This is a genomic window from Streptomyces sp. NBRC 110611 (assembly GCF_001590865.1).
Lineage (GTDB): Bacteria > Actinomycetota > Actinomycetes > Streptomycetales > Streptomycetaceae > Streptomyces.
In genome coordinates this window covers 594070-649783 of record NZ_BBUY01000002.1, presented here as the reverse complement: position 1 = coordinate 649783, position 55714 = coordinate 594070, and the positions used below count along the sequence as shown (strand labels likewise).

At 72.6% G+C, this 55714-nt stretch carries 53 protein-coding genes and 1 tRNA gene (2 of these 54 running past the window's edge); 36 read left to right on the top strand and 18 right to left on the bottom strand.

What is annotated here, in order from left to right; translation table 11 throughout:
* A protein-coding gene (locus tag AZE13_RS07390) for a TDT family transporter (RefSeq protein ID WP_066928155.1) crosses the window boundary here: on the bottom strand, positions 1-524 show its 5' end (the start). 601 nt of this gene lie to the left of the window's left edge; only the first 524 of its 1125 coding nucleotides appear in the window; it begins with the start codon at positions 522-524; its stop codon lies beyond the left edge, outside the window.
* 70 nt (positions 525-594) lie between these two features.
* Here AZE13_RS07390 and AZE13_RS07385 point away from each other — a divergent pair, with 70 nt between their 5' ends.
* Together AZE13_RS07385 and AZE13_RS07380 are read left to right on the top strand one after the other, a co-directional pair.
* Positions 595-1548: a LysR family transcriptional regulator gene (locus AZE13_RS07385; RefSeq protein ID WP_181690275.1), complete on the top strand. Its 954-nt coding sequence runs from the start codon at positions 595-597 to the stop codon at positions 1546-1548.
* 107 nt (positions 1549-1655) lie between these two features.
* Positions 1656-2018 (top strand): SH3 domain-containing protein, encoded by a 363-nt coding sequence (locus tag AZE13_RS07380; RefSeq protein ID WP_066928153.1) that lies wholly within the window; start codon positions 1656-1658, stop codon positions 2016-2018.
* A gap of 6 nt (positions 2019-2024) precedes the next feature.
* On the opposite strand, the gene AZE13_RS07375 is transcribed toward AZE13_RS07380, so the two are convergent.
* The 3 genes from AZE13_RS07375 to AZE13_RS07365 all read right to left on the bottom strand — a co-directional run bounded on the left by AZE13_RS07375 (position 2025) and on the right by AZE13_RS07365 (position 5129).
* A complete protein-coding gene (locus tag AZE13_RS07375) occupies positions 2025-2723 on the bottom strand; it encodes a gamma-glutamyl-gamma-aminobutyrate hydrolase family protein (protein WP_066928151.1) in 699 nt (232 codons plus the stop codon).
* 44 nt (positions 2724-2767) lie between these two features.
* The gene (gene eat, locus AZE13_RS07370; RefSeq protein ID WP_066928149.1) at positions 2768-4252 is read right to left on the bottom strand and encodes an ethanolamine permease; all 1485 of its coding nucleotides are present in this window, start codon (positions 4250-4252) and stop codon (positions 2768-2770) included.
* A 145-nt stretch (positions 4253-4397) separates the two neighbouring features.
* On the bottom strand, positions 4398-5129 hold the full coding sequence (locus AZE13_RS07365) for a FadR/GntR family transcriptional regulator (RefSeq protein ID WP_181690274.1): 732 nt from the start codon (positions 5127-5129) through the stop codon (positions 4398-4400).
* Positions 5130-5202: 73 nt separating this feature from the next.
* On the opposite strand from AZE13_RS07365, the gene AZE13_RS07360 reads away from it, so the two are divergent.
* From AZE13_RS07360 to AZE13_RS07345, 4 genes are all read left to right on the top strand, one after another.
* The gene (locus AZE13_RS07360) at positions 5203-6570 is read left to right on the top strand and encodes a glutamine synthetase family protein (protein WP_066928145.1); all 1368 of its coding nucleotides are present in this window, start codon (positions 5203-5205) and stop codon (positions 6568-6570) included.
* 14 nt (positions 6571-6584) lie between these two features.
* A complete protein-coding gene (locus tag AZE13_RS07355) occupies positions 6585-7967 on the top strand; it encodes an aldehyde dehydrogenase family protein (RefSeq protein ID WP_181690273.1) in 1383 nt (460 codons plus the stop codon).
* Positions 7964-8764: a 3-oxoacyl-ACP reductase gene (locus tag AZE13_RS07350; protein ID WP_066928141.1), complete on the top strand. Its 801-nt coding sequence runs from the start codon at positions 7964-7966 to the stop codon at positions 8762-8764. The genes AZE13_RS07355 and AZE13_RS07350 overlap by 4 nt, the downstream gene beginning before the upstream one ends.
* A 92-nt stretch (positions 8765-8856) precedes the next feature.
* Positions 8857-10137 (top strand): haloacid dehalogenase-like hydrolase, encoded by a 1281-nt coding sequence (locus tag AZE13_RS07345; protein WP_066928139.1) that lies wholly within the window; start codon positions 8857-8859, stop codon positions 10135-10137.
* 21 nt (positions 10138-10158) lie between these two features.
* Here the strand turns inward: AZE13_RS07345 and AZE13_RS07340 are convergent, their stop codons facing one another.
* Complete coding sequence (locus AZE13_RS07340; protein ID WP_066928137.1) at positions 10159-11376, bottom strand: amino acid deaminase/aldolase; 1218 nt, start codon at positions 11374-11376, stop codon at positions 10159-10161.
* A 497-nt stretch (positions 11377-11873) separates the two neighbouring features.
* Between AZE13_RS07340 and AZE13_RS07335 the strand changes: the two genes are divergently transcribed.
* From AZE13_RS07335 to AZE13_RS07320, 4 genes are all read left to right on the top strand, one after another.
* Positions 11874-13007 (top strand): hypothetical protein, encoded by a 1134-nt coding sequence (locus AZE13_RS07335; protein ID WP_079123776.1) that lies wholly within the window; start codon positions 11874-11876, stop codon positions 13005-13007.
* Positions 13008-13015: 8 nt separating this feature from the next.
* The gene (mycP, locus tag AZE13_RS07330; RefSeq protein WP_066928133.1) at positions 13016-14176 is read left to right on the top strand and encodes a type VII secretion-associated serine protease mycosin; all 1161 of its coding nucleotides are present in this window, start codon (positions 13016-13018) and stop codon (positions 14174-14176) included.
* A 57-nt stretch (positions 14177-14233) separates the two neighbouring features.
* The gene (locus AZE13_RS07325) at positions 14234-14965 is read left to right on the top strand and encodes an SseB family protein (RefSeq protein WP_066928132.1); all 732 of its coding nucleotides are present in this window, start codon (positions 14234-14236) and stop codon (positions 14963-14965) included.
* An 82-nt stretch (positions 14966-15047) separates the two neighbouring features.
* Entirely contained in the window at positions 15048-15794 is a 747-nt protein-coding gene (locus AZE13_RS07320) for an MIP family channel protein (protein ID WP_079123775.1), read from the top strand.
* A gap of 77 nt (positions 15795-15871) precedes the next feature.
* Here the strand turns inward: AZE13_RS07320 and AZE13_RS07315 are convergent, their stop codons facing one another.
* Complete coding sequence (locus AZE13_RS07315; protein WP_066928131.1) at positions 15872-16261, bottom strand: DUF1844 domain-containing protein; 390 nt, start codon at positions 16259-16261, stop codon at positions 15872-15874.
* 310 nt (positions 16262-16571) lie between these two features.
* Between AZE13_RS07315 and infC the strand changes: the two genes are divergently transcribed.
* The 8 genes from infC (at position 16572) to AZE13_RS07275 (ending at position 25677) form a co-directional block, all read left to right on the top strand.
* The gene (infC, locus tag AZE13_RS07310; protein WP_079123774.1) at positions 16572-17258 is read left to right on the top strand and encodes a translation initiation factor IF-3; all 687 of its coding nucleotides are present in this window, start codon (positions 16572-16574) and stop codon (positions 17256-17258) included.
* 123 nt (positions 17259-17381) lie between these two features.
* Positions 17382-17576, top strand: a complete 195-nt coding sequence (gene rpmI / locus AZE13_RS07305) for a 50S ribosomal protein L35 (protein WP_016576627.1) — start codon at positions 17382-17384, stop codon at positions 17574-17576.
* 104 nt (positions 17577-17680) lie between these two features.
* Entirely contained in the window at positions 17681-18064 is a 384-nt protein-coding gene (gene rplT, locus AZE13_RS07300; RefSeq protein ID WP_066928129.1) for a 50S ribosomal protein L20, read from the top strand.
* Positions 18065-18223: 159 nt separating this feature from the next.
* A complete protein-coding gene (locus tag AZE13_RS07295) occupies positions 18224-19078 on the top strand; it encodes a TrmH family RNA methyltransferase (RefSeq protein WP_066928128.1) in 855 nt (284 codons plus the stop codon).
* 83 nt (positions 19079-19161) lie between these two features.
* The gene (locus AZE13_RS07290; protein ID WP_066928126.1) at positions 19162-20271 is read left to right on the top strand and encodes a PAS domain-containing sensor histidine kinase; all 1110 of its coding nucleotides are present in this window, start codon (positions 19162-19164) and stop codon (positions 20269-20271) included.
* Between the two features lie 150 nt (positions 20272-20421).
* Positions 20422-21546, top strand: a complete 1125-nt coding sequence (pheS, locus tag AZE13_RS07285; protein ID WP_066928125.1) for a phenylalanine--tRNA ligase subunit alpha — start codon at positions 20422-20424, stop codon at positions 21544-21546.
* Positions 21546-24086 (top strand): phenylalanine--tRNA ligase subunit beta, encoded by a 2541-nt coding sequence (gene pheT, locus AZE13_RS07280; RefSeq protein WP_066928123.1) that lies wholly within the window; start codon positions 21546-21548, stop codon positions 24084-24086. Before pheS ends, pheT begins: the two co-directional genes overlap by 1 nt.
* Positions 24087-24435: 349 nt before the next feature.
* Positions 24436-25677 (top strand): PP2C family protein-serine/threonine phosphatase, encoded by a 1242-nt coding sequence (locus AZE13_RS07275; protein ID WP_066928121.1) that lies wholly within the window; start codon positions 24436-24438, stop codon positions 25675-25677.
* A 117-nt stretch (positions 25678-25794) separates the two neighbouring features.
* Here the strand turns inward: AZE13_RS07275 and AZE13_RS07270 are convergent, their stop codons facing one another.
* Entirely contained in the window at positions 25795-26343 is a 549-nt protein-coding gene (locus AZE13_RS07270) for a methyltransferase family protein (RefSeq protein WP_066928119.1), read from the bottom strand.
* Between the two features lie 118 nt (positions 26344-26461).
* On the opposite strand from AZE13_RS07270, the gene AZE13_RS07265 reads away from it, so the two are divergent.
* Positions 26462-27052, top strand: a complete 591-nt coding sequence (locus AZE13_RS07265; RefSeq protein ID WP_079123810.1) for a GNAT family N-acetyltransferase — start codon at positions 26462-26464, stop codon at positions 27050-27052.
* A 59-nt stretch (positions 27053-27111) separates the two neighbouring features.
* Here AZE13_RS07265 and AZE13_RS07260 read toward each other — a convergent pair whose 3' ends face one another.
* From AZE13_RS07260 to AZE13_RS07240, 5 genes are all read right to left on the bottom strand, one after another.
* Entirely contained in the window at positions 27112-27888 is a 777-nt protein-coding gene (locus AZE13_RS07260) for an SAM-dependent methyltransferase (protein WP_079123772.1), read from the bottom strand.
* A gap of 76 nt (positions 27889-27964) precedes the next feature.
* Positions 27965-28219 (bottom strand): hypothetical protein, encoded by a 255-nt coding sequence (locus AZE13_RS07255; protein ID WP_066928117.1) that lies wholly within the window; start codon positions 28217-28219, stop codon positions 27965-27967.
* 223 nt (positions 28220-28442) lie between these two features.
* Positions 28443-29051 (bottom strand): response regulator, encoded by a 609-nt coding sequence (locus AZE13_RS07250; protein ID WP_066928116.1) that lies wholly within the window; start codon positions 29049-29051, stop codon positions 28443-28445.
* A complete protein-coding gene (locus AZE13_RS07245) occupies positions 29048-30199 on the bottom strand; it encodes a sensor histidine kinase (RefSeq protein WP_258527624.1) in 1152 nt (383 codons plus the stop codon). Before AZE13_RS07245 ends, AZE13_RS07250 begins: the two co-directional genes overlap by 4 nt.
* A 208-nt stretch (positions 30200-30407) precedes the next feature.
* Positions 30408-30833, bottom strand: coding sequence for a hypothetical protein (locus AZE13_RS07240; RefSeq protein WP_107288264.1), 426 nt, complete (start codon positions 30831-30833; stop codon positions 30408-30410).
* Positions 30834-31415: 582 nt separating this feature from the next.
* Here AZE13_RS07240 and AZE13_RS07235 point away from each other — a divergent pair.
* Positions 31416-33521 carry a bifunctional polysaccharide deacetylase/glycosyltransferase family 2 protein gene (locus AZE13_RS07235; RefSeq protein WP_066928114.1) on the top strand — a complete coding sequence of 702 codons (2106 nt, stop codon included), beginning with the start codon at positions 31416-31418 and terminating at the stop codon, positions 33519-33521.
* Positions 33518-34846 (top strand): LCP family protein, encoded by a 1329-nt coding sequence (locus AZE13_RS07230; protein WP_066928113.1) that lies wholly within the window; start codon positions 33518-33520, stop codon positions 34844-34846. Before AZE13_RS07235 ends, AZE13_RS07230 begins: the two co-directional genes overlap by 4 nt.
* A gap of 31 nt (positions 34847-34877) precedes the next feature.
* On the opposite strand, the gene AZE13_RS07225 is transcribed toward AZE13_RS07230, so the two are convergent.
* A complete protein-coding gene (locus AZE13_RS07225) occupies positions 34878-35405 on the bottom strand; it encodes a MarR family winged helix-turn-helix transcriptional regulator (RefSeq protein ID WP_258527623.1) in 528 nt (175 codons plus the stop codon).
* 114 nt (positions 35406-35519) lie between these two features.
* Here AZE13_RS07225 and AZE13_RS07220 point away from each other — a divergent pair, with 114 nt between their 5' ends.
* Positions 35520-36266 (top strand): dienelactone hydrolase family protein, encoded by a 747-nt coding sequence (locus tag AZE13_RS07220; protein ID WP_066928543.1) that lies wholly within the window; start codon positions 35520-35522, stop codon positions 36264-36266.
* Positions 36267-36453: 187 nt separating this feature from the next.
* Here the strand turns inward: AZE13_RS07220 and AZE13_RS07215 are convergent, their stop codons facing one another.
* Positions 36454-37311 carry a 3-hydroxybutyryl-CoA dehydrogenase gene (locus AZE13_RS07215; protein ID WP_066928541.1) on the bottom strand — a complete coding sequence of 286 codons (858 nt, stop codon included), beginning with the start codon at positions 37309-37311 and terminating at the stop codon, positions 36454-36456.
* 172 nt (positions 37312-37483) lie between these two features.
* On the opposite strand from AZE13_RS07215, the gene AZE13_RS07210 reads away from it, so the two are divergent.
* Positions 37484-38821, top strand: coding sequence for a glycoside hydrolase family 10 protein (locus AZE13_RS07210; protein WP_066928109.1), 1338 nt, complete (start codon positions 37484-37486; stop codon positions 38819-38821).
* A 66-nt stretch (positions 38822-38887) separates the two neighbouring features.
* On the opposite strand, the gene AZE13_RS07205 is transcribed toward AZE13_RS07210, so the two are convergent.
* Positions 38888-39097 (bottom strand): DUF1918 domain-containing protein, encoded by a 210-nt coding sequence (locus AZE13_RS07205; protein ID WP_066928107.1) that lies wholly within the window; start codon positions 39095-39097, stop codon positions 38888-38890.
* 302 nt (positions 39098-39399) lie between these two features.
* Positions 39400-40437, bottom strand: coding sequence for a DMT family transporter (locus AZE13_RS07200; RefSeq protein WP_066928105.1), 1038 nt, complete (start codon positions 40435-40437; stop codon positions 39400-39402).
* Between AZE13_RS07200 and AZE13_RS07195 the strand changes: the two genes are divergently transcribed.
* From AZE13_RS07195 to AZE13_RS07180, 4 genes are all read left to right on the top strand, one after another.
* Positions 40436-41944 carry a PLP-dependent aminotransferase family protein gene (locus tag AZE13_RS07195; protein ID WP_079123771.1) on the top strand — a complete coding sequence of 503 codons (1509 nt, stop codon included), beginning with the start codon at positions 40436-40438 and terminating at the stop codon, positions 41942-41944. The genes AZE13_RS07200 and AZE13_RS07195 overlap by 2 nt on opposite strands.
* A 94-nt stretch (positions 41945-42038) precedes the next feature.
* The gene (locus tag AZE13_RS07190) at positions 42039-42491 is read left to right on the top strand and encodes a GNAT family N-acetyltransferase (protein WP_066928103.1); all 453 of its coding nucleotides are present in this window, start codon (positions 42039-42041) and stop codon (positions 42489-42491) included.
* A 63-nt stretch (positions 42492-42554) separates the two neighbouring features.
* Positions 42555-42746: a DUF1059 domain-containing protein gene (locus AZE13_RS07185; protein WP_066928101.1), complete on the top strand. Its 192-nt coding sequence runs from the start codon at positions 42555-42557 to the stop codon at positions 42744-42746.
* A 462-nt stretch (positions 42747-43208) separates the two neighbouring features.
* Positions 43209-46274 (top strand): toll/interleukin-1 receptor domain-containing protein, encoded by a 3066-nt coding sequence (locus AZE13_RS07180; protein WP_079123770.1) that lies wholly within the window; start codon positions 43209-43211, stop codon positions 46272-46274.
* Between the two features lie 426 nt (positions 46275-46700).
* Here the strand turns inward: AZE13_RS07180 and AZE13_RS07175 are convergent, their stop codons facing one another.
* Positions 46701-47189, bottom strand: a complete 489-nt coding sequence (locus AZE13_RS07175; protein WP_309302173.1) for a hypothetical protein — start codon at positions 47187-47189, stop codon at positions 46701-46703.
* Between the two features lie 337 nt (positions 47190-47526).
* On the opposite strand from AZE13_RS07175, the gene AZE13_RS36730 reads away from it, so the two are divergent.
* The 7 genes from AZE13_RS36730 (at position 47527) to pstS (ending at position 54363) form a co-directional block, all read left to right on the top strand.
* Positions 47527-47772, top strand: a complete 246-nt coding sequence (locus tag AZE13_RS36730) for a hypothetical protein (protein WP_181690272.1) — start codon at positions 47527-47529, stop codon at positions 47770-47772.
* A gap of 241 nt (positions 47773-48013) precedes the next feature.
* Complete coding sequence (gene argC, locus AZE13_RS07170; protein WP_066928098.1) at positions 48014-49042, top strand: N-acetyl-gamma-glutamyl-phosphate reductase; 1029 nt, start codon at positions 48014-48016, stop codon at positions 49040-49042.
* Positions 49039-50190 (top strand): bifunctional glutamate N-acetyltransferase/amino-acid acetyltransferase ArgJ, encoded by a 1152-nt coding sequence (argJ, locus tag AZE13_RS07165; RefSeq protein ID WP_066928094.1) that lies wholly within the window; start codon positions 49039-49041, stop codon positions 50188-50190. The genes argC and argJ overlap by 4 nt, the downstream gene beginning before the upstream one ends.
* Before the next feature lie 32 nt (positions 50191-50222).
* Complete coding sequence (argB, locus tag AZE13_RS07160) at positions 50223-51218, top strand: acetylglutamate kinase (RefSeq protein WP_066928092.1); 996 nt, start codon at positions 50223-50225, stop codon at positions 51216-51218.
* The gene (locus AZE13_RS07155; RefSeq protein WP_066928090.1) at positions 51215-52444 is read left to right on the top strand and encodes an acetylornithine transaminase; all 1230 of its coding nucleotides are present in this window, start codon (positions 51215-51217) and stop codon (positions 52442-52444) included. Before argB ends, AZE13_RS07155 begins: the two co-directional genes overlap by 4 nt.
* Before the next feature lie 8 nt (positions 52445-52452).
* Positions 52453-52995, top strand: a complete 543-nt coding sequence (locus AZE13_RS07150) for an arginine repressor (protein ID WP_066928088.1) — start codon at positions 52453-52455, stop codon at positions 52993-52995.
* Between the two features lie 222 nt (positions 52996-53217).
* Positions 53218-54363 (top strand): phosphate ABC transporter substrate-binding protein PstS, encoded by a 1146-nt coding sequence (gene pstS, locus AZE13_RS07145; protein ID WP_066928086.1) that lies wholly within the window; start codon positions 53218-53220, stop codon positions 54361-54363.
* A gap of 87 nt (positions 54364-54450) precedes the next feature.
* Here the strand turns inward: pstS and AZE13_RS07140 are convergent.
* Positions 54451-54524, bottom strand: a tRNA-Pro gene (locus tag AZE13_RS07140).
* 142 nt (positions 54525-54666) lie between these two features.
* On the opposite strand from AZE13_RS07140, the gene AZE13_RS07135 reads away from it, so the two are divergent.
* Together AZE13_RS07135 and AZE13_RS07130 are read left to right on the top strand one after the other, a co-directional pair.
* Positions 54667-55041: a DUF488 domain-containing protein gene (locus AZE13_RS07135; RefSeq protein WP_079123769.1), complete on the top strand. Its 375-nt coding sequence runs from the start codon at positions 54667-54669 to the stop codon at positions 55039-55041.
* Positions 55042-55171: 130 nt separating this feature from the next.
* Positions 55172-55714, top strand: partial view of an argininosuccinate synthase gene (locus AZE13_RS07130; RefSeq protein WP_066928083.1) — the 5' end (the start) only. It continues 675 nt past the right edge of the window; 543 of the gene's 1218 nt are visible here — the first part of the coding sequence; it begins with the start codon at positions 55172-55174; its stop codon lies off the right edge, out of view.

Below are 55714 nucleotides of genomic sequence, written 5' to 3'. Positions count from 1 at the left end.
GAGACCATGGGGGCGACGAGCGGCAGCAGCCAGACGGGCGTGGCGCTGCCCGGTTCGATGCGGTGCCGGGTCACCATCAGGTACGGGATCGCCGCGGCGCCCACGACACCGACGAGGGTGCCCAGGGACCACAGGGTGACGTCGACGGCGAGGGCGGCCGGCTCGCCGATGACGTCCCGGCCCACCGCGAGGGTGCCGCCGCCCACCGCCAGCAGCGCCATCGCCAGGCAGCCGTAGAACGGGGCCACCGCCGGGTCCTGGAGATGTCGGCGGGCCTGGTCGGTGTGGCGCAGCCAGTGCACGGTGCGGGCCGCCAGGAGCGTCAGCAGCATCAGCGCCGACAGCGCCCAGACCGCCTGGTAGGCGGTGCGCAGGCCGGGGGCGGTGAGCGGGAGGGTGTGGCCGGCGTTGGCGACGATGGCCGTGCCCATGACGGCGGCGTACCAGTTCGGCCCCAGGTGACGGACCGGGCCGGCGGGCCGCGGAGGGGCGGGGCGGGACGCTGTGTGCGCGAGGGTAGCCATGGGACCAGCGTCTCCGCGCGGAACGGTCCCCACCAGGGACTATCCGTCTATGACGGCATAAGCTGGGGTTATGTGCAGGGGTGGCTGTGAGCAGGATTCCGGTGCCGGGCCCGTCGCCGTACCGCTGTCGCACCGGGTGCCGGACCTCGGTGCGCTGGAGCTGCTGCTCGCCGTCGCGCGGCTGGGCAGCCTGGGGCGGGCGGCCCGGGACCGGGGGATCAGCCAGCCCGCGGCCAGCAGCCGGATCCGGTCGATGGAGCGGCAGCTGGGGGTGGCGCTGGTCGAGCGGTCGCCGCGCGGCTCCCGGCTGACGGAGGCCGGGGCGCTGGTGACGGACTGGGCGCGGCGGGTGGTGGAGGCGGCCGAGGCGTTCGACGCGGGGGCGCAGGCGCTGCGCGGGCAGCGGGACTCCCGGCTGCGGGTCGCGGCGAGCATGACCATCGCCGAGTACCTGCTGCCCGGGTGGCTGGTCGCGCTGCGGGCGGAGCTGCCCGGGACGGCCGTCTCGCTGCTGGCGGGGAACTCCAGCGCGGTGGCCGAGCGGCTGCTGGCCGGTGAGGCGGACCTCGGTTTCGTGGAGGGGCTGCAGGTGCCGGCGGGGCTGGACGGCGCGGTCATCGGGCACGACCGGCTGCTGGTCGTCGCCGCGCCGTCGCATCCGTGGACCCGGCGCCGCGGCGCGCTGACCCCCGCCGAGCTGGCCGGGGCCCCGCTGATCCTGCGCGAGCGCGGCTCCGGTACCCGGCAGGTGCTGGACGCGGCGCTGGCCGGGCACGGCGGACTGGCCGAGCCGCTGCTGGAGCTCGCCTCGACCACCGCGGTGAAGGCCGCCGTGGTGAGTGAGGCGGCGCCGTCGGTGCTCAGCGAGCTCGCGGTCGGGGAGGAGCTGAGCGCCCGTCGGCTGGTGGAGATCCCGGTGAGCGGGCTGCGGCTCGGCCGCGACCTGCGGGCCGTGTGGCGGACCGGTCAGCGGCCGGCGGGTCCGGCCCGCCGGCTGCTCGGGCTGACCCGGGGGACGTCGTGACGCGGCCGGAGCCGTGTTGATCGCCGCGCACGGGCCTCGCTAGGGTGTGCGAAATCGTGGGCGCGCCAGCGTGCCCACCCTGGTACAACAAGGGGGAACAGCCGCATATGAGGCTCAAGTTCATCATGCCCGCCGTCGTCTCGGCGGCCCTGGCCGGCACCGCGTTCGGCACCGCCGGGACGGCCGTGGCCGGTACGCCCGGTGCGGCGCGGCCGGCCGAGACGGCCAAGGTCGCGGCAGCCGACTGCGTCTCCGCGTGGGCGCAGGAGAATGTGAAGATCCGCAAGGAGCGGAAGCTGAACAGCACCGCGGTCGGGCTCTTCACCAAGGATGCGAAGACCTGCATCCTCGCCAAGGGCACGGGGCAGTCCTACGACCTGTGCAACCGCTCGGGCAACGACTGGTACAAGATCACGTTCCGCGGCAACACCGGCTGGATCCCCGCCTCCTGCGGGATGCGGGAAGTCTGAGGCACCTCACGCCCCCGAGGACGCCCCGCGTGCCGCCGCCACCAGCGCGTCCATCACACGCGGGTCGTCCCCGGCCTCCGGGTGCCACTGCACCCCCAGCGTGAAGGCCCGCGCGTCCGGCAGTTCCAGTGCCTCGACGGTGCCGTCCGCCGCGTGTGCCGAGGCCAGCAGCCCGCTGCCGAGCCGGTCCACCGCCTGGTGGTGGTACGTCGGTACGGACACCGGCTCGGGCAGCGCACGGCCGAGCAGCGTGCCGGGGACCGGCTCGACGTCGTGGTACCCGAAGACCCCGGGCGGTCCGGCGTGCCCGTCGAGGTGCTGGACGAGGGTGCCGCCCAGTGCCACGTTCAGCAGCTGGAGCCCGCGGCAGATGCCCAGCAGCGGCACCCCGCCCGTCAACGCCGCCTCGATCAGGGCGAGTTCCCAGGCGTCCCGGTCCAGGGCGGGGGGGCCGGTCCTGGGGTGCGGCTCCGCGCCGTAGCGGTCCGGCGCCACATCCGCGCCGCCGGCGATCACCAGCCCGTCCAGCCGGGCCACCGTCGCCGCGGCGGTCGCCGGCTCGCCGGGCGGCAGCAGGACGGGCAGCCCGCCCGAGCGCTGCACCAGCCGGGGGTATCCGGCGGGCAGCAGCGCGGCCGGCAGCGTCCACACTCCCCAGCCGGCCTCCTCCTGATAGGTGCTGACGCCGATGAGCGGGCTGGTCACGGTTCCTCCAAGGGTGGGAGAGGCAGGGGGTCGGGGACGGCCGGTCAGTTCTTTTCCAGTTCGGCTTCCGCCGCCGCCAGCGCCGCGAACTCCTCCTCGGGCGCCGCGGCCACCAGCCGGTGCCGGGAGTAGAGCGCGAAGTACGCCAGCGCCACGACGTACACCGCGAGCGCGATGACCGCGGCGTCCTTGTCGACCAGGAACGTCGCCACCAGCGCCGAGCAGGCCAGGACGAAGGCGACGGACGAGGTCAGCAGGCCGCCGGGGGTGCGGTACGGGCGGTGCAGACCGGGCTCCCGGCGGCGCAGCACGATATGCGACAGGGCCATCAGAGCGTACGAGATGGTGGCGCCGAAGACCGCGATGTTCAGCAGCCGGGCGCCGTCGCCGGTGGCCGCGGCGAGCGTGAAGCCCAGCCCGCCGGGCACCAGCAGCCCCAGGTAGGGGGCCTTGCGGCGGCTGGTCAGGGAGAGGAAGCGAGGGAGGTAGCCGGCCCGGGAGAGGGCGAACAGCTGCCGGGACCCGGCGAAGATCAGCGAGAAGAAGGACGCCACCAGGCCCGCCAGGCCCGCGTAGTTGACGATCCGGCTGACGGTCGTCGGCACACCGTCCGGCTGCAGCGCCTGGACGAGGGGATCGCCCACCGACTGGAGGGCGGCCGAGCCGCGCGCCCCGGTCGCGGCGACAAAGGTGATCATGGCGAGCAGCAGCAGTACGCCCATCGCGGCGGCCATCGCCCGGGGCAGGGCGCGCGCCGGGTCCCGGGTCTCCTCCGCGGCCAGCGGTACGCCCTCGACGCCGAGGAAGAACCACATGGCGAACGGGAAGGCCGCCCAGATCCCCAGCACCCCGAACGGCAGCCAGGAGTTCGCCCCGAAGGCGCCGGCCTCGACCGGGATGTCGTCGAGCGCGTCGACGTGGAAGTCGGTGAGCGCGGCGCAGGCGAAGACCAGCAGCGCGGCGACCGCGACGGCGGTGACGATCAGGCTGAAGCGCAGCGCCTCGCCGACGCCCCACAGGTGGATCCCGATGAAGAGGACGAAGCAGGCGAGGTGGACGGGCCAGCTGGAGTGCAGGCCGAAGAGGCCCAGCGATTCGACGTAGTCGCCGATGAAGAGGGCGATCGCGGCCGGGGCCAGGACGTATTCGATGAGGATGGCGGTGCCGGTGAGGAAGCCGCCCCAGGGGCCCAGCGCGCGGCGGGCGAAGCCGTAGCCGCCGCCGGCGGTGGGCAGGACCGAGGCCAGCTCCGCCAGTGCGAAGACCAGGCAGGTGTACATCAGGCCCATCAGGACGGCGGCGATCGCCAGGCCGCCGAAGCCGCCGTGCGCCAGGCCGTTGTTCCAGCCCGAGAAGTCGCCGGAGACGACGTAGGCGACGCCCAGGCCGGTGAGCAGCAGCGGTCCCGCGCTGCCGCGGCGCAGGGTCCGCCGCTCCAGATAGGCCGCGTCGGACGAGGCGCCGCCCGGGGGAGCGCCGCCGGTGGGGGCGGTGGGCGGTGCGGTCTGCGAATCGGTGCTGTCGGCCATGAGCCGCTCCTGCCTCGCCGAGGGGGATTCGAGCAAAGGTTCTGGCGCGTACCTTTGCGTCCCCGGCCGCTCCGGCGCAAGACCCCTGTGTAAAAGAATGGTTAACCGGGGGTCTCCGGACGGGGGGCCTCAGGGCGCCGGAGCCTCAGGGCGCCGGCGCGGCCAGGAAGCCGCGCAGCAGCGCCGCGGTCCCGCCGCAGTGCTCCCGCATCACCTCGCGGGCGCCGTCGGCGTCGCCCGCCAGCACCGCCTCGACCAGCGCGCCGTGCTGGGCCTGGGAGTGCTCCAGATTGCGTACCAGCAGCGGAATGCCGTCCAGCAGCTCGTTCACGGTCGCCCGCACGGCCGCGTACTGGGCGGCCAGCGAGGCGGAGCCGGACAGTTCGGCGAGGGTGAGGTGCAGCAGGGTGTCCTGTCTGCGGTAGTCCGCCAGCGGTGCGTCCTGGGTCGCCGCCAGGGCCGCCCGCAGCCGGTCGGCCCGTTCGCCGGCCAGGCCGTGCCCGGCGCACAGCCCGGCCGCGCCCGTCTCCAGCACCTCCCGGAACCGCAGGACGTCCTCGACGTCGATCTTCTCGATCCGGCGGCGCAGCTCGGCCTCGCCCGGGGTCTCGGTCCGCGTCCGGACGAACGTGCCGCCGTAGCGTCCGCGCCGGCTCTCCACCAGGCCCTCGTCCTGGAGCACCTTCAGCACCTCGCGCAGGGTGACCCGGCTGATCTGCAGCCGTTCGGCCAACTCCCGCTCCGCGGGGAGCCGTTCGCCCTGGGGGACCAGGCCGAGCCGGACGATCTGGAGTATCTGCTCCAGGGCCTCCTCGAAACCGTTGCCCGCCCGCACCGGACGCAGCACGGGTGCCAGCCGGTCAGTCGCGCCGTCCATCGCCACCCCTTCCCAACCAATGGTTCATGTGCATACCTTATGACCTCCGGTTGCAGTGACAGGAGGCAACACCGTGGCAGACCGCACGCCCCCACTCTCCGTCGAGGAGCTGAGATCCCTCGTCGACACCGGGGAGATCGACACTGTCGTCCTCGCCTTCACCGATATGCAGGGCAGGCTCCAGGGCAAGCGGTTCGCGGCCCGGTACTTCCTCGACACCGTCCTCGACCACGGCACGGAGGGCTGCAACTACCTCCTCGCCGTCGACGTCGACCTCAACACCGTCGACGGCTACGCCATGTCCTCCTGGGAGCGCGGCTACGGCGACTTCGCCATGCACGGCGACCCCGGAACCCTGCGCCGCACCCCGTGGAACCCGGGCACCGCCCTGATCACCGCCGACCTCGCCTGGCACGACAGCTCCCCGGTCGCCGCCTCGCCCCGGCAGATCCTGCGCCGCCAGCTCGACCGGCTGGCCGAGCGGGGCTGGCGCGCCTACGCCGGCACCGAGCTGGAGTTCCTGCTCTTCAAGGACTCCTACGAAGAAGCCTGGTCACGCGGCTACCGCCGGATGACCCCGGCCAACCAGTGGAACGGCGACTACTCCGTCCTCGGCACCGGCCGCGTCGAACCCGTCCTGCGCCGCATCCGCAACGAAATGGGCGCGGCCGGGATGACCGTCGAGTCCGCCAAGGGCGAGTGCAACCTCGGCCAGCACGAGATCGTGTTCGTCTACGACGAGGCGCTCACCACCTGCGACCAGCACGCGATCTACAAAACCGGCGCCAAGGAGATCGCCGCCCAGGAGGGCATGGCGCTCACCTTCATGGCCAAGTACGACGAGCGCGAGGGCAACTCCTGCCATATCCACCTCTCGCTCCGGGACGAACAGGGCCGGCCGGTCCTCGCCGACGACTCCGGCCCGTACGGCATGTCGCCGGTCATGCGGCACTTCCTCGCCGGCCAGCTCGCCACGCTGCGCGAGTTCACCCTCTTCCACGCCCCCAACATCAACTCCTACAAGCGCTTCCGGCCCGGCTCCTTCGCCCCCACCGCCGTCGCCTGGGGACCCGACAACCGCACCTGCGCCCTGAGGGTCGTCGGCCACGGCCACGCCCACCGCCTGGAGAACCGCCTCCCCGGTGGCGACGTCAACCCCTACCTCGCGGTCGCCGCCATGGTCGCGGCCGGCCTGTACGGCATAGAGCACGAGCTGGAGCTGCCCGACGCGACGACCGGCAACGCCTACCACGCCGACGCCGCGCACGTCCCCACGTCCCTCCGCGAGGCCGCCGGGCTGTGGGAGCGCAGCGCCGCCGCGCGGGAGGCCTTCGGCGACGAGGTCGTCGACCACTACCGCCACATGGCCCGCGTCGAGCAGGACGCCTACGACGCCGCCGTCACGGACTGGGAGCGCTTCCGCTCCTTCGAGCGCATGTGAGGACACCACCACCCGTGTTGCACGAGCTGAAGATCATCAACCCGGCCACCGAGGACCTGGTGGCCACCGTCCCCACCACCTCCCCCGACGAGGTCGACGCCGCGGTCCGCCGGGCCGCCACCGCCCAGGAGGCCTGGGCCGCGGTGGCGCCCGGCGACCGGGCCCGGATCCTGCGCCGCTTCGCCGACGTCGTCGACGCCCATATCGAGCCCCTCGCCGCGCTCGAACTCGCCGAGGCCGGGCACCCGCTGGGCAACGCCCGCTGGGAGGCCGGCAACGTCCGCGATCTGCTGCACTACGCAGCCGGGGGAGTGGAGCGGCTGACCGGACGTCAGATCCCGGTCGCCGGCGGGCTGAACATCACCGTCCAGGAACCGCTCGGCGTGGTCGCCGTGATCGCCCCCTGGAACTTCCCGATGCCGATCGCCGCCTGGGGCACCGCCCCCGCCCTCGCGGCCGGCAACGCCGTCCTCCTCAAGCCCGCCGAGACCACCCCGCTCACCGCGCTCCGGCTCGCCGAACTCGCCCTGGACGCCGGCCTCTCCGAGCACCTTTTCCAGGTCCTGCCCGGCGAGGGCCCGGTCACCGGCACCGCACTGGTCGACCACCCCGGCGTCGCCAAGGTCGTCTTCACCGGCTCCACCGCCACCGGCCGGCGGATCGCCGCCCGCTGCGCCGCACAGACCAAGCGGCTCACTCTCGAACTCGGCGGCAAGAACCCCAACATCGTCTTCGCCGACGCCGACCTAGAGGCCGCCGCGGCCGCCGCCCCCGCCTCCTTCCTCGACAACACCGGCCAGGACTGCTGCGCCCGCAGCCGCATCCTCGTCGAGCGCAGCGTCTACGACCGCTTCCTGGAGCTGCTGGAGCCCGCGGTCAAGGCGTTCGTGGCGGGCGACCCGGCCGATTCCGCCACGCAGATGGGCCCGCTGATCTCCGCCGCCCAGCGCGAGCGGGTACGGTCCTACGTCCCCGAGGACGCCCCGGCCGCCATCCGCGGCGACGTGCCCGCCGGGAAGGGCTTCTGGTACCCGGCCACCGTCCTGGAGGGCCGGCCCGGAGACCCCGCGGCCACCGAGGAGATCTTCGGCCCGGTCGCCGTCGCCCTCCCCTTCGACGACGAGGCCGACGCGGTCCGGCTCGCCAACGCCACCGACTACGGCCTCTCCGGCTCGCTGTGGACCCGCGACGTGGGCCGCGCGATCCGCGTCTCACGGGCCGTCGCGGCCGGCAACCTCTCCGTCAACTCCCACAGCAGCGTGCGCTATTGGACCCCCTTCGGCGGGTTCAAGCAGTCCGGACTCGGCCGCGAACTGGGCCCGGACGCGCTCGCCGCCTTCACCGAGACCAAGAACATCTTCCTCAGCACCGAGCCCAGCACGAAGGAGTCCTCGTGACCGACCAGACCGCCGTGTGCCGCCGCCTCGTCGGACGCACCGCCGTGATCACCGGAGCCGGCAGCGGCATCGGCCTGGCCACCGCCCGCCGGCTGGCCTCCGAAGGCGCCCACGTCGTCTGCGCCGACATCGACGAGACCGCCGGCAAGAAGGCCGCCGAGGAGGTCGGCGGGCTCTTCGCCAAGGTCGACGTGACCGACTCCGAGGAGGTCGAGGCGCTCTACCGGACCGCCTTCGACGCCTACGGCTCGGTCGACATCACCTTCAACAACGCCGGTATCTCCCCGCCCGACGACGACTCCATCCTCACCACCGGACTCGACGCCTGGAAGCGCGTCCAGGAGGTCAACCTCACCTCCGTCTATCTGTGCTGCAAGCACGCCCTGCCCTACATGCAGCGCCAGTTCCAGCGGACCGGGCGCGGCGGCTCCATCATCAACACCGCCTCCTTCGTCGCCGTCATGGGCGCCGCCACCTCCCAGATCAGCTACACCGCCTCCAAGGGCGGCGTGCTGGCCATGTCCCGCGAACTGGGTGTGCAGTTCGCCCGCGAGGGCATCCGGGTGAACGCCCTGTGCCCCGGCCCGGTCAATACCCCGCTGCTCAAGGAACTGTTCGCCAAGGACCCCGAGCGGGCGGCGCGGCGCCTCGTCCACGTGCCGGCCGGCCGGTTCGCCGAGCCCGAGGAGATCGCGGCCGCGGTCGCCTTCCTCGCCAGCGACGACTCCTCCTTCGTCAACGCCGCCGAGTTCCTGGTCGACGGCGGTATCGCCGGGGCCTACGTCACTCCGCTCTAGCCCCTATGTAAGGTCCATGACCAGCACCGGAACCGGCTCTCGTGCCGGTTCCGGTTGCGGTCCTGCCCCCCCCCATGCGTCAAGGAGGATGCATGCGCACCGGACGCACCCTCGTCTCCGGCCTGCTCGCCGCCGCCGCCCTCGCGGCCTCCATACCGGCCACGGCCACCGCCGCGCCGGCCGGCCCCCGGTCCCGCAGCGCCTGCCCGCAGCTGTCCGAGAACCTCGCCTGGTACGGCGACAACCGTGCCAAGCTCCAGAAGATGATCGACGAGCGGGGCAGCTGCTCCGGCAAGGGCGGACCGCGCCCGGTCGCCGCCTTCGACTGGGACAACACCGTCGTCAAGAACGACATCACCGACGTGACCATCGCCTGGGCGCTCAGGCACGACAAGATCCTCCGGCCGGCGGGCTGGAAGTCCACCAGCGCGTGGCTGACCGACGAGGCCGACGCCGCCCTCACCAAGGCCTGCGGCACCGACGTGCCCGTCGGCCGGCCGCTGCGCACCTCCACCAACACCGCCTGCGCGGACGAGATCTTCGAGATCCGCGCCGAGGGCAGGACCATGAGCGGCGCGGCCGCCTTCGCGGGCGAGTGGAACCACCGGCGCACCGTCCCGCAGTACGCCTGGGTGCCCCAGCTCTTCACGGGACACACCGTGCGGCAGCTGGAGTCGTACACCAGGAAGGCCCGCAAGGAGGCTCTGGCCGCGCCGGTGGGCGCCACCCAGAAGGTCGGGACGCACGAGGTCTCCGGCTACGCCCGCTACTACGACCAGCAGCGCGACCTGATCCGCACGCTCAAGAAGGCCGGGTTCGACGTCTACATCGTCTCGGCGGGCTCGGAGCCGGTCGCCGAGGTGTGGTCGCGCGGCGTCGGCATCGACCGCGAGCACACCATCGCGATCCGCTCGGTCCTGGACAAGCAGGGCCGGATCACGCCCTGGACCCGCGGCTGCGGCGGCGTCCCCGTCAGCAAGGGCGAGGCCATCCCCTACATGGACGGCAAGCGCTGCATCATCAACCAGGAGATCTTCGGCGTCAGGGGCGCGAAGGCCTGGCAGCAGCAGCCGTGGGACCGGCGGATCGCGCTCGGCGGCGGTGACGCCGACACGGACGTGACGTTCGTCGGCGACGCCACCGGCGCCCACCTCGTCCTCAACCGCAACAAGCCCGAGGTCATGTGCCGTGCCTACGACAACGCCGACGGCCGCTGGGTGGTCAACCCGATGTTCATCGAGCCGAAGCGGCGCCAGACGGCTCCGTACCCGTGCGCGACCGCCGGCTACACCCACCCGGACGGCACGCACGGCCCGGTCCGCCGCCCCGACGGATCGGTGATCCCGGACCAGCGGGACACCATCCACGGCTGACGGCCCGAGGGCCGCACCGCCTCACAGGAAGGTGCGGCCCTCGCCCCGGTACGTCGGCACCGTGTCCACCAGCCGGTCCCCGTCGATCAGGTGCAGCGCGTCGAACCGCTCGCACAGCTCACCGGCCTTCGCGTGCCGGAACCACACCTTGTCGCCGATCGCCAGGCCGTCCGCGGCCGGCCCCAGCAGCGGCGTCTGCACCTCACCGGGCCCCTCCTGCGGGTCGTAGCGCAGCCCGGCCGGCAGATGCGGCACCGGCAGCCGGTCCGCGCCCGCCGGCCCCGACGCCGGATAGCCGCCGCCGAGCACCGTCACCACCCCACGGCCGGGCCGGCGGACCACCGGCTGGGCGAACAGCGCCGCCGGACGCGCGCGGAACGCACGGAAGTTGTCGAACAGCCGCGGCGCGTAGAGCCCCGAACCGGCCGCGATCTCGGTGACCGCCGCCTCCGCCGCCGTGTGCTGCACACTCCCCGTACCGCCGCCGTTGACGAACTCCAGCCGCGGCGCCACCGCCCGCACCGCCCGAACGGCCTCCCAGCGCCGCCGCGCCAGCTCCTTGCGCGCCGCCGCCTGCATCACCCGGACCGCCCGCGAGAACACCGGCCGGCCGGCGACCTCGTCGCCCACCCCCGCCACATGCCCCTCGTAGGCCATCAGCCCCACCAGCCGGAACCCGGGCCGGCGCACCACCGACCGGGCCAGCGCGGCCAGGTGGTCCGGCGACCGCAGCGGCGACCTGCGGGCACCGACCCGCACCGCCCCCAGCCGGTACGAGGTGTCCAGCTCCAGGCAGATCCGTACCTCCTCGCCGCCTCCCGCGCCCCGGGGCCGGGCCGCGTCGATCAGATCCAGCTGCGCCGGGTCGTCGGCCATCACCGTCACCGCGGCCGCGAGCCGGGCGTCGGCGGTCAGCTCGGCGAAGCCCGCCCGGTCCGCCGAGGGGTACGCCAGCAGCACGTCCGGGAAGCCGCAGCGCGCCAGCCACAGCGATTCGGCCAGCGTGAAGCTCAGCACCCCGGCGAAGCCGTCCCGCGCCAGCACCCGCTCCAGCAGGGCCCGGCAGCGCACCGACTTGCTCGCCACCCGGACCGGCTTTCCCCGGGAGCGGCGCACCAGATCGGCGGCGTTGGCGTCGAAGGCCCCGAGGTCGAGCACGGCCAGGGGGGCGTCGAGGTGGGCGGTGGCCCGGTGGTACCGAGCCATCTCTTCCCGCGCGTCGGCTCGCTGCGAAGGCATGGCCGCAGCCTGCCAGAACTTCCCCCACGCCTGAAGGGCGCGGGTGGGGGTGCCCCCACGCTTTCAAGGCTGTGGGGGAGTACCCCCACCCGCTGCGTAGGGGAGAGATCCCGACAGAGCGGACAGCGGGCCGCAGCGGGTTGCCGCACCGGCGCCGCCAGCCCGTAGAGTGGCTCGACGCCGCAACAGCAGGTCAGCGGCGTGTTGTCCGGATACGAACCACCCTGCCCCGATTGCGCATCGGGTCCGGCGGGGAGGCGGCGCGAGGGGGAGCGCGGGTGAGCACCGACGCAGAGTTCGCCGATGCGCGACGGACCCCGCCCATACCCCCGCGGCCGCCCGTGGCACCCGCGTCGGACGAGGACCCTCGGACGACCGTGCTGCGCCGCCGGGTCCCGGCCTTCCCCGAGCTCTCAACTCCTCCCCCACTCTCGGCTCCGCTCGAGCGGGGGGACCCCCATGCGCAGGGGAGACCCCAATCGCCCGTACCCCCTGCCATGCCCCCCGCCCCGCCCGCGCAGCACCCCGCGGCCACCGCGCCGCCGCCCGGCCCCGCGGGCCCCGCGGTCCCGCCGCGCCCCACCGCACCGCCCACCCCGCCCGGCCGCCCTGCCGCCTTCCGCGACACCGCCGCGTACCACCTGGCCCACAGCCAGGACCGGTGGCACGAGCCCACCGAGCGCGCCGCCGCCCCGCCCGCCCCCGAACCGGCCTCCGCCACCCCGTCCGTGGCGCCCGGCAGCCGGCCGCCCGCCCCCGCGGCCGGGCACCCGCCGCGCCCTCCCCGGCCCCGGACACCGCCCCCGCCCCAGGCGGCCGGCGGCGCCCCCGCGACGCCTCCGCAGCCGGCCGGGACGGGCCGTCGCCCCGGCGCCCGGATGATCACCGCCGCGGCCTGCCTCGTCCTCGGCATCGGCCTCCTCGGCGGCGCGGCGGCCGGGAGCTGGCTCACCGCCGCCCCCGCCGACGGCCCGCCCTCCCGCGAGGCCGCCTTCGCCAACGGCCGCGACGCCTGGCACAACACCCCCGTCGACACCCTCTTCCCGCGCACCGTCGAGGGCCTGGGCACCGGCCCCGGAGGCGCCGACCGGACCTGGAGCCGGATCGCCGTCGCGCCCGACGGCGGCTGCACCGACGCCTACGACCCACGGCTCGCCCAGGCCCTCGCCCGGGCGGGCTGCGTCCGCCTGCTGCGCGCCACCTACCTCGACGCCACCCGCACCAACGTCATCACCGTCGGCGCCCAGACCACCGCGGCCGACCTGGCCGGCATGCTGGCCCTCAACACCCGCTTCAGCACCCAGAACCTGGGCCACCGCACCGACCTGATACCCCTTCCGTACGCGCCGAAGGGCACCCCCGCCGAACGCTTCGGGCCCGCGCAGCGGGCGAGCTGGACCGTCCGGGTGCTCACCGACCTCCCGGTCGTCGTGTACGCGGTCTCCGGCTTCGCCGACGGCCGCACCGTCCCCGCACCGCAGCCCGCCGAGGCCGCCACCCGGGCCGGCGCCACCACCGCCCCGGCCGAATCCGGCCTCGGCCACGACGCGAAGGACCTCGCGGACCGCGTCGCAGCGGCCTTCCGCGCGGCCTCCGGCATCCCCGCCAAGAGCACGGAGTCGCCGGCATGAGGCAGGCCATGACGAAGACCCTGCGGCGCGGCGCCACCGCGCTGGCCTCCGCGGCGCTCGCCGTGCTCCCCGCCGCACCGGCCCGGGCCGACGCCATCCGCGCCCAGGAGTGGGGCCTCACGGCCATCCGCGCCCAGGAGGCCTGGCGCACCACCAAGGGCGCCGGCATCACCGTCGCCGTCCTGGACACCGGCGTCGACGCCCACCACCCCGACCTCGAAGGCCAGGTGCTGCCCGAGAAGGACCTGGTCGGCTTCGGTGCCGGGCCCGGCGACGCCACCTGGGCACAGCACGGCACCGGCATGGCGAGCGTCATCGCCGGCCGCGGCCACGGACCGGGCAACCAGGACGGCATCCTCGGCGTCGCCCCCGAGGCCAGGATCCTCCCGGTCCGCGTCATCCTGGAGGACAAGGACCCCCAGCGCGAACGCGCCCGTACCGAGAAGGCCGGCGCCCTCGCCGACGGCATACGCTACGCGGCCGACCACGGCGCCGACGTGATCAGCATGTCCCTGGGCGACGACAGCGAGACCGCGCACCCCGAGCCCCGCGAGGACGCGGCCATCCAGTACGCCCTCGGCAAGGGCATCCCCGTCGTCGCCTCCGCGGGCAACGGCGGCATCAAGGGCAACCGCGTCTCCTACCCCGCCGCCTACCCGGGCGTCATCGCCGCCACCGCCGTCACCGAGCAGGGCGACCGCGCCCCGTTCTCCACCCGCCACTGGTACGCCACGGTCAGCGCACCCGGCCACAACATCCTCATGGCCGGCAACGACGACGGCTACGTCAACGGCTGGGGCACCAGCCCCGCCGCCGCCTTCGTCTCCGGCGCCATCGCCCTGATCCGCTCCGCCCATCCCGGCCTCAGCCCCGCCCAGATCCGCGGCCTGCTGACCTCGACCGCCCAGGACGCCCCCGAGGGCGGCCGCGACGACGACCTCGGCGCCGGCCTGATAGACCCCGCCGCCGCCCTGGAGGCCGCCGCCGGCCTCCGGCCCACCCCGCAGAAGCCGTCCCCCGCCGGCTACGCCCACCGCTACTTCGGCCCCGGCCCCACCCCGAACGCCACCGACGACACCCCCACCCACTGGCTCCCCTGGACCGCCGGCGCCACCGGCCTGGCCCTCCTGGCCACCGCCTTCCTCCTCCGGCGCAGCCGCAGCACCTGACACCACCGCACGGACGCGCCGGACGGCGCCGCACACCGCCCCGATACGCTCGGGCCCGTGCAGAAGAACATCCCCGACCCCGGTTTCGCGGACGACGACGGCTCCGCCGCCCCCGCCCTCGCCGCTGCCCTGACGGCCTACGCCACCGACCGGAGCACCGAACCCCGGCTCCTGGCCGCGCTGGCCGGCGCCCGCGTCCTCGTCCCCGTCGTCGCCGTCCTCGGCGAGGTGGAGGAGGGCCCGGACGGGCTGCGCCGCGAGAAGACCAGCGATATGGCCGTCCCCACGCTCCAGGCGCCGGACGGCCGCCGCGCCCTCCCCGCCTTCACCTCCATGGAGACGCTGCACCGCTGGCGCCCCGACGCCCGCCCGGTGGCCGTCCCCCTGGAGCAGGCGCTGCTGGCCGCCGCCCACGAGCAGGCCGACACCGTCGTCCTCGACCTCGCCGGCCCGGTGACCTACCAGCTGACCGGGCCCGCCCTGCGCGCCCTCGCCGAGGGCCGTACGACCACCGACCCGCTCGCCGACCCGGCCGTCACCGACGCCCTGCGTGCCCTGCTCGCGGCCGAGCCCGCCGTCCGCGCCGCCCATCTCACGCCCTCCGCCGAGACCGACGGCACGCTCGCCCTCGACCTGGCCGCCGACGCCTCGCCCGCCGAGGCCGCCCAGCGGCTCGCCCAGGCCCTGGCCGCCGACGAGACCCTGCGCGCCCGGCTCGTCAAGGGACTCGACCTGGCCCTCCTGCGGCCCGGCGCCACCACCCCGGGGGACCCCCTGTACCAGCGCTGACCCGTCACGCCCCGACGGGCGCGATCGTCTCCACGGCCGCACAATGCGAGGAGAGCTCAAGATCCACGCGAGGAGAGCCCACATGGAGACAACGGAGACGGTAACCGAGCCCGAGGGCGGCGCGGCCCCGGCCGTGAGCCGGGTCGTCGTGTGCGAGTTCCTCGGCACGCTGCTTCTGGTGTTCTTCGCCGTCGGCTCGGCGGTGCTGGCCGGTGAGTACATCGGCACCTTCGGCATCGCCCTGGCCTTCGGCTTCACCATGCTGGCACTGGCCTACGCCCTCGGCCCGGTCTCGGGCTGCCACATCAACCCCGCGGTCACCCTCGGCATGCTGCTGGCCCGCCGGATCCCGCTGCGCACCGCCGTCGAGTACTGGATCGCCCAGATCGTCGGCGGCATCGTCGGCGCCGCGCTGCTCTTCCTGGTGGCCAAGCAGGTCCCGGGGCTGCAGACGGACGGTGCCTTCGGCACCAACGGCTGGGGCGACCGCTCGGCGGTGCACATCAACCTCGGCGGCGCGTTCGTCGCCGAGATGGTGATGACCTTCCTCTTCGTCTACGTGGTGCTGTCGGTCACCCACGCGGGAGCGGCCGTCGGCTTCGGCGGTGTGGCGATCGGCCTGGCGCTGGCCACCGTCCACCTCATCGGCATCCCGCTGGACGGCACCTCCGTGAACCCGGCCCGGTCCCTCGGGCCGGCCCTGTTCGCCGGCGGCGCGGCGCTCACCCAGGTGTGGCTCTTCCTCGTCGCCCCTCTGATCGGTGGCGTGATCGCGGCGGCGGTGCACCAGGTGACGCACCCTCCCCGGACCGACACCCCGCCCGCCTGAAGGCGACGGGGATATACGTGAGGACCCCGGCCACGTGGCCGGGGTCCTCACGGGTGCGACGATCAGACGTGCACGAATCAGCCGAACACGGGACCGGTGAACTTCTCGCCCGGCCCCTGCCCCGGCTCGTCCGGCACGATCGAGGCCTCGCGGAACGCCAGCTGGAGCGACTTCAGGCCGTCGCGCAGCGGTGCGGCGTGGTAGGAGCCGATCTCCGTGGCGCTCGCCGTCACCAGTCCGGCGAGCGCGTGGATCAGCTTGCGCGCCTCGTCGAGGTCCTTGTGCGCCTCGCCCTCCTCGGCGAGCCCGAGGTTGACCGCCGCCGAGCTCATCAGGTGCACCGCGACCGTGGTGATCACCTCGACCGCCGGCACCTCCGCGATGTCACGGGTCATGGTGTCGAAGTCGGGACGCGGCGCCTCCGTCGCGCTCGCGGCGTCGGGCTGCTGCGGGGTCTGGTCGCTCATGTGGCTTCTTCCTGCTGAGGGGTCGGCTCAAGCCTAGGGCCCGGGCTCGCGGGCTCCGCGTCCGGGGACGCCCGCGTCCGCACACGAGTGGGGATGCCCTCTTGACTCGTGTATTCTGGTGTTCCGACCGGCCGGACACGTATGTGAACGGCCCACAAGTGGAGGCTCCGATCTCCCACCCGGCCGACCCTCAGGGGCGGCGGGTCACTGGTCAGGCTGCGCCCCGCGGAGACTTCGCGGCGGTGCTCCCGATCTCGTTCTGGAGCCCCGCCTGTGTCCCGTCCGGGGCGTTTTCCACGTCACGGCGCGGTTGGTCACACCGAACAGACGTTACGCGGCAGTCCGCCAGGCCGTCGCGTGGTGCTACCGAGGAGGATCCATCAGCGCCGAGCCCCGCATCAACGACCGGATTCGCGTCCCCGAGGTGCGACTCGTCGGTCCCAGTGGCGAGCAGGTCGGCATTGTGCCGCTTGCCAAGGCCCTGGAGCTTGCGCAGGAGTACGACCTCGACCTGGTCGAGGTGGCGGCGAACGCCCGTCCGCCGGTCTGCAAGCTCATGGACTACGGAAAGTTCAAGTACGAGTCGGCCATGAAGGCCCGTGAGGCGCGCAAGAACCAGGCGCACACGGTCATCAAGGAGATGAAGCTCCGGCCGAAGATCGACCCGCACGACTACGACACCAAAAAGGGTCACGTCGTCCGGTTCCTCAAGCAGGGTGACAAGGTCAAGATCACGATCATGTTCCGTGGTCGCGAGCAGTCCCGCCCCGAGCTGGGCTTCCGGCTGCTGCAGCGTCTCGCGGAGGACGTCCAGGACCTCGGCTTCATCGAGTCGAATCCGAAGCAGGACGGCCGCAACATGATCATGGTCCTCGGTCCGCACAAGAAGAAGACCGAGGCGATGGCCGAGGCCCGTGAGGCGCAGGCCGCCCGCAAGGCGACGCGCCAGGGTGGTGCTCCCGCGGAGGAGCCCGCCGGGGAGCCCGCCGAGGCGTGATCCACGGGCGCGAGCCCCGGATGCATGCCGGGGCACCCGCCCCGGACACCAACCGATACATCTGACGCTCCCGTCAGCCGGTGCACGCCGGTGGGAGCGCCACTGACGAGGAGAGAACGGCGCATGCCGAAGAACAAGACGCACAGCGGTGCCAGCAAGCGCTTCAAGGTCACCGGCTCTGGCAAGGTGCTGCGTGAGCGCGCCGGCAAGCGCCACCTGCTCGAGCACAAGTCGTCCCGCGTGACGCGTCGCCTCACCGGCAACGCCGAGATGGCCCCGGGCGACGCCGCGAAGATCAAGAAGCTTCTCGGCAAGTGAGCCGCCGCGCCCCGCTGAACGTGCGGGGGCGCGACTCGAACCGGGACTCAATCGAATTCGGGCCGTGTGAGGACCACCACGGCCCCGCTACAAGGAGTTAACAAGTGGCACGCGTCAAGCGGGCAGTCAACGCCCACAAGAAGCGCCGGGCGATCCTCGAGCAGGCCAGCGGCTACCGCGGCCAGCGCTCCCGCCTGTACCGCAAGGCGAAGGAGCAGGTCACCCACTCCTTCGTCTACAACTACAACGACCGCAAGAAGCGCAAGGGCGACTTCCGTCAGCTGTGGATCCAGCGCATCAACGCCGCTGCCCGCGCCAACGGCATGACCTACAACCGCTTCATCCAGGGTCTGAAGGCCGCCAACATCGAGGTGGACCGCAAGATGCTGGCCGAGCTCGCGGTCAACGACTCGAACGCGTTCGCCGCGCTCGTCGAGGCCGCCCAGAAGGCGCTCCCGAGCGACGTCAACGCGCCGAAGGCTGCCTGAACCCCAGCCTGACGACGTGGTGACCCGGACCCGCAGGCCCCCGGCCTGCGGGTCCGCCGCATTTCCGGTCCGGGCCCGGCTCCCGGTCCGGACCCGCACACCGGACCCCGCACGCCGGATCCCCACCGCCGCACGAACCACAGAAGCGAGCCGCCGCCCATGGGCACCCCCGAGCTGATCTCCCCGCGTTCCCCGCGCGTCACCGACGCCCGGCGGCTGGCCCGCCGCGCCTTCCGCGGCAAGGAGCGCCGGTTCATCGCCGAGGGCCCGCAGGCCGTACGGGAGGCGATCGCCCACCGCGCCGGCGGTGAGCCCACGCTCGTCGAGCTGTTCGCCACCGTCGAGGCCGCCGAGCGGCATGCCGAGATCGTCGGGGCCGCCCGTGCCGCCGGGGTGCGGGTGCACCTCGCCGACGACCGGACCGTCGCCGACATCTCCCAGACGGTCACCCCGCAGGGCCTGCTCGGCGTCTGCCGGTTCCTCGACTCGCCGTTCGAGGAGATCCTCGCCGCCCGCCCGCGGCTGGTCGCGGTGCTCGCGAACGTCCGCGACCCCGGGAACGCCGGTACGGTGCTGCGCTGCGCGGACGCCGCCGGCGCGGACGCGGTGGTGCTCACCGACGCCTCGGTGGATCTCTACAACCCCAAGTCCGTACGGGCGTCGGTCGGTTCGCTCTTCCACCTCCCGGTCGCGGTCGGGGTACCCGTCGAGCGGGTGGTGAGCGGACTGCGGACCGCCGGCGTACGGATCCTGGCCGCCGACGGCGCGGGCGACCGCGACCTGGACGCCGAGCTGGACGCCGGCTCCATGGGCGGGCCCACCGCCTGGGTCTTCGGCAACGAGGCCTGGGGACTGCCCGAGGAGACCCGCGCGCTGGCGGACGCCGTCGTACGGGTCCCCATTCACGGCAAGGCCGAGAGCCTCAACCTCGCGACGGCCGCCGCGGTCTGCCTCTACGCCTCCGCCCGCGCCCAGCGCGGCCCCGGCGGCTGCCGCGCGGCGTCACCCGCCTGAGGGGGCCTGGCCGGGATCCCCCCGGCAGCAACGAGGTGAGCTAGTAGTCTTGCGTGCCCGGGGCCCGGAAGGGGGTAACGGGGATGAGTGTGAGGACTTCTGGCATCACGGCCGCCGCTGAGGGCTGCCCGTCCGACGGCACCCTGGGCGGCCTCGACCCCGACGCGCTGCCCGACGGTCTGGTCGTCGCCGACGAGCACGGCCGGGTGATCTGCTTCAACGCCGCCGCCGCGCGGATCACCGGCATACCGCCCGGGGACGCGCTCGGCCGCCCCCTCGAACACGCCCTCCCGCTGCAGGACGTCGAGGGCCGCCGCTGGTGGCGGCTGACCGACCCGTACGGCGGGCTGGCCATCCGCCGTGGCCAGCCCGAGCGCAATCTGCTGCTCGGCGGCCGTGAGGTACTGGTCTCCGCGCGCTATGTGCGGGCCCGGCCGACCGGCCCCGTGCAGCGCCTGGTGATCGCGCTGCGCGGCACCGAGGCCCGGCGGCGTACCGAGCTGAGCCACGCCGAGCTGATCGCCACCGTCGCCCATGAACTGCGCTCCCCGCTGACCTCCGTCAAGGGGTTCACCGCCACCCTCCTCCAGAAGTGGGAACGCTTCACGGACGACCAGAAGCGGCTGATGCTGGAGACCGTCGACGCCGACGCCAACCGCGTCACGCGTCTGATCGCCGAGCTGCTGGACATCTCCCGGATCGACTCCGGCCGGCTGGAGGTGCGCCGGCAGCGGGTCGACATGATCGCGGCGGTGCGGCGGCACGTCCAGGCGCAGACCACCGCCGGTGAGCGGCCCGACCGCTTCCTCATCCGGATGCTGGAGCCGCTGCCCGATCTGTGGGCGGATCCGGACAAGGTCGACCAGGTACTGGGCAATCTGCTGGAAAACGCGGTGCGGCACGGTGCGGGAACCGTCACCATCGAGGTCGGACCGGTATCGGACACGACCAGCGCGGAGGGGACGAGTGTGACCGTGAGCGACGAGGGCCCGGGCATCCCGGAGGAGTCGATGAGCCGGGTGTTCACGCGGTTCTGGCGGGGCAGCAAACGCGGTGGCACAGGCCTGGGCCTGTACATCGTCAAGGGCATCGTCGAGGCCCACGGCGGCACGATCACGGTCGGCCGGGCCCCGGCCGGCGGCGCGCAGTTCCGGTTCAGCCTGCCCGTCGCGGCGCCGGCCTTCCTGGGCTGAGCACTCCGCGGCGGGAGCCCCGCGAGCCGTACGCCGACCGCCCGCCCCTTAGACTTGACCTTTGGCACCTTTGGCGCACAGGCATCATCGGGGCACTCGCCGAGGCGAAGCGAGCCAAGCCAAGCCAGTCCACCGGAAGCACGGGAAGAGATGTCCGCACCCAATAAGTCGTACGACCCTGTCGAGGTCGAAGCCCTGAAACCGGAAGAGATCGAGCGCATGCGGGACGAGGCGCTCGCCGCCTTCGCCGCCGCGGCCGATCTCGACGCGCTCGCCCAGGCGAAGACCGCGCACACCGGTGGCGCCTCGCCGCTCGCCCTCGCCAACCGCGAGATCGGCGCCCTGCCCCCGCAGGCCAAGGCGGAGGCCGGCAAGCGCGTCGGCCAGGCCCGTGGCCGGGTGAACCAGGCGCTCAAGGCCCGCCAGGAGGAGCTGGAGGCGGAGCGCGACGCCCGGGTGCTGGTCGAGGAGGCGGTGGACGTCACGCTGCCCTACGACCGCACCCCGGCCGGCGCCCGGCACCCGCTGACCACGTTCATGGAGCGGGTCGCCGACGTCTTCGTGGCGATGGGCTACGAGGTCGCCGAGGGCCCCGAGGTCGAGGCGGAGTGGTTCAACTTCGACGCCCTCAACTTCGTTCCGGACCACCCGGCACGCCAGATGCAGGACACCTTCTTCGTGCAGGGCAACGGCACGAAGGGCGATGAGAGCGGCGTCGTGCTGCGTACCCACACCTCGCCGGTGCAGGCCCGTACGCTCGTCGACCGCGAGCCGCCGGTCTACGTCGTCTGCCCGGGGCGGGTCTACCGCACCGACGAGCTGGACGCCACGCACTCCCCGGTCTTCCACCAGATCGAGCTGCTCGCCGTCGACGAGGGCCTGACCATGGCCGACCTCAAGGGCACCCTCGACCACATGGTCCGGGCCCTGTTCGGTCCGGACATGAAGACCCGGCTGCGGCCGAACTACTTCCCGTTCACCGAGCCGTCCGCCGAGATGGACATGGTCTGCTACGTCTGCCGTGGCGAGTCCGTGGGCGACCCCGACCGTCCCTGCCGTACCTGCTCCAGCGAGGGCTGGATCGAGCTGGGCGGCTGCGGCATGGTCAACCCCAAGGTGCTGATCGCCTGCGGTGTCGACCCGGAGAAGTACAGCGGGTTCGCCTTCGGGTTCGGAATCGACCGGATGCTGATGTTCCGGCACAACGTGGAAGACATGCGCGACATGTTCGAGGGCGACGTCCGGTTCACCCGGCCGTTCGGGATGGAGATCTGATGCGGGTCCCGCTTTCTTGGCTGCGGGAGTACGTCGACCTGCCGGCGACGGAGACCGGCCGGGACGTACAGGAGAAGCTGGTCGCGGTCGGCCTGGAGGTCGAGACCGTCGAGCGCCTCGGCGCGGGCCTCACGGGGCCGCTCGTCGTCGGCCAGGTGCTGACCATCGAGGAGCTGGAGGGCTTCAAGAAGCCGATCCGCTTCTGCACCGTCGACGTCGGCGCCGCCAACGGCACCGGCGAGCCGCAGGAGATCGTCTGCGGTGCCCGTAACTTCTCGGTCGGCGACAAGGTCGTGGTCGTCCTCCCCGGCGCCGTGCTGCCCGGCGACTTCAAGATCTCCGCGCGCAAGACGTACGGCAGGAAGTCGCACGGCATGATCTGCTCCGGCGACGAGCTGGGCATGGGCGACGACGGCAGCGGCGGCATCATCGTGCTGCCGCCCGAGTACGAGCCCGGCACCGACGCCATCGAGCTGCTCCAGCTCGTCGACGAGGTGCTGGACATCGCCGTCACCCCGGACCGCGGCTACTGCCTGTCGATGCGCGGAGTGGCCCGCGAGGCCGCCATCGCGTACGGGCTGCCGCTGCGCGACCCGGCGCTGCTGGACGTCCCGCCGCCGAACGCGGGCGGCTACCCGGTCCAGGTCGCCGACCCGATCGGCTGCGACCGCTTCACCGCCCGTACGGTTACCGGCGTGCAGCCCGAGGCACGCACCCCGCTGTGGATGCAGCGCCGCCTCCAGAAGGCCGGGATGCGCCCGATCTCGCTCCCCGTCGACATCACCAACTACGTGATGCTGGAGATCGGCCAGCCGCTGCACGCCTATGACCGCGCCAGCGTGGACGGCCCGATCGGCGTCCGCCGCGCCACCGCCGGCGAGCGGCTGACCACCCTGGACGGCACCCAGCGGACGCTGGACGCCGAGGACCTGGTCATCACCGACAACCGCGGGCCGATCGGCCTGGCGGGCGTGATGGGCGGCGCCAACACCGAGATCGGCGGCGCGGTCACCGCTGCGTCTCATGAGGTGGGGTCGACCGGCCAGGTGCGCGGCACCACCGACATCGTCGTCGAGGCCGCGCACTTCGACGCGATCTCCATCGCCCGTACGGCCCGCCGGCACAAGCTCTCCTCGGAAGCCGCCAAGCGCTTCGAGCGCGGCGTCGACCCGGAGGCCGCGTCCGCCGCGGCGCAGCGGACCGTCGACCTGCTGGTGCTCCTCGCCGGCGGCACCGCCGAGGAGGGCGTCACCGAGGTCGTCTCGCCCCGCGGCCCGCGTACGATCACCATCCCCGCCGACCATCCGGACAAGGTCGCCGGTGTCGTCTACGGCCGGGAGACCGTCGTCCGCCGCCTCCAGGAGGTCGGCTGCGACGTCTACGGCCAGGACGAGCTGGTCGTGACCGTGCCGTCCTGGCGGCCGGACCTCGGCGACCCCAACGACCTGGCCGAAGAGGTCATCCGGCTGGAGGGCTACGAGAACCTCCCCGCCACCCTCCCGCTGCCGCCCGCCGGCCGCGGCCTGACCGAGCGCCAGCGGCTGCACCGCCGGGTCGGCCGGGCGCTGGCCGGCGCCGGCTACGTCGAGACGCTGAACTACCCCTTCACCGGCTCGCACGTCCTCGACCAGCTCGGCATCGAGCCGGACGACCCGCGCCGCACGGCGGTCACCCTCGTCAACCCGCTCAACGACGAGGAGCCCGACCTCCGCACCACGCTGCTGCCCGGGCTGCTCGGCGCGCTCCGCCGCAACTACGGGCGCGGCACGCACGACCTCGCGCTCTTCGAGACCGGCCCGGTCTTCCGCGCCACCGGTGACGAGCAGCCGGCCAGCCGCCTGGTCGTCGACCGCCGGCCGACCGACGACGAGATCGCCTCGCTGGACGCCTCGCTGCCGCAGCAGCCGCGGCGGGCCGCCGTGGTGCTCGCCGGGGGCCGTGAGCAGACCGGCTGGTGGGGTGCGGGACGCCCCGCGGACTGGGCGGACGCGATCGAGGCGGGCCGTACGGTCGCCCGGGAGGCGGGCGTCGAGCTGATCGTCCGTCAGGACCAGCACGCCCCCTTCCACCCGGGCCGGTGCGCGGCGCTGCTCGCCCTCGTCGACGGGGAGGAGGTCCTGGTCGGCAACGCCGGTGAGCTCCACCCGCGGGCCATCAAGGCACTCGCCCTGCCCGAGCGGACCTGCGCGATGGAGATCGACCTGGACCGCCTGGAGCAGGCCGGCAGCGGCCCGCTGACGGCGCCCAAGATCTCCGGCTTCCCGGTCGCCACGCAGGACGTCGCGCTGATCGTCGACGAGACGGTCCCGGCGGCGGACGTCGAGGCCGCGCTCCGCGACGGCGCGGGTGAACTCCTCGAATCGCTGCGGCTGTTCGACGTCTTCACCGGCGAGCAGCTGGGCGCGGGCAAGAAGTCGCTGGCGTACGCGCTGCGCTTCCGTGCCGCGGACCGCACGCTGACCGCGGACGAGGCCTCGGCCGCGCGCGACGCGGCGGTGGCGACGGCCGTGGAGCGGACGGGCGCGGCCCTGCGGGGCTGACGGCCCGACAGCCACCACCGGGGCGAGGGCGCGGACGGCACGAGCCGTCCACGCCCTCGCCCTTTTTGCCGTTCCGTGGGGGAGGGCCGGGAGGAAGAGCCTGGAGGAAAGGGCCGGGAGGAAGGGCCGGGAGGAGGGCCCCGCGAGACGGCCGGATCGCCGCACGATCACCCGAACGGGTGGTTATTCCTCCGCCGTCGGGGTATGCCCGCCGAGCGTCGCGAGAATCGACGGGGCCGATGACGCCACGGCCCGTCCGACCCGCGGCACCGCACCGCACTCGACCACCGCAACGCCCTCCGGGCGGACGACGGGACTTCCGACACAGGGCCCAGGGGGGACCACCGGCATGATCCGAACCTGGGCGCGGGGCGGAGCGCGCACCGGGACGGCGCGTGCCCGGCAGGCCTTCGTCCTGGTCCTGCCGGGCCTCTGGGTACTCGGTGTGGTGGTCTGGGAGCTGTACCACCCGGCCGGTGTCCGCCCGCTGCCACTCCTCGCCGCCGCGCCGGCCATCGCCTGTGCGGGCACCGGCCGGCGCCGGTGCGTGCTGCTCGGCGGGGTGTGCGCGCTGCTCGCGCTCGTACCGTTCGAGTCGAACGGGCCGGGGCCGGATACCCGCGCGATGACCTGCGCGGCGATTCTCGCGGTGATCGGCGCCAGCTACCTGACGGCCGGCCGGCGGCTGCGGCTGCTGCGGGAGCTGGCGCGGACGAGGGAGGTCGCCCTGGCCGCGCAGCGGGTGCTGCTGCGGCCGCTGCCGCCGCGGATCGGCGGGGTGGCGCTGGCGGCCGACCACCTCTCCGCGAGCGAGGGCGCGGAGGTCGGCGGCGACCTGTACGAGGTCGTGGGGACCCGGCACGGCGTCCGGGCGGTGATCGGGGACGTCCGCGGGCACGGCCTGGAGGCCATCGGCACGGTCGCGGCGATGCTCGGCGGCTTCCGTGAGGCGGCGCACGACGAGCCCGAACTGGCCGGTGTACTGCGCCGGTTGGAGCGTACGCACCGGCGGCACCTGGACGCGCGGGCGGGCGCTGAGCAGCCGGACGGCGGTGGTGCGGAGCCGGCGGGCAGCGCTGCGGAGCCGTCCGGCAGCGGTGTGGAGCCGCCCGGTCCGCACGCGGAGGAGTTCGTGACGCTGCTGCTGGTGCAGATCGAGCCGGACGGCGCCGTCACCGCGCTGAACTGCGGGCACCCCTGGCCGTACCGGATCGCCGCCGACCGCGGCGCGGCCCCGGTGGTCGTACCGGTGGCCACCGGCGAACCGATGCCGCCGCTGGGGCTCTTCCCGCTGCCCGAGGAGCTGCCCGCGGTGCGGTGCGGGCGGCTGGCGCCCGGTGCCGGGCTGTTGCTGCACACCGACGGGGCGGCCGAGGCACGGGACGCGGCGGGCGGGTTCTTCCCGCTGACGCGGCAGCTGCGCGGCAGTGCGGCGGCCGCCGCGTCCGGCGCCGGCCTCTCGCCGTCCGCGCTGGTGCGGGACGTGCGGGAGGCCCTGCTACGGCACGCCGGCGGCCGGCTCACGGACGATGTGGCCCTGGTACTGCTCTGCCACGACCCGCTACGGGTCCCGCCGTCCCACCCCGTGTGACAGGGGCCCGCCACGGGCCGGGCACGACACGCCCGGACAGGCAACGCCACCGGCGCTCCGTGGAGGTACCTTGCGCAGGCCGGAGTGGTGCGGATCAGGCGGCCGCCCGGTGACGGTTCACCAGATACCCGGGATCAGGCGTGCGGTGCGGGCGGCGTAATCGGCGTAGTCCGCGCCGAGGGCGGAGGTGAGGACGGTGTCTTCGGCGTGGATGCGGTAGAGCGATCCGGCCAGGGCACCGCCGGTGAGGACGAGATGGGCCGGCAGGTGGTCCAGGCAGAACCCGGCGCAGGCGATCACGATCAGGCCGCCGGCGTAGGAGGGGTGCCGCAGATAGCGGTAGGGGCCGGTCCGGACCACCGGCTGGCCGGGACGGAGGTCGACGGTGCTGCGGAAGTGCTCGCCCAGGCTGGCCACCGCCCAGTGGCGCAGGGCCAGTCCGGCCCAGACGCCCGGCAGGGCGATGAGCGTGTTGGCCGCGCGGTCGCCGGTCAGGCGTGCGGTCCCGGAGCGGCGCAGCAGAGCCGCCGCGCCGACGTGGCCGAGGGTGAGGGCGGCGAGCACGACGTAGGTGCTGCGCCGGTCCTCGGCGAGCGGCTGTGGCGGACGGCTGCGGTTCCGGTGCCGCTGGCGCAGGGCCCACCTGGCCTCGAGACCGTACGCCACCGCCGCCGTGGCGGCCGCCAGGCGCCGGGCGACGGTGGCTCGCGACGGGCGGCCGTGCGCCGGCCGCTGCGGCGCGGGTTTCCGGAAGGCCGCAGGTTGACAGGAGGCGAGGCGAGAGATGAGTGAAGTGCGAGACATGGGCGAGGTGCGAGGCATGGGCGAGGTGCGAGGCATGGGCGAGGCTCTTCCCTTCCGTCCGTTCCGGGATGGTGAGCTCCCGGTCCTGGAGCGGTTGTTCAACGATCCTGAGGCCCTGGGGCAGTACGCGTGGACCGGATGGTCCGGCAAAGCGGCCGAGATGCGGCAGCGGTGGGAGACGGACCGGCTGGTGTCGCCCGACGGCAGCATTCTGGCCCTGGTGCGGGAGGACGTGGCGGTGGGCGCGGTGACCTGGCGCCCCGTGGCGTACAACGCGGTGTCGCGGTGCTGGAACGTCGGGGTCTTCGTCCTGCCGGAGGAACGCGGCCGCGGCGTGCTGACGGCGGCGGGCCGTGGCGTGGTGGAGTACCTGTTCGCGCACACCCAGGCACACCGCGTCGAGGTCCATGTGGAGGCCGGCAACGCCGTGGCCCGTCACTGCGCCGAGCAGGCGGGACTGGTCTACGAGGGCACCGCCCGCGGTGCCACCTGGCGTGCGGGCCGCTGGCGGGACACGGAGGTGCTGGCGGTCCTGCGCAGCGATCTCCCGCCACCGGCGGCGGATGACTGAGGGCGTGGGCGGGCGCCCGGCGGACGGCCGGGCGCCTGATCTCCGGTCACCTCGGCCGGTCAACGCCGGCCGGTGAGGCGGGCCAGCAGCTCCCGGTCGACGGGCCGCTGCGGCAGGGGCGGCACGACCAGGGTCGACGCCGCGGACAGGGAGGTGTCGGGGAGCTTGGCCAGCGGCACGGTCGTCGCGCGCGGCTCCGCGGCCACATACGGGGAAGCCTCGTAGACCGTGACCGGGTGGTCGGGACCGTAGTGGGGGACCAGGACCTCGGTCAGGCAGGACGCGCCGGGGGCCGGGTCGAACTGCCGGTGGGCGTCGGGCATGCCGATCACACCGATCTGCCACAGGATCATCAGGCTCGTGGGGTCGAAGCGGCGGTGCCGGGTCAGGAAGTCGGTCGCCTCGAAGCTCTGGCACCCCTGCTGCCCGGGATCCAGCCCCAGGTCGGCGAAGAGCCAGTCCTCCGCGGAGCAGGCGGGAACCATACGCGCCGCGATCCCCTCCAGGCGCGCCCGGCGGATCGCCTCGTGCCCCGCGTAGGCAAACACCCCCGGATGCCCGTACAGGGCCACGCACACGAACTGGTCGCGGCGTACCTCGGACAGGATGTGCTCGACCATCTCCTCATAGGAGGCGTACCTCGGCTTGCCCGCGGCGTAGTGGCCGTCGAGCGTCTCGACCGAGGGGTTCAGCTGTCCGATGTGATGGGTCACCAGAGGGTCCCCGATCAGACACAGCACCTTGTCGGCCTGCTCGATGCAGGCCCGTGCCTCCACCGTGAGGTCGCCGATGGCCCGGTAACCGGTCCCCACCACGACCAACTGCGCGTTCTCCATGGTTACCTCCACCGGGCCACCGGCTCCCTTACGGATCTGCTCGCTTACGGACCTGGTCGCTTACGGATCTGCTCGCCTACGAGGCGGACGCACCCTTGCCGTCGGGCTCGAAGCCGAGGATGACGATGAGCGCGGACGGCTCTTCCCTGACCGGGCTGTGCTCGGACAGCAGGCCGCGGATACGGCCCACATCACCGGAGACGACCGCCTCCCGTTCCGCGGTGCCCAGGGCGCTGTCGGCGACGTACGCCTCCGCGGAACGGCGGAACGCGTGCTGCCGGCGCGGCTGCGTGACCAGCTCTTCGACGAAGTCAACGACTGCGGCGGACATGACTCTCCCCTTTCGTTGGGATCAGGACCCTCCTCGGACCCACCACCTCAGCCCACCACAGGGACATCGGCGGAGCCCGGCAGAGTGCTGCAAAGGGGTGACTTCCGCTGCGCTGAGGCAGCCCCGGCGACGGGTGCTGACCTGCGCGGATGCCAAGTCGGCCAGGTGCGGGCCCAGGGCTTCCGGCGGCTGTCGGCCGCTACCGCCGGCTCTGAGCCTGCCGCTACAGCCAGCCGTGCTCGTCCGCGACGCGCAGCGCTTCCATCCGATTGCGGGTCCGGGTCTTGGCGGTCGCCGCCGAGAGGTAGTTACGGACCGTCCCTTCGGAGAGGCAGAGGCCGGCGGCGATGTCCGCCACCGTGGCACCGGAGCGCGCGGCGATGAGTACATCGCGCTCCCGGGCGGTGAGCGGGGATTCCCCCGCCGCCAGCGTCGCCACGGCCAGTTCCGGGTCAACGACCCGCTCTCCCCGCATCACCCGGCGGATGGCGTCCGCGAGCACTTCGGCGGGGGCGTCCTTCACCACGAACCCGACGGCGCCGGCCTCCATGGCCCGCCGCAGGTAGCCCGCGCGGCCGAATGTGGTGAGGATGACCACGCGGCAGGACGGCAGCTGCGCGGCGAGTACCGCCGCCGCTGCCAGCCCGTCGAGGCCGGGCATCTCGATGTCGAGCAACGCCACGTCCGGCCGGGCCTCCCGGGCCGCGTCCACGACCTCGTCGCCCCGGCTCACGGACGCGACGACCTCGAAGTCCTCCTCAAGGTCCAGCAGTGCGCACAGCGCCTGGAGGATCAGTACCTGATCGTCGGCGAGCAGGAGACGGACCGTCATGGCAGTGTGGCCGCCGTTTCTTCGAGCGATACGCGCAGGCGCCAGCCCCGTGGGCCGACCGGTCCGGCCTCCACCCGGCCGCCGGCCGCCGCGACCCGCTCCCGCAGGCCGGAGAGGCCGTTGCCGTCACCGGGCGGGACGCCCACACCGGACGGGCCGCCCACGCCGTCGTCGCGGATGTCCACCTCCGATGCCGAGAGGGTGACGGTGCACCGGCCGGCGCGCGCATGGCGGGCGACGTTGGTCAGGCCCTCCCGTACCGCCCAGCCGAGCAGCTCCTGATGCGCGGGGTCGACCATGTCGGTGGCCGTGGGCAGGTCGGCGGTGATGCCCGACGCCCGCAGCAGCTCCCGTCCCCGGGCGAGCTCGTTGGCGAGCGTCCCCTCGCGGTAGCCCGACACCGCGGCACGCACCTCGGCGAGCGCCTGGCGGGTCAGCTGCTCGACTTCGGTGATCTCGGGGAGCGCGCGGGAGGCCTCGCCCGCGGCGAGCCGGCGCGCGAGGCCGCTCTTGACCGTGATGGCGGTGAGCGAATGCCCCAGCAGGTCGTGCAGGTCACGCGCGATCCTGGCGCGCTCGGCCTCCGAGGCCAGCCGGGCGACCTCGGCCCGTGCCTCGACCAACGAGCGGTTGGCGCGGGCGATTTCGGAGAACGCGTAGACGGTCAGGGCGGTGAAGACGATCGCCAGCGCCTGGCCCCAGCCGGGCCCGTCGTGCCACGAGCGGACCAGACACGGGACGACCAGGCTGGCGAGCGCGCAGGCCGCCACCGCCGGCGCCACATGACGCCGTACGAAGACAGCGGCCAGCGAGACGATGACCGCGCACAGGAAGAAGGCGTCGGTCCGGGCGTACGGCAGGGCCGCGAGGAACAGCACGGACATGGCGCCGAGCAGCACCCGGAACGGGGTCCGGGCGGGCCGGGCGGCCGAGGCGCCCGCGAGCGCGCAGCAACAGCAGAACCCGGCCACGATCGCATAGCCGACGAGGGCATCCGTACCGTGTGCGTACTCGGCTATGCCGGCCACCGTCACCAGCGGGAAGACCAGCATTCCGGTGGCCAGGGCCAATCGGCGCCACCCCCGCGACCATCGCTCCGGTGTGACGGCCGACCAGTCACCCGGTGGGCCCATGACTTCGTACGTCACAGCACGCCTACCGTCCTCACGCCTACCGTCCTCACGCCTACCGTCCTCACGCCTACTGTCCTCACGCCTACAGTCCTTGAGTTCGGGTGTTTCGGGTGTGCGGCCCGTCGCCGCGCGGTGTTCTCCACGGTATCCGCGACCCGCGGAGCACCTGCGGCCCGTTCCGGGGGAGAGATGATCTTCAGCCATGGCCCACCCACGACAGGCCCTAGAGGGCGAACACCGCTCGCAGCACCTTGCCGTTCGCCTTGGTGACGACGCCCAGCAAGATGATTCCGCAGACGGCCTGTTCGGTTCTCAGCCACACCGGGAAGGCGCCGGGCAGCGCGACGATGACGGCGGTGGCCGCGACCATGACTCCCGAGGACACCCGCAGCCGGCGGAAGGACGTGCGGTGACCGCGCGCGGCCCGGGCCACGAATGAGGCCATGAGCAGGGACGTGGCGACGACGATGAGGCAGCGGACCCAGGCGGTGTCGGTCGCGATGTCCGGGTGGTTGCGGAGCAGGACGAGGGCGATGAGCGTGAGAACGCTGAGGCCGGCGTACGCGCCGACGAGCCGCTTGGTGGTGCGGAACGCCTGCTGGACGCCCTCGCCGTTGAGGCGTTCCTCCCCGATGACCCGGCTTGTCATGACGGTCCTTTCCGTTTTTCTGCCGACGCTCGGACGAAACTCACGTGGGGCCGGTGGGCTGTCGTCCCCCCCCCGGAATTCCCGGCGTATCCATGCAACACAACGCCTTTGACAGATACTTATCGTGCGCGACGGCGCGTGCGCTCGGTAGTGAGATCTCCCATTGTTCGTTCATGACAAATGTCATGAATTGCATGAGGGGCGGGGTGCCAGAGGGGCGCGCGGACCATGAGGACCTCGTCGCGGGTGTCGTCGGGGGCCGTCGGGTGTCCTCGGGGGCCGGCCGGAGCGCTCCGGCCGGCGGCCGCTCTCGCGCGCCGACGACCTTTCTCCCTGTTTTATCCCTGCGACTGTTCAGGCGGTTCCCCTGATAAGCCGTTATGCCCGTTCTCCTGAGCCATGAGCACGGCTGCCCCTTTTCCGTATTCGGGCTCTCGTCGAGGCCGGAAACCTGCCGTCCACCAGCGGGGACGCCCGGATACACTCTCCTGCCATGTGTGAATGGGAAGTGGATAGCGAGTGGCGAATACGGTCACCGCGTGGGGCCCTGAGCCGACCGGACCGCAACGCAGACCGCCCCTGATGGCGGCTCGGCACAAGCAGGCGAGGGACCCGAAGGCGCACTGGCTGCTGCTCGCGCTCACTCTGCCCGCCCTCTTCGGCGCTCTGCTCTTCCAGGGCTGGACCGTGAACGAGGTCGACGGCTCCACAACCAAACAGCCCTGCACCCAGCCGGTGCCCCGGGCCGCCTCCGGTGCGGGACCCGTCCTCGCGGTGGACGGGGAGCGGGTGCGCTCCGCCTCGATGCCGGCCGGCACCGTCGCCCTCACCTACGACGACGGCCCCGACCCGTACTGGACCCCGCGGCTGCTCACGCTGCTCAGAAAGCACCGCGCGCACGCCACCTTCTTCCTCAGCGGCGCCAAGGCCGTCCAGTACCCCGAACTGGTCCGGAAGATCAGGGCCGAGGGGCACGAGATCGGCTCCAACACCTACACCGGCGCCGACCTGGGCAACGCCTCCGGCGTGCGCACCGCCCTCGAACTCGGGCTCACCCAGAGCGCGTTCGCCGGCGCCGACGGCTTCCGGACCACGCTGCTGCGGATGCCGATGACCACCACCGTCGCCACCCTGTGCGGCGCCGAATGGCCCGCCGTGCAGGGTGCGTCGGCCGACGGCTACCGCATCGTCGCCGCGGACCCGTCCGGGCGGACGCCCGCCGACGGCCTGGTCCGCCAGTTCAGCCACACCTCCCTCGCCTACCGGGAGACCGAGCAACTGCTCACCGACCCGGACGCCCGCCGGTTCACCACTATTTCGGACGGCGCCGGCGTCGACGCGCCCGTCACGACCGAAGCGTCCGGGACCGAGCGCTGGGCGGGCACCGCGCTGATCTGGTTCCAGTGGCTGGGCCAGGGCTTCGTCGCCGCCCTCACCTGGGTGCTGACCGTCGCCGCCGCACTCGGCCTGTTCCGCCTGTTCACCCTGGTCCTGTTCGCCCGGATGCACGTCAGACGCCTGGAGCGGCACCGGCCGGGAGCGCCCCGGCTGCGTGAGATACGCGGACCGGTGTCCGTCCTCGTGCCCGCGTACAACGAAGAGGCCGGGATCGGCAGCACGCTGCGCTCCCTGCTCGCCTCCACCCACCAGCACCTGCAGATCATCGTGATCGACGACGGCTCGTCGGACCGCACCGTGGAGATCGCGGACGAGTACGCACGGCGGGACCCGCGGGTGCAGGTGGTGTGCCAGGCCAACGCGGGCAAGGCCGCGGCCCTCAACCACGGTCTGGCGTACGTCCGTTCCCCGTACGTCGTGATGGTCGACGCGGACACCGTCTTCGAGCCCGACGCCGTCCAGCGCCTCGTCCAGCCGCTCGCCCACCCGGCGATCGGCGCGGTGAGCGGCAACACCAAGGTCGGCAACCGCAAGCGCCTGCTGGGCCGTTGGCAGCACCTGGAGTACGTCTTCGGCTTCAACCTGGACCGCCGGATGTTCGAGGTCCTGGAGTGCATGCCGACCGTGCCCGGCGCCATCGGCGCCTTCCGGCTGGACGCGCTCATGGGGGTGGGCGGCCTGAGCGAGGACACGCTCGCCGAGGACACCGACCTCACCATGGCACTGTGGCGGGCCGGCTGGCGGGTGGTGTACGAGGAGACCGCCATCGCCTGGACCGAGGTCCCCACCTCCCTGCGGCAGCTGTGGCGTCAGCGCTACCGCTGGTGCTACGGCACCCTGCAGGCGATGTGGAAGCACCGCAGGGCCGTCAGGGAAGTCGGACCCGCCGGGCGCTTCGGGCGGCGCGGCCTGTCGTACCTCCTCCTCTTCCAGGTGCTGCTGCCGCTGCTCGCACCGGTCATCGATGTCTTCATGCTCTACAGCGCGCTGTTCACCGACAGCCCGGTGAAGTCCGTGGCGACGTGGTTCGGATTCCTGGCGGTGCAGATCGCCGTGGCGGCGTACGCCCTGCGGCTCGACGGCGAGCGCCGCCGCACGCTGTGGACGCTGCCGTTCCAACTGCTCGTCTACCGGCAGCTGATGTACCTCGTGGTCATCCAGTCGGTGGTCGCCTTCGTGACCGGCAGCCGGCTCAAGTGGCAGCGCATGCAGCGTTCCGGTACGGCCGCCGCGGCGGCCCAGCACATCGGCGAGGCTGCCGATCACCGCAGCCTGACCGCGACGAGGTGACCCCCCTGTACTCCGACGAACTGACCCCGGCACCCGGCCCCTTCGACCACGAGCGGGCCTACACACCGCTCGGCCACCAGGAGGCGCATCCGCAGGCTCATCCGCCCCACGCACACCAGGAGGCATACCGACCCCTCACACACCAGGAGGCCTATGCACCTCTCGCGCACCAGGAGTCCTACGCGTCCGTCATGGACCAGGAGGCGTACGCGCCCGTAGCGCACCAGGAGGCGTATGCGTCCGTCGCGCACCAGGAGGCGTACGCCCCGCTGCCGGACGGTCCACCTCCCGGCGGCGGATACCGCCGTGCCCGGCGCAAGCCGAGGCGGCGGCGCACCCGCACCAGGCGCACCCTGCGCGCGGTCGGTTTCCTGCTCTCGCTGGTGGTGCTCGGCTGCGTCGGTGCCTACGCCTGGGCGGACTCCCGCCTGGCCGGAGAGGTCGATCTGTCCGCACTGCCGGACCGGCCCGCCCCCGGCAAGGGGACCAACTACCTGATCGTGGGCTCCGACAGCCGCGCGGGCCTCACCGCGGAGCAGGCCGAGGACCTGCACACCGGCTCCGGCCTGGGCGCCGAGGGCCGCCGCACCGACTCGATGATGGTGCTGCACACCGGTGCTCACGGCACCACCCTGACCAGCCTCCCGCGCGACTCCTGGGTCACCCTCCCCGCCTACGTCGACCCCGAGACCGGCATCCACCACAAGGCCGCCAAGAACAAACTCAACGCGGCGTTCTCCCTCGGCGGTCCCGAACTCCTGGTCCGCACCGTCGAGTCGAGCACCGGTCTGCGCATCGACCACTACACCGAGATCGGCTTCGCCGGTTTCGTCGGCATCGTGGACGGGGTCGGCGGCGTCCGCATGTGCGTGGACCGGCACATCGTCGACGAGAAGTCCGGCCTCGACCTCACCCGGGGCTGCCACACCCTCAACGGCCGCGAGGCGCTGGCCTTCGTACGTCAGCGCCACCAGGAGAAGCAGGGCGACCTCGGCCGCTCCCGCAACCAGCAGAAGTTCCTGGCGGCCCTGGCGGCCAAGGCCGGATCCCCGGACGTCCTGCTCAGCCCGTCCGCCATGCTGGGCACGGTCGGCGCGGGCCTGGACGCCCTCATCGTCGACGCGTCGACCGGACCGCGCCAGCTGGCCCGTCTCTTCGACGCCCTGCACAAGGTGTCCTCGGGCGGCGGCAAGCAGCTCAACGTCCCGGTCTCCGGCGTCGGTGTGGGCACCTCCAAGGGCAGCGTCATCATCTGGGACAAGGAGAAGTCGCGCCGCCTCTTCACCGAACTGCGCACGGACCACCCGGTCACAGTCAACGGCTGACGGCTGACGGCAGACGAGCCGCGCCCGTTGGTCAGGAGCCCGGCGGCCCGGCTGTCTGGGCTGCCTGCTGCGCCTGCTGCGCCTGCTGCGCGTGATGGTCAAGCAGCCGCGTGAGCAGCTGCACCAATTGATCGCGTTCGACCGGACTCAGCGGCGCGAGCAGTTCGTCGTGGAGGTCGTCCAGGACCTCGTCGAGGCGGCGCAGTCGACGGCGGCCTCGGGCGGAGATCGTGATCGTGTTGCGGCGCCGGTCGTCGGGATCCGGCGCCCGCTCGACGAGGCCTCGCCCGGCCAGCTCATCGAGCACGCCGACCATATCGCTGCGGTAAATCCCGGAACGCCTGCTCAGCTCCGCCTGACTGCCCGGCCCGTACTCCTGCAGTGCGGCGAGCACGGCGTAGTGCCACTTGCGCGCGTCGACCTGTGCCAGCCCCTCGTTGATCAGCCGGTCCGACCGCGCGGACAGTTGAGACAGCAGTCGGCTCGTCCGTCGACGCAGCCTGCCGGGCGTCCTGGGCGAGCCGTCGTCGGGCCTGTCCGCGGCTTCAGCTCTGCTCACGGCGCCTGTCCTCCCCATTGCGTTAGTCCGACTAACGATATACGTTCACCCGCGCCGAGATCGTTGGTGCGGCAAACGCTGATTGAGTGGAACTCCAAGGAAGGAAAATCCGCCATTCCCACCAAGACACTGCAGATTCCCACCCCGGACGGCCAGGCCGACGCCTTCGCCGCCTTCCCCGACGACGGTGAGCGGCACCCAGGGGTGCTGATGTACGCGGACGCCTTCGGCACCCGGCCCGTGCTACGGGAGATGGCCCGCGAACTGGCCGGGCACGGGTACTACGTGCTCGTCCCCAATTTCTTCTACCGGCACGGCCCGGCACCGCTGATCGACCTTCCCGAGTACATCGGCGAAGAGGTCAGGCCCGCGGTCGTCGCCCAGCTGATGCCGATGATCGAGGCGCACACCGACGAACTCATCCTGCGTGACGCCGACGCCTACCTCAGGTTCCTCACCGCCCAGCCCGAGGTCGGCGGCGGGCCGGTTGGGGTGACCGGCTACTGCATAGGCGGCCTCCTGGCGGTGCGCACCGCCGCGGCCCACCCCGGCCAGGTGGCCGCCGTCGCCGGATTCCACGGCCCCGTGGCCGCCGACGGCCCCGACAGCCTGCACCGCCTCTTCTCCAGCCTCACCGCCCAGGTTCACCTCGGCCACGCCGAAACCGACATGACGCCCGAGACTCTCCGTGAGCTCAACCGGGCCCTGGACGCCGCGGGCGTGCGCTACACCTCCGAGATCTACCCCGGCACCCTCCATGGCTTCACCATGGCCGACACCGACGCCTTCAACCCCGCCGCACGGCAACGCCACTGGGACCGCCTGCTCCCCCTCCTCAACCGCACCCTGGTCAACGGCTGAGGCTCCGCCGATGCCGGTCCAGCGTCCGTACGCGGCCAGGCGAAATACGCGTCGGCGAGAGCCCGGCGGGGCTGCGCGAGCCGCCCGAGCGCAGCACGGCCGCTGGCGCTGTTCCAGGTGAACTCTTCCTGGAACAGCGCCAGTTGGTGTACATGGCCGCGCTCTCCGGTGCGAGCGGTGGCACTCTCTAGTACGAGTAGAACCCCGAGCCCGACTTCCGGCCCAGGCGGCCCGCGTCGACCATGCGGGCCAGGAGCGGGGGAGCGGCGTAGAGGGGCTCCTTGTACTCCTCGTACATGGAGGCGGCTACCGAGGCCACGGTGTCCAAGCCGATCAGGTCGGACAGTTTGAGCGGGCCCATGGGGTGGGCGCAGCCCAGTTCCATGCCGTTGTCGATGTCCTCGCGGCTGGCGATTCCCGACTCGAACATCCGGATCGCGGAGAGCAGGTACGGGATCAGCAGGGCGTTGACGACGAAGCCCGAGCGGTCCTGGGCGCGGATGGCGTGCTTGCCCAGGACGTCCTGGACGAGCACCTCGGCGCGCTTGATGGTCTCCTCGCCGGTGGTGAGCGCGGGGATCAGCTCCACCAGCTTCTGCACCGGGGCCGGGTTGAAGAAGTGGATGCCGATGACCTGGTCGGGCCGGGACGTGGCGACCGCGAGCTTCACCAGCGGGATGGAGGAGGTGTTGGAGGCCAGGATGGCGTCCGGGCGGGTCACCACCTGGTCCAGCACCTGGAAGATCTCGGTCTTGACCTGCTCGTTCTCCACGACGGCCTCGATGACGAGGTCGCGGTCGGCGAACTCCCCGAGGTCGGTGGTGAAGCTGAGCCGGTCGAGTGTCGCATCGCGCTCCGCGACGGTGATCTTGCCGCGTTCGGCGGCCTTGCCGAGGGAGTTGGTCAAGCGGGTGCGACCCAGCTCCAGAGCCTCGCCGGTGGTCTCGGCGACCATCACGTCCAGCCCGGCGCGGGCGCACACCTCGGCGATGCCTGCGCCCATCTGGCCGCAACCGACCACTCCGACACGTGCAATGTCGGCAATTGAGTTGGTCACCTCGTGCCTTTCGCTGATCTTCGGGGCCCGGCGGTACGCCGTAAGGGTCCGACGTCCGCCTCGGTGCCGACGTTACTCCGCGCGGTGCTGGGTTACGGGCACAGGGGCAGGCATTCTGATCCTTCAGGACGGGATAAACCGGACAAGCTGGGGATTTCTGATGAGACGGATCACACGGAGAGGCTTTGCGGTGGCCGCGCTCGGCGCGGGCTCCTCGCTGCTCACCGCCGGAGGTGTGGCACCCATGGGTGGCGTGGCACCCGCGGGCGGTGTGGCACCCATGGGTGGTGTGGCGCCCTCGGGCGGTGTGGCGCGGCGCGAGATGCGGGGGGTGTGGCTGGCGACCGTCGGCAACTTGGACTGGCCCTCCCGCACCACCCTCACACCCGCCGAGCAACAGCGCGAACTCCGCGCCCACTTCGACACTTTCGTCCGATGCCGGCTGAACACGGTCTTCTTCCAGGTGCGCCCCACCGCGGACGCCCTGTGGCCCTCCCCGTACGAGCCCTGGACGCACGTCCTGACCGGGCGCCAGGGCCGCGACCCGGGCTGGGACCCGCTGGGATTCGCGGTCCGTGAGGCGCACCGGCGCGGCCTCGAACTGCACGCCTGGTTCAACCCGTACCGGGTCGCCCACCACACCGACCCGGAGCGGCTGGCCCCGCACCATCCGGCGCGCCGGCACCCCGAGTGGGTCGTCCCGTACGGCGGCAAGCTCTACTACAACCCAGGGCTGCCGGAGGTCCGCCGTTTCGTCCAGGACGCGATGCTGGACGCGGTCAAGCGCTACCCCGTCGACGGGGTGCACTTCGACGACTACTTCTATCCGTACCCGATCGCCGGCAAGCACTTCGACGACGACGACGCGTACGCCGCGCACGGCGGCGGCTTCGAGGACCGGGACGCCTGGCGGCGGGAGAACACCGACCGCCTGGTGTACGAGATGGCGCGGCGGCTCGGCCGGGTGGCGCGGAGCGGCCGGGGCGCGCAAGGGGACGGCCGGGGCGGTCCTGGGGACGGCCGGAGTGAGCGGGCGGCGGGGCGGCGGGTGCGGTTCGGCGTCAGCCCGTTCGCGGTCTGGCGCAACCAGAGCGCCGATCCGCGGGGATCCCGTACGCGGGCCGGGGTGCAGACCTACGACGATCTGTACGCCGACACCCGCCGCTGGGTGCGTGAGGGCTGGCTCGACTACATCGTGCCGCAGGTGTACTGGCCCCTCGGCACCAAGGCGGCGGACTACGCCGAGCTGGTGCCCTGGTGGTCACGGACCGCCGAGGGCACCGGCGTCGACCTCTACATCGGCGAGGCCCTCTACAAGCAGGGCTCATCCGGGCCGGCCGCCTGGCACGACCCGGGCGAACTCTCCCGTCACCTCACCTTCGCCCGCCACTATCCGCAGGTCGGCGGCCATGTGTACTTCTCGGCGAAGGAGGTGGCCGGCGACCCGGCGGGCGCGATGGCGCGGGTCGTGCGTGATCATTACGGCCGTCGTGCGTGACCACCGGGGTGGTTGTGCGTGACCACCGGAGTGGTTGCGCATGGCCGCCGCGGAGGTTCGCGGACTTTACCGGCCGGGCTCGACGTCGGAGGTCTTCGCGTGCTTGACGACCGAGTCGGGGCCCGGCAACATGATCGTCTCATGCCCGTCCTGGCCGCGGACGCGGTAGGGGGGATCGCCGTTCGTCCCCATTACCTCGATGATTTCGACCTCATGGTCGTGCTGCCCGACGGTCCTGCCGTGCACCACCAGCCGGTCGCCCTTGGACGCGTGCATCAGGGTCCTCCCCGCTTCGGGCGGCCGTGCGACCCGTACGGCCGACGGCGCGACGGCCGAGCGGTTGAACGGCCAACGGTTCCAACAGTTGCAACGGTTGACGAGCCTGTGGCGGCTCGGGCGGTGGTACCGGACGGCGGTACGGCGGTACCTGCCCTCGCGGCAAGTTTACGTCCGAGGGCCGCTCACGCACCTCGGAAGCCGATTCACCGATTCACCGATTCACCGATTCGCGGCTCCCGCTCCCCCCAGGGGCCCGCTCCCCGCCGGGACGACTCTCCGCCCGGGCTCCCCCAGGAGGTTCACCCCCGTGTCCGCTGGGTGACGGCGATGCAGGCCAGGACCGCCACGGCCGCCACCGGGGCGGCCGGCGGAAGGTGCTCGCCCAGGAGCACCACGGACCACACCAGGGTCAGCAGCGGCTGGGCGAGCTGCAGCTGGCTCGCCTTGGAGACGCCGATCGTGGCCATACCGCGGTACCACACGACCATGCCGAGGAACGTCGAGCCGACCGCCAGCCACAGCAGCCCGCCGACCGCGTGCGCCGTCAGGTGGAGCGGCTCGGCGGACAGGGCGACTGCCGTGCCCGCCGCCGTCACCGGGAGCGCGAGCACCAGCGCCCAGCCCATCACCTGCCACCCCGGCATATGGCGGGCCAGCCGGCCGCCCTCCGTGTAGCCGGCCGCGCACACCAGCAGCGCCGCGAACAGGTAGAGATCGCCACGGCTCGGCGCCCCGCCGCTCTGCTGTATCGCGAAGCCGATGACGACGGCGGCGCCGACCACCGCCGCGATCCAGAACGTACGGGAGGGCCGCGCCCCGGTCCGTACGGCGGAGCAGGCGGCGGTGGTCAGCGGCAGCAGACCGACCACGACGGCCGCGTGCGAGGTGGTGGAGGTCTGCAGGGCGACCGTGGTGAGCAGCGGAAAACCGAGGACCACACCGCCGGCCACCACCGCGATCCCCGCCCAGTGGCGCCGCTCCGGGACGGGCACCCGGCACCACACGAGTGCTCCGCCGGCCAGGGCCGTGGCGAGCACGCTGCGGAGCATCACCACCGTCCAGGGGCTCATACCCTCCAGCGCCCAGGCGGTTGCGGGAAAGGTGAGCGAGAAGGCCGCGACGCCCAGGGCGGCGAGCAGGGTGCCGCGGGCGGCGACGGGGGTGGTGCGGGGACCGCGCCCGGAAGGAGCGGCGGTCGCACTCGGCGCCCCGGAGGGGGAGGAGGAGGGGGAGCCGGGGCTGTCCTCGGCTGCGGGGGTGCTGCCGAGGGCCGGCTGTGACTCCGGGGTGCGGACCGCTATCGATCCTGGTGCAGTAGCGCTATCGTGGTCTCTCATGCAAGAGCGTAGCAGTGTCGCCGAGCTGGCCGCATTCCTCCGCGGGGAGTTGAACCGCTACTCCGCGGGAGAGAAGCTGCCGTCGAGTCGCGCCCTGGTGGAGCGTCATCGGGTCAGCCCGGTGACGGTCTCCCGGGCGCTCGCCGAGCTGGCCGCCGAGGGCCTCGTCGTCACCCGGCCCGGCGCCGGCGTCTTCCGGGCCGAGCCGTCGCACGAGGCGCCCCGGCCGGTCGACACCTCCTGGCAGGAGATCGCGCTGAGCGCCGAACCGGCCGCCGACCAGGTGCCGCGCAGTGTCGACGCCACCGGAGTGCTGGCCACCCTCGCCACCCCGGCCCCCGGCGTCATCGAACTCCACGGCGGCTACCTCCACCCGGATCTGCAGCCCACCCGCGCCCTGTCCGCCGCCCTGGCCCGCGCCGGCCGTCGGCCGGGCGCCTGGGGGCGGCCGCCGGTCGAGGGCGTACCGGAGCTGCGGGCCTGGTTCGCGCGGGAGATCGGCGGCCCCGGCGGCGCGCTCGCCCCGAGCGACGTCCTGGTCACCGCGGGCGGTCAGAACGCGCTGACCGCCGCGCTGCGCGCGCTCGCCGCCCCCGGCGCCCCGGTGCTCGTCGAGTCCCCGACCTACCCGGGCATGCTCGCCGTCGCCCGTGCCTCCGGAGTGCGGCCGGTGCCGGTACCGATGGACGTGGACGGGGTCCGTACGGATCTGCTCGCCGACGCCTTCCGCGCGAGCGGGGCGCGGCTCTTCGTCAGCCAGCCGCTGTTCCAGAACCCGACCGGCGCGGTGCTCGCACGGGAGCGGCGCCGCGAGGTGCTCCGGGTGGCCCGGGCGGCCGGCGCGTTCGTGATCGAGGACGACTTCGCGCGGCTGCTCGGCCATGACGACGCTCCCGCCCTCCCGCCGACCCTGATGGCGGACGACCGGCACGGCACGGTCGTCCACATCCGCTCCCTCACCAAGGCCACCTCGCCCAATCTGCGGGTGGGCGCCCTGGCGGCCCGCGGACCGGTCCTGGACCGGCTGCGCGCCATCCAGGTCGTCGACAACTTCTTCGTGCCGGGACCGCTCCAGGAGGCCGCCCTGGAGCTCGTCGGCTCGCCCGCCTGGCACCGCCATCTGCGGCTGATCGCCGGTGAGCTGAGCACGCGCCGGAACGCCCTGACCACTGCCCTGCGCACCCAGCTGCCCGGGCTCGTGGAGCCGGGGCCGGGGCCCGGGGCGGTGTACGGCGGCAGCCTGGGAAGTGGCGGCGGACCGTACGTCCCGCCGGGCGGCTTCCACCTCTGGCTGCGGCTGCCGGACGGCACCGACGAGGCGGCGCTGACCGGCGCGGCGCTGCGGGCCGGCGTCGCGGTGGCGGCCGGCCGTCCCTATTTCGCCGCCGAGCCGCCGGCCGCGCATCTGCGGCTGGGCTTCGCGGCGGTGGCCGGCGTCGCCGAGCTCACGGAGGGCATCCGCCGGCTGCGCACGGCGTGCGAGGAGGTGGGGGTCACGGTGGGCTAGGCCCTGTCGCCGTCGCCGGACTCCCGCCGCCCCCTGCCGGCGGCGCCGCGCGGCGGGTTCGACGCCGCTCCGGTTCGTCTGCGAACCTCCCGGCATGACCGAACACGCCCTCGACGACTACGAGATATCCACCGACCCGGCGCGTCTGGACGCCGACCTCGTCCACCACTGGCTGTCCACCGATGCCTACTGGGCCCTGGGCCGGCCCCGGGACCTCCATGACCGGGCCGTCGCCGGCTCGCTCAACTTCGGCCTGTACGAGTCCGGTTCGGGCCGCCAGGTGGCCTACGCGAGGGTCGTCACCGACCACGCCACCTTCGCCTGGCTCTGCGACGTCTACGTCTGCCGCGACGACCGCGGCAGGGGTCTGGGCACGGCCCTGGTGGAGGCGATCGCCGCGCAGATGGCGCCCTGCGGACTGAGTCGGCTGACGCTCGCCACGAAGGACGCGCACGGCGTGTACGAGAAGATCGGCTTCCGCAGGATGGCGGCGCCCGAGGAGTGGATGACCCTCGGACTGGTCGACCCCGGCCCGATCGAGTTCTGAACGGCTCCCAAGGCCGATACTGGGAGGGTGGGGGCGCACCTGCCGGGAGGGAGGAGGTGCGCCATGCGCAAGAAGATCGACTGCCGGGATTACCCGAGCGAGACGAAGTGCAGCCTCGTCATCTCCGGCGAGGAGGAGGAAGTGATCCGCGCCGCCAGCGAGCACGCGGTATCCGTCCACGGGCACACGGACGGCCCGGAGCTGCGGGAACAGATCAGGGCGTCGCTGAAGAACGAGATGCCGCAGCACGCCTGAGTCATGGCACGGCCGGCCGGTGTGACCGAGGGTTTCAGTTGGCGGATCATGGTCCGAGCTGTGCAGGTCAGGGGCGTGTAGAGAATTCTAGTTGGCGGATCTTGAGAGAGTTAGTCGGCGGATCATGGCTGTGGATGCTCACTGTGCGTGAATTTCGGAGTGGCCCCCACAACCGTCGAGGACGTATCTACGGCAGCCTGCCCAAAGGAAGCGGTCTGACACCCGTTGGTGGGAGGGGGTGGGAGGGGCACAGCCTGAAGGTGCCCGCGCCCCCTTCCATGAACCCGCCCGGCGGATGTACTCGCGCCCCTACGATGGCCAAGGCCACAGTGGCACCGGGGACTTGGGGGTGGCGACGTGATCCGGTTGCGGCGGGCGATGGCGCACCAGCGCGTGGCGTGGCTGGCGGCATGCGTCCTTTCCTGGCTACTGTGCCTGCCGTTCTTTGGCCCTTACGCGGCCTTGATCGGTCTCGTTCTCGCGGGCGTGGCCTTCAATGGTGCCCTCCTTGGCCGCCTCCGCTCCCCCTCCCCGTACCCCGAGCGCCAGGTGCTGGTCTGGGCGCTGGCGACCGCGCTGTTGCTGGGCGGTGGCGCCTGGGTGGTGCGGTGGCAGGCACTGCCCGTCGCCTACGGGGAGTTCGCACCCAACACCCACCCAGAGCATGTGCGGTGGGTGCTGGAGTGGCTGGACGGGCAGGCGTACGGGGCGCTCTTCGGGCCCTCGTACGGACAGTGGTACTGGCCGCCGCTGGTGGCAGGCGCGGGACTGCTGGCCGGTGGGGCGAGCGCGGCGCTGCGCGAGTGGTCGGCGCGGTTGGCCGCCTCCCGTGACCCGTTCGACGAGCGGCTGCGCACCGCCGACGCGCCGGAGCCGGTGACCCGTACCGAGAAGGTGTTCCTCAGCTACTCCCGCAAGGACACCGCTCTCGCGCGTCGCTTGGTCGCCCGCTTGGAGGGGCGGGTCGGGGATGTCTGGGTCGACTGGCACGGCATCAAGCCCTCCGCTCAATGGCTCGAGGAGCTGAGCGAGGCCATCCGCTCCTCGGACGCGCTGGTGGTCCTGATCAGCCCCGACACGCTCCGCTCCCCATACTGCTGGGACGAGTGTAAGCAGGCCATTGACCTGGGTAAACGCGTGCTGCCCGTGATCGTGTCGCCGGAACTCGCCCAGGGGACCACGGCGGCGCTGCGCGCGGCGGAGTGGGACGAGCTCACCGCGTACCAGTACCTGGGCATGTCGACCCCAGAGGCATTCGAGGCCGGAATCGACGCCATTGCCGCCTTCGTCTCCCGGGAGCACGACTGGGTGGCCTTCCACACCCGCCTGGGCCTCCAGGCGCACGCCTGGAAGGTCAACGGCGGCAGCGATGGCCTGCTCCTGCGTCCGCACGAGGTGCGCATCGCCGAGTCCTGGCGGCGGAACACCCCCGTCGACCCTGACTTCAAAGGCGAACTCACGCCACTCCAGGAAGATTTCATCGCTGCGAGCGGCGCGGCGATGCGGCGCCGGGCGCGGCGTGGGCGCGTGGGCGCAGGCGCGGTGCTGGGCGCGCTCCTCGCGCTCGGCTCACTGGTGGTCTCAGTCCAGACGGACACCGCCGAGGACCGCCGCCTGGCGCTGTCGCGCGCCCTGGCAGCGGCTTCGGGTGCGGCCCCGTACCCCGGCATGCAGAGGTCGCTGCTGCTGAGCGCGGCGGCGTACGAGACGGCGGGGACGAACGCGGCGCGGAGCCGGATGGCGGAGCGGCTCTTACGGTTCAACCACGTGGCGAGGGTGCTGGCCACTGGGGTCGACGATGTCGGCGGCGCTGCCTTCAGCCGGGACGGATCCACCTTCGCGTTCACCCTGTCCGACCCCGAGCGCACCCAGGTCTGGGACACGGACCGGTGGCGGCCGCGTACGACCGTTCCGGGCGCCCTGCCCAAAAAGGGGAGCTGGCCATGCGACTCACCCGAACTGAGCCTGTCCAGCGGCTGGTTCACCTGCCAGGACGGGAGGGAGGAGCGGCTTGCGCAGGCGGGGTGGGATCCGGGTGAGGGCAAGTACGTGGCCGCCGTATCGGAGGACGGACGCCACGCCCTCGTAGGCATGGAGGGAGAGGAGCGGGAACGGGAACCTGGTTGGGTTGAGCGTGTACGGGCCGAGGTCTGGGACGTGGACGAGCGCCGCAAGCTGGGTGATGTGGACACCGAGCAGTTGCGGGACCGGGGGCTGTATATCGGGACTGCCATCGACGACTCACGCCTCGCGGCATTGGTCACCGACCCGGTCCATGGCATGTGGCTGGCGGCGTCCAAGTACGGGGTGGTGCCGTCCTCCGATCCTGTCACCCCGCTACGGGGCATCGACAACGGCACCAAGATCTTCCACAGCCCGGACGGCAGCAAGGCCGTCACCCTGACCGAGGATGGCACCCTCCTGGCGTGGGACACCCGCTCGGGTGGGCGGCTCGCCGCGGAGACCCCCGTGCCGGGGCTCGCGCCGCATCAGCTCTTCAATCGCACTGCGCTGAGCCCCGACCGCCGCACCCTGGCTGTCGCGCAGGGCTCCGAGGTGAGACTGCTGAACACCACCGACGGCTCGCAGCATGGCCGAGTACGCCTCAGCGGCAGGGGCGACGCGCTCACTTTCTCCCACAATGGTCGCCGCCTTGCGGTGACGCACACGGTGTTCAACAAGGGCGAGGAAACCGCCCAAGGGGCGCGCGGCAGGCTCGTCACGGAGATCTTCGACGTGCCCGGCGGCCGGCGCACGGCCCTTCTGCGCAGCCCGCACCAGGCCACCCTTGCCCAGGTCGCAGGTATCGCCTTCACCGCTGACGGCCGCGGCCTGTTCATCGGTGAGACCCGGAAGAGCCGCATTCTGGAGTGGGATGTGAGGCGGCAGCGCGTGGCCCGGACCTTCACCTCGCGCGAGGTCGGCTTCCTCGACCGGATGGTGCTGAGCCCGGACGGGCGGAGGCTGGCGGCGGTGGACCGGCAACAGGTGGTACACCTCTGGGACACGGCCTCTGGCGCGCACACCGCGCTCCCCAAACCCGCCGAAGGGGCGCTGGCCTTCACCCCCGACAGCAAACGGCTGCTCACTGCCGGGCAAGAGGGCATCCGGCGGTGGCGGATGTCGGACCACCGGGAAGAGACGCCCCCGCTGGCGGTCGGGAGCGGCCGGTACGTTCGCAGCCTGCGGATCACGCCCGACGGCAGACACGCCGTCCTGGTCTCCGCCGACAGGGACACACTGTGGGAGGGGAGTGTGGGCGGCGACGTACGCCTGTGGGACCTGGACCGTCAGGAGCCCGTCGGCCCGGTACTGGCGAAGACCACTGGCTCGGCGGCGCCGGAGCTGACCCCGGACGGCTCCCGCGCCGTCTTCGCCGCGCAGGGAAGGATCGTCTCCGTGGCGGTGTCGCCCCGCACCTGGCACGAGGAGCTGTGCGCGCTCACCACCCGCCCGCTCGGCCGGGACGAGTGGCGCGCGGTCGCGCCCCAGCAGCGCTATCCGTCGGTGTGCGGCCGACAGGACTGACCACTCGCGCGGCGCGCCACGGTAAGGCGGCTGTGTATGAGCAGGCGTGGGCCCGGCAGTAATCGGTGATGTGGCGCCGCAAGCGCAGCCCGGCGTAGTTCGCCGTGTCACGGACCTGCGGCAGGGCGCGCTCGGTTGGAGCGATGCCGGTGGTGTGGCGTACGAGATCGCTGGCGTCCTCTTCCAGGGCGGCGGCGCGGCGCTGAGTCAGTGAGATCGTTTCATCCTGAATTGCCTGGTCAAGCCCATGGTGTGAGTCGAGGCTGAAGGACTCGTGGTGGCAGGAGGTGTGATCGTCGGGGCGCGATCGCGGCTGACCAGTCGATTCGCCTCCTTCTCGGCTGTGGTGAGGCCGGGCATACGGAATGGTCCGGTGACCAAGGGTTTCCCCTGGTCACCGGACCGGGCGGAGTGGCCTCCGGGTTGTCAGGGACCCGCGATCCGGGCTTCGAGGTCGGCGACGCGACGGTCCTGGAAGCGCGGGTTGGAGCGGGCGGCCTTGAGCCGCTCGTCGAGGGTGCGGTTGTCGGCGGTGAGCTGACGGACCCGCTGTTTGAGGGTGGTGTTCTCGGTGGTGATCCGCTGGACGGCTTCCTGAGGCCATTCAGCTTCCAACTCGCGTATCTGGCTGAGGAGTTCGCCGATCCGTGTGCGCTGGGTGAGGATCTCGGTGTGGGCGGCTTTGAGGGCTCCCTCGGCGTTCAGGGCGCGTTCGCGCCAGGCCGCCTCGCGTTCCTCGTCCTGCTCAGCGAGCATGAGGGATCGGCGTTCGCCGGCCTGCTCCATCGCTGCGGCGACCGCGGCTCTGCCCTCGGGGGCGAGGGCGTCGTCGAGGAGGCCGAGGCCCCGGCCAGGGCCTTCTCCAGGCCGTCGATGGTGCTGCAGGCCGAGCCGGACTGCCTCCGGACGGGGCATCGCCTTCGTCTCCGCTGCCTTCGCGTGGCGGCGCTGAGTCAGCGTCGTGCAGTCCGGATCGTAGGCAGGCCGGGGCTCACCCGGCAGGGCTCGAGCCGGGTGGCCCTCCCGGAACCCCGTCTCGGCTTCCAGCACATGGGCAGCCCGCAGCCGGGCCCGCCCCAGCTGATCCTCGGTCAGGTCGGCCGGAAGGCACGCTGGTCGCGTCCGCCAGCTCGGAGAATGTCATCAACCGACCCTCCCGGCCGCCGATGGCAGTGAGCAACTGGTTCCGCATGCCCAGCGGATCTCTTGTCGACTGACGGCGCGAGGGCAAGTGATCAAGCATGCTCCAGACATGCGGGCGCCGGCCCGCGACCACCGCCAGCCGCATGCCGCCGCCACCTCCCTGCCCGCCGCGAAATTCAGCGCATCCGCGTCCTTGACCGGCTTCATCGGACGTACGTCCAGCAGCCTGGCTCTTGCCGGCACCCACCCGTCAAGTCGAACTCCACCGACGAGCCCATCCGTCCCCGAGCCGCAACAGGTCCCGGAACCCGGCATCCCCGCCGTACGCCGTGACAAGCTGGTCCAGATGACGTGAAACCGACGGGATCTTCGCGCTCGCTGCCTCGCTCACTCACCCACAGCGACCCCCCGACCGGCAACGGGGATCATTCTTCGGGACTGCTCGCAACACAGCGTTACGGGATCAAGATCCGCCAACTAGCGTGCTCATCCGTCAACTAAGAGTCTCGGTCACAGCCGGTACCGCCGCTCACCGCGCCGGGTATTGCATAAAGCTGCCGCCCTCCGTATAGTCATGCCATCGACGAGGAGGGGTCATGACGGTACGAGCGGCGGTGGCCGGTGCGAGTGGGTATGCGGGCGGTGAAGTGCTGCGTCTGCTGCTGGGGCACCCGGAGGTGGAGGTCGGTGCGCTGACCGGGCACTCCAACGCGGGGCGACGCCTCGGGGAGCTGCAGCCGCAGCTGCTGCCGCTGGCCGGCCGGGAGCTCCGGGAGACCTCCGCCGCGGCCCTGGCGGGCCACGACGTGGTCTTCCTCGCGCTGCCGCACGGCCAGTCGGCCGCGGTCGCCGAGGAGCTCGGGCCGGACGTCCTGGTCGTCGACATGGGGGCCGATTTCCGGCTCGAGGACGCGGCGCAGTGGCAGCGCTTCTACGGCGGAGAGCACGCCGGTACCTGGCCCTACGGCCTCCCCGAACTGCCGGGCCGCCGTGCCGCGCTGGCGGGGGCCAGGCGCATCGCGGTGCCCGGTTGCTACCCGACCGCCGTTTCGCTCGCGCTCTTCCCCGCGTACGCCGCCGGGCTGGTCGGCAGCGAGGCCGTGGTCGTCGCCGCCTCCGGTACCTCCGGCGCGGGCAAGGCGGCCAAACCGCATCTGCTCGGCTCGGAGGTGATGGGCTCGATGTCCCCGTACGGCGTGGGCGGTGTGCACCGGCACACCCCGGAGATGGTCCAGAACCTCAGCGCGGTCGCGGGCGAGCCGGTCACCGTCTCGTTCACGCCGACCCTGGCCCCGATGTCCCGGGGCATCCTCGCGACCTGCTCCGCCGCGGCCCGGCCCGGTGTGGACGCCGACGCCGTACGCGCCGCGTACGAGAAGGCCTTCGCCGACGAGCCGTTCGTCCACCTGCTGCCCGAGGGGCAGTGGCCCGCCACGGCCTCCGTGTACGGCTCCAACGCGGCCCAGATCCAGGTCGCGTACGACGCCGCGGCCGGCCGCGTCATCGCGATCAGCGCCCTCGACAACCTGACGAAGGGGACGGCCGGCGGCGCCGTACAGAGCATGAACATCGCCCTCGGTCTCGACGAGACCACCGGTCTTTCCACGATGGGAGTTGCGCCGTGACCGTGACGGCAGCGAAGGGATTCACGGCGGCGGGCATCGCCGCCGGGATCAAGGACAGCGGCGACCCGGACCTGGCCCTCGTGGTCAACACCGGCCCGCGCCGCGCCGCCGCGGGGGTCTTCACCGCCAACCGCGTCAAGGCCGCCCCGGTCCTGTGGTCCCAGCAGGTCCTCAGGAGCGGTGAGCTGACCGCGGTCGTGCTCAACTCCGGTGGCGCCAACGCCTGTACGGGACCGCAGGGCTTCCAGGACACCCACGCCACCGCGGAGCGGGCCGCCGCGGCCCTGGACATCGGTGCGGGGGAGGTCGCCGTCGCCTCGACCGGGCTGATCGGCGTCACGCTGCCGATGGACAAGCTGCTCCCCGGCGTCGAGCGGGCCGCCGGTGCGCTGTCCGAGCACGGCGGGGAGAAGGCCGCCATCGCCATCAAGACCACCGACACCGTCCACAAGACCGCGGTGGTGACCAGGGACGGCTGGACCGTCGGCGGTATGGCCAAGGGCGCGGGCATGCTCGCCCCGGGCCTGGCCACCATGCTCGTGGTCCTCACCACGGACGCCGACGTGGACAGCGCGACCCTGGACCGGGCGCTGCGGGACGCCACCCGGCTCACCTTCGACCGGGTCGACTCCGACGGCTGTATGTCGACCAACGACACGGTGCTCCTCCTCGCCTCCGGGGCGGCTCACGTCACCCCCGGGTACGGCGAGTTCGCCGAGGCCGTACGGGACGTCTGCGACGACCTCGCGCGGCAGCTGATCGGTGACGCCGAGGGCGCCAGCAAGGACATCCGGATCGAGGTCGTCAATGCCGCGTCCGAGGGCGACGCCGTCGAGGTGGGCCGGTCCATCGCCCGCAACAATCTGCTCAAGTGCGCCATCCACGGCGAGGACCCCAACTGGGGCCGGGTGCTGTCCGCCATCGGCACCACCCGCGCGGCCTTCGAGCCCGACCAGCTGAACGTCGCCATCAACGGCGTGTGGGTCTGCAAGAACGGTTCCGTGGGCGAGGACCGGGACCTCGTCGACATGCGCTACCGCCAGGTCACGATCACCGCCGACCTCTCCGCGGGGTCCGCGTCCGCGGTCATCTGGGCCAACGACCTCACCGCCGACTACGTCCACGAGAACAGCGCGTACTCCTCATGACCACCACGACCACTACGACCGCCACGACTGCCATGACCACCGCGACCGCCACGGCCACCGCGACCGCCACGACTGCCACCACGCGGAAGCACACCGCCCTGCCCAAGGCCCGGACCCTCGTCGAGGCGCTGCCCTGGCTCACCCGTCACCACGGCAAGACCGTCGTCATCAAGTTCGGCGGCAACGCCATGGTCGACGACGAGCTGAAGGCCGCCTTCGCCCAGGACGTGGTCTTCCTGCGCCACGCCGGACTCAAGCCGGTCGTGGTGCACGGCGGCGGCCCGCAGATCAGTGCGGCGCTCGAAGCGGCCGGCCTGGCCAGCGAGTTCAAGGCGGGCCTGCGGGTCACCACCCCCGAGGCCATGAATGTCGTCCGCATGGTCCTCGCCGGTCAGGTCCAGCGCGAGCTGGTCGGGCTGCTCAACCAGCACGGCCCGCTCGCCGTCGGGCTCACCGGCGAGGACGCGCACACCATCACCGCGACCAGGCATCTGCCGTGCATCGACGGCGAGTTGGTGGACATCGGCCGGGTCGGTGAGATCACCGAGATCGACACCGGCGCCGTCGAGGCCCTGCTCGCCGACGGCCGGATCCCGGTCGTCTCCTCGATCGCCCGTTCCCAGGACGAAGGTGACCAAGGACATGTCTACAACGTCAATGCTGATACGGCGGCTGCGGCACTCGCTGCGGCGCTGGGCGCCGAAACGCTGATGGTCCTCACGGACGTCGAAGGGCTCTACGAGGACTGGCCGAACAGCGACGAGGTGATCAGCCGCCTCACCGCCTCCGAGCTGGAGAGGCTGCTGCCCGGCCTCGCCAGCGGCATGGTGCCCAAGATGCGGGGCTGCCTGCACGCCGTACGGAACGGGGTGCACACCGCCCGGGTGATCGACGGCCGGGTCCAGCACTCGATCCTGCTGGAGATCTTCACGGACGAGGGGATCGGCACGATGGTCGTGCCGGACGCGGCGGACGACGAGGAGACCGACGGGGAGACCGGCGGGGAGAACGAGGGGGCGACGGCATGACGGATGGCGCGAACGGCGTGAGCAACAAGGCCCTCACCGGCCGCTGGCAGGACGTCATGATGGACAACTTCGGCACCCCGCGGGTCCCGCTCGTCCGGGGCGCGGGCGCCACGGTGTGGGACGCCGACGGCAACGCGTACCTCGACTTCCTCGGCGGGATCGCGGTCAACGCCCTCGGCCACGCCCACCCGGCGGTGCTCCGCGCGGTCTCCGAGCAGGCCGCCACCCTCGGCCATGTCTCGAACTTCTTCATCGCCGAGCCCACCGTCGCGCTCGCCGAGCGGCTGCTGGCGCTGGCCGGCGGACGCCCCGGCCGGGTCTACTTCTCCAACTCCGGCGCCGAGGCCAATGAGGCCGCCTTCAAGATCGGCCGGCTGACCGGGCGCACCCACATGGTCGCCACGACCGGCGGCTTCCACGGCCGCACCATGGGCGCCCTCGCGCTGACCGGCCAGCCCGCCAAGCAGGCGCCCTTCGCCCCGCTTCCCGGCGAGGTGACCTACGTTCCGTACGGGGACGCCGAGGCGCTCCGCGCCGCCGTCACCACCGACACCGCCTTCGTCATCCTGGAGCCCGTCCAGGGCGAGAACGGCGTGGTCGTACCGCCGCCCGGGTACCTCCGGGCCGCCCGTGAGATCACCGCAGCGACCGGCACCCTGCTCGTCCTCGACGAGATCCAGACCGGCATCGGACGGACCGGACACTGGCTGGAGTCCCTCGCCCAGGGCGTCGAGGCGGACGTCATCACCCTCGCCAAGGGCCTCGGCGGCGGCCTGCCCATCGGCGCCACCCTCGCCTTCGGCCCGGCCGCCGGCCTCCTCACCCCCGGCTCGCACGGCTCGACGTTCAGCGGCAACCCGGTGGTGTGCGCCGCCGCGCTCGCCGTCCTGGAGACCATCGAGCAGGACGGCGTCCTGGCGAACGTCCGACGGGTCGGCGAGCGGCTGCGCGCCGGAATCGAGGCTCTGGGGCACCCATTGGTCGGCCAGGTCCGCGGTGCGGGCCTGCTCCTGGGTATCGTCTTGACGGAGCCGCTCGCGCCACGGGTGCAGCAGGCGGCTCAGGACGCGGGCCTCCTGGTGAACGCGGCCGTGCCGGACGTCATCCGGCTGGCTCCGCCGCTGATCCTCTCCGACGGGGAAGCGGATACGTTCCTCCGGAAGCTCCCCGCCGTCCTCGACGCGGCCCGGCAGAGGGCCGACGGGGCACAACGATCCGGAGACTGACGACACAGATGACCCAGCCGCAGGACAACGGGGTGCACAACGGCGGCCCGGCCGTACCGCAGACCCGCACCGCCCGCCACCGCCGGATCGTGGACATCCTCAACCGGCTGCCGGTCCGTTCCCAGAGCCAGCTCGCGAAGCTGCTCGCCGACGACGGGCTGTCCGTCACCCAGGCGACGCTCTCCCGGGACCTGGACGAGCTGGGCGCCGTGAAGATCCGCAACACCGGTGGTGAGCTGATCTACGCGGTGCCCAGTGAGGGCGGCGACCGCAAGCCCCGGGCGCCGCTGGGGGAGTCGGCCAAGGAGGAGCGGATGCGCCGGCTCTCCGGTGAACTCCTCATCTCCGCCGAGGCCTCCGCCAACCTGGTCGTCCTGCGCACGCCCCCGGGCGCGGCCCAGTTCCTGGCCTCGGCCATCGACCAGGCCGAGCTCCACGACATCCTCGGCACCATCGCCGGTGACGACACGCTGATGCTCATCAGCCGCGACCCGACGGGCGGCCAGGCGCTCGCCGACCATCTGCTGCGGCTGGCGCAGAAGTCGCACTGACGCGGTGACCCCGGCGGGCACTGGTCAGGCGGATGTACCCGGGCACTGGCCAGGCGGGCGCCGGCCAGGCGGGCGCCGGTCACGCGGACGCGCCGTCCGCCGGGGACGCGCCGGTCCACTCGCGATCACCGATTGTCCCGAAAAGTATGCATATAGTGATGGGGGTCTCACCACTCTCTGCTGCGTCGGCCGTGCCCGGCCCGCAGGAAGGAGCACCTGAGCGTGAAACTCCAGCGGAAGGGCGGGCCGCGCACCGCGGCGGCCGGCGCGGCGGTCCTCTCCGGCCTCCTGGCCCTGACGGCCTGCGGCTCGGACGGCGGCGCCGGCGGCTCGGGCCCGGCGGCCGGTGCCAGTGCCGCGGCGCAGCGCACCGTCGCCGGGATCGCCTGCGGCAAACCGGGCTCTCTGAAGGGCTCCGGTTCGACGGCGCAGCAGTACGCCATGCGGGACTGGATCAAGAACTACACCGAGGCCTGCCCGGACACCAGGATCGGCTACACCGGTAACGGCTCCGGCGCGGGGCAGGACGACTTCCTCGCGGGCCGGACGGCGTTCGCGGGCTCGGACTCCCCGATGACCGCCGACCAGGTCGACCGGTCGAAGAAGGTCTGCCCGGGCGGCGGCCACGCCATCCACCTGCCCATGGTCGGCGGCCCGATCGCGGTCGGCTACCGCCTCGCCGGGGTCGACAAGCTGGTCCTGGACGCCCCGACCCTGGCCAAGATCTTCGACGGCCGGATCGCCAAGTGGAACGATCCGGTGATCGCGCGGCTCAACAAGGGCGCCAAGCTGCCGGACACGCCGATCCGGCCGTTCCACCGCTCCGACTCCTCCGGCACCACGGACAACTTCACCTCGTACCTCGCCACCGCCGCCCCGGACGCCTGGCCGTACGCGCACAGCAAGGAGTGGGCGGCCGACGGCGGTGAGGGGGCCAAGGGCTCCGCGGACCTCGCCGCCGAGGTGCAGAAGACCGACGGCGCGATCGGCTACTTCGAGCTGCCGTACGCGGTCGCCCGGATGATCCGCACGGTCTCCATCGACACCGGCGCGCCGGCCCCCGTCGCCCCCAATGTGATCGCGGCGTCCCAGGCGATCGCCGGTGCCAAGACCGTCAGCTCCGGCCGTGATCACGTCATCGAGCTGGACTACGCGACCAAGGCTCCCGGCGCCTACCCGATCGACGTCGTCACGTACGAGATCGTCTGCGACAAGGGCAACAAGCCGTCGACCTGGCCGGCGACCAAGGCGTTCCTGACGTACATGGCCAGCCGGAAGGGCCAGGAGAACCTGACCTTCCAGGGCTATGCCACCCTCCCGGCCGAGGTCGTGAACACGGTCCGTGAGGAGATCGGCCGCCTGTCGTGAGGCGGGCACACTCCCCGCTGCTCCGACGCGGCAAAGGCCGGGGGCCTGCCTCACTGAGTGAGACAGGCCCCCGGCCTCTGTGCACCGTCGGGACGACAGGATTTGAACCTGCGACCCCTTGACCCCCAGTCAAGTGCGCTACCAAGCTGCGCCACGTCCCGGTGCTCGTTCCAGCCGGAGAAGTCCCGGCCGGGGCGTGCAGAAGAAAAATACCCTGTCCGGGGCCATGAATCCAAAGCGGGTCCCCCACGGGGGCCTTTCGCGCCTCCGGCGGGGGCCGGACTTCCATGCTTCGATGGGCTTATGGGTGAAATGTCGTCCCGGGGTGGGGTCCGGGTGCGCCGGGTCTACGAGCCGCCGGAGCCGGCGGACGGGGCGCGGGTGCTGGTGGACCGGCTGTGGCCCCGGGGTCTGGCCAAGGCGGACGCGCGGCTCTCCGAGTGGTGCAAGGACGTGGCGCCCTCGACCGAGCTGCGGCGCTGGTACGGCCATCGGGCGGAGCGGTTCGAGGGGTTCGTGGCGCGCTACCGCGAGGAGCTGGCGGGGGAGGCCGCGCAGCGGGCGCTGGAGCGGCTGCGGGGGCTCGCCCGTGAGGGGCCGCTGACGCTGCTGACGGCGACGAAGGAGGTGCCGGCGAGCCATGCGGCGGTGCTCGCCGAGGAGCTGGGGGAGGGGTAGCGGGTCGGGTGCGGGGCCCGCTGCGCACCGACGAGCCGTCGCCGACCTGCGTATGCACTGCTGCATTGACGAAGCATACGGAGGAATGCATACTTATGCCGAACAGCGCATGCATCGTAAGGAGAAACCCGTGACCGAGCGCGTCGTACTCGCCTACTCGGGTGGCCTGGACACCTCTGTCTGCATCGGCTGGATCGCCGAGGAGACGGGAGCCGAGGTCATCGCCGTCGCCGTGGACGTCGGCCAGGGCGGCGAGGACCTGGACGTCATCCGCAAGCGCGCGCTCGCCTGCGGCGCGGTCGAGGCCGAGGTCGCGGACGCCAGGGACGAGTTCGCCGACGAGTACTGTCTCCCGGCGATCAAGGCCAACGCGCTGTACATGGACCGCTATCCGCTGGTCTCCGCGCTCTCCCGGCCGACGATCGTCAAACACCTGGTCGCCGCGGCGAAGAAGCACGGCGCCACGACGGTCGCCCACGGCTGCACCGGCAAGGGCAACGACCAGGTCCGGTTCGAGGCCGGTATCGCCTCCCTCGCCCCCGGCCTGAAGTGCATCGCCCCGGTCCGCGACTACGCGATGACCCGGGACAAGGCGATCGCCTTCTGCGAGGAGAAGGACCTCCCGATCGCGACGACCAAGAAGTCGCCCTACTCGATCGACCAGAACGTCTTC

Excerpts from the sequence above, each read along its gene's own strand:
- pheS (WP_066928125.1), top strand. The coding sequence starts at position 20,422 with ATGTCCGCACCCAATAAGTCGTACGACCCTGTCGAGGTCGAAGCCCTG.
- AZE13_RS07200 (WP_066928105.1), bottom strand. The coding sequence starts at position 40,437 with ATGAGAGACCACGATAGCGCTACTGCACCAGGATCGATAGCGGTCCGC.
- AZE13_RS07190 (WP_066928103.1), top strand. The coding sequence starts at position 42,039 with ATGACCGAACACGCCCTCGACGACTACGAGATATCCACCGACCCGGCG.
- AZE13_RS07335 (WP_079123776.1), top strand. The coding sequence starts at position 11,874 with ATGCCCCCCGCCCCGCCCGCGCAGCACCCCGCGGCCACCGCGCCGCCG.
- AZE13_RS07135 (WP_079123769.1), top strand. The coding sequence starts at position 54,667 with ATGGGTGAAATGTCGTCCCGGGGTGGGGTCCGGGTGCGCCGGGTCTAC.
- AZE13_RS07210 (WP_066928109.1), top strand. The coding sequence starts at position 37,484 with ATGAGACGGATCACACGGAGAGGCTTTGCGGTGGCCGCGCTCGGCGCG.
- AZE13_RS07260 (WP_079123772.1), bottom strand. The coding sequence starts at position 27,888 with ATGGAGAACGCGCAGTTGGTCGTGGTGGGGACCGGTTACCGGGCCATC.
- AZE13_RS07380 (WP_066928153.1), top strand. The coding sequence starts at position 1,656 with ATGAGGCTCAAGTTCATCATGCCCGCCGTCGTCTCGGCGGCCCTGGCC.
- AZE13_RS36730 (WP_181690272.1), top strand. The coding sequence starts at position 47,527 with ATGCGGGCGCCGGCCCGCGACCACCGCCAGCCGCATGCCGCCGCCACC.
- AZE13_RS07175 (WP_309302173.1), bottom strand. The coding sequence starts at position 47,189 with ATGCCCCGTCCGGAGGCAGTCCGGCTCGGCCTGCAGCACCATCGACGG.
- AZE13_RS07205 (WP_066928107.1), bottom strand. The coding sequence starts at position 39,097 with ATGCACGCGTCCAAGGGCGACCGGCTGGTGGTGCACGGCAGGACCGTC.
- AZE13_RS07345 (WP_066928139.1), top strand. The coding sequence starts at position 8,857 with ATGCGCACCGGACGCACCCTCGTCTCCGGCCTGCTCGCCGCCGCCGCC.
- AZE13_RS07290 (WP_066928126.1), top strand. The coding sequence starts at position 19,162 with ATGAGTGTGAGGACTTCTGGCATCACGGCCGCCGCTGAGGGCTGCCCG.
- AZE13_RS07195 (WP_079123771.1), top strand. The coding sequence starts at position 40,436 with ATGCAAGAGCGTAGCAGTGTCGCCGAGCTGGCCGCATTCCTCCGCGGG.
- argB (WP_066928092.1), top strand. The coding sequence starts at position 50,223 with ATGACCACCGCGACCGCCACGGCCACCGCGACCGCCACGACTGCCACC.
- AZE13_RS07235 (WP_066928114.1), top strand. The coding sequence starts at position 31,416 with ATGGCGGCTCGGCACAAGCAGGCGAGGGACCCGAAGGCGCACTGGCTG.
- AZE13_RS07340 (WP_066928137.1), bottom strand. The coding sequence starts at position 11,376 with ATGCCTTCGCAGCGAGCCGACGCGCGGGAAGAGATGGCTCGGTACCAC.
- AZE13_RS07385 (WP_181690275.1), top strand. The coding sequence starts at position 595 with ATGTGCAGGGGTGGCTGTGAGCAGGATTCCGGTGCCGGGCCCGTCGCC.
- eat (WP_066928149.1), bottom strand. The coding sequence starts at position 4,252 with ATGGCCGACAGCACCGATTCGCAGACCGCACCGCCCACCGCCCCCACC.
- AZE13_RS07295 (WP_066928128.1), top strand. The coding sequence starts at position 18,224 with ATGGGCACCCCCGAGCTGATCTCCCCGCGTTCCCCGCGCGTCACCGAC.
- AZE13_RS07150 (WP_066928088.1), top strand. The coding sequence starts at position 52,453 with ATGACCCAGCCGCAGGACAACGGGGTGCACAACGGCGGCCCGGCCGTA.
- mycP (WP_066928133.1), top strand. The coding sequence starts at position 13,016 with ATGACGAAGACCCTGCGGCGCGGCGCCACCGCGCTGGCCTCCGCGGCG.
- AZE13_RS07240 (WP_107288264.1), bottom strand. The coding sequence starts at position 30,833 with ATGACAAGCCGGGTCATCGGGGAGGAACGCCTCAACGGCGAGGGCGTC.
- AZE13_RS07185 (WP_066928101.1), top strand. The coding sequence starts at position 42,555 with ATGCGCAAGAAGATCGACTGCCGGGATTACCCGAGCGAGACGAAGTGC.
- AZE13_RS07255 (WP_066928117.1), bottom strand. The coding sequence starts at position 28,219 with ATGTCCGCCGCAGTCGTTGACTTCGTCGAAGAGCTGGTCACGCAGCCG.
- pheT (WP_066928123.1), top strand. The coding sequence starts at position 21,546 with ATGCGGGTCCCGCTTTCTTGGCTGCGGGAGTACGTCGACCTGCCGGCG.
- AZE13_RS07250 (WP_066928116.1), bottom strand. The coding sequence starts at position 29,051 with ATGACGGTCCGTCTCCTGCTCGCCGACGATCAGGTACTGATCCTCCAG.
- rpmI (WP_016576627.1), top strand. The coding sequence starts at position 17,382 with ATGCCGAAGAACAAGACGCACAGCGGTGCCAGCAAGCGCTTCAAGGTC.
- AZE13_RS07275 (WP_066928121.1), top strand. The coding sequence starts at position 24,436 with ATGATCCGAACCTGGGCGCGGGGCGGAGCGCGCACCGGGACGGCGCGT.
- AZE13_RS07365 (WP_181690274.1), bottom strand. The coding sequence starts at position 5,129 with ATGGACGGCGCGACTGACCGGCTGGCACCCGTGCTGCGTCCGGTGCGG.
- AZE13_RS07265 (WP_079123810.1), top strand. The coding sequence starts at position 26,462 with ATGAGTGAAGTGCGAGACATGGGCGAGGTGCGAGGCATGGGCGAGGTG.
- AZE13_RS07320 (WP_079123775.1), top strand. The coding sequence starts at position 15,048 with ATGGAGACAACGGAGACGGTAACCGAGCCCGAGGGCGGCGCGGCCCCG.
- AZE13_RS07155 (WP_066928090.1), top strand. The coding sequence starts at position 51,215 with ATGACGGATGGCGCGAACGGCGTGAGCAACAAGGCCCTCACCGGCCGC.
- AZE13_RS07315 (WP_066928131.1), bottom strand. The coding sequence starts at position 16,261 with ATGAGCGACCAGACCCCGCAGCAGCCCGACGCCGCGAGCGCGACGGAG.
- argC (WP_066928098.1), top strand. The coding sequence starts at position 48,014 with ATGACGGTACGAGCGGCGGTGGCCGGTGCGAGTGGGTATGCGGGCGGT.